The 55255-nt window shown below is 63.0% G+C and carries 54 protein-coding genes and 1 tRNA gene (1 of these 55 cut by a window edge); 38 read left to right on the forward strand and 17 right to left on the reverse strand.

Going from position 1 to position 55255, the window contains the following annotated elements; all coding sequences use genetic code 11:
* The 6 genes from NCHOL11_RS18485 to NCHOL11_RS04310 all read left to right on the forward strand — a co-directional run.
* Positions 1-3695, forward strand: a 3695-nt coding sequence (locus NCHOL11_RS18485; RefSeq protein ID WP_255254705.1) for a VCBS domain-containing protein, incomplete at its 5' end; no start/stop codon positions are given.
* 95 nt (positions 3696-3790) lie between these two features.
* Positions 3791-4450: an OmpA family protein gene (locus NCHOL11_RS04290; protein ID WP_255254706.1), complete on the forward strand. Its 660-nt coding sequence runs from the start codon at positions 3791-3793 to the stop codon at positions 4448-4450.
* A 13-nt stretch (positions 4451-4463) separates the two neighbouring features.
* Complete coding sequence (locus NCHOL11_RS04295; protein WP_097091214.1) at positions 4464-5858, forward strand: TolC family protein; 1395 nt, start codon at positions 4464-4466, stop codon at positions 5856-5858.
* A gap of 54 nt (positions 5859-5912) precedes the next feature.
* Positions 5913-8072: a type I secretion system permease/ATPase gene (locus NCHOL11_RS04300; protein ID WP_097091215.1), complete on the forward strand. Its 2160-nt coding sequence runs from the start codon at positions 5913-5915 to the stop codon at positions 8070-8072.
* Positions 8069-9076, forward strand: a complete 1008-nt coding sequence (locus NCHOL11_RS04305; RefSeq protein ID WP_097091216.1) for a cell wall hydrolase — start codon at positions 8069-8071, stop codon at positions 9074-9076. The genes NCHOL11_RS04300 and NCHOL11_RS04305 overlap by 4 nt, the downstream gene beginning before the upstream one ends.
* On the forward strand, positions 9073-10347 hold the full coding sequence (locus NCHOL11_RS04310) for an HlyD family type I secretion periplasmic adaptor subunit (RefSeq protein WP_097091217.1): 1275 nt from the start codon (positions 9073-9075) through the stop codon (positions 10345-10347). The genes NCHOL11_RS04305 and NCHOL11_RS04310 overlap by 4 nt, the downstream gene beginning before the upstream one ends.
* A 14-nt stretch (positions 10348-10361) precedes the next feature.
* On the opposite strand, the gene NCHOL11_RS04315 is transcribed toward NCHOL11_RS04310, so the two are convergent.
* From NCHOL11_RS04315 to NCHOL11_RS04325, 3 genes are all read right to left on the reverse strand, one after another.
* Positions 10362-11387 carry a transglutaminase-like cysteine peptidase gene (locus NCHOL11_RS04315; protein WP_097091218.1) on the reverse strand — a complete coding sequence of 342 codons (1026 nt, stop codon included), beginning with the start codon at positions 11385-11387 and terminating at the stop codon, positions 10362-10364.
* A gap of 113 nt (positions 11388-11500) precedes the next feature.
* On the reverse strand, positions 11501-13474 hold the full coding sequence (parE, locus tag NCHOL11_RS04320; protein WP_097091219.1) for a DNA topoisomerase IV subunit B: 1974 nt from the start codon (positions 13472-13474) through the stop codon (positions 11501-11503).
* A 103-nt stretch (positions 13475-13577) separates the two neighbouring features.
* Entirely contained in the window at positions 13578-14261 is a 684-nt protein-coding gene (locus NCHOL11_RS04325; protein WP_097091220.1) for a GcrA family cell cycle regulator, read from the reverse strand.
* 115 nt (positions 14262-14376) lie between these two features.
* Between NCHOL11_RS04325 and NCHOL11_RS04330 the strand changes: the two genes are divergently transcribed.
* A complete protein-coding gene (locus tag NCHOL11_RS04330) occupies positions 14377-15225 on the forward strand; it encodes an ABC transporter permease (protein ID WP_097091221.1) in 849 nt (282 codons plus the stop codon).
* 15 nt (positions 15226-15240) lie between these two features.
* Here NCHOL11_RS04330 and NCHOL11_RS18490 read toward each other — a convergent pair whose 3' ends face one another.
* Positions 15241-15366, reverse strand: a complete 126-nt coding sequence (locus NCHOL11_RS18490) for a hypothetical protein (protein WP_255254707.1) — start codon at positions 15364-15366, stop codon at positions 15241-15243.
* Entirely contained in the window at positions 15366-16682 is a 1317-nt protein-coding gene (locus NCHOL11_RS04335; RefSeq protein WP_097091222.1) for a UDP-glucose dehydrogenase family protein, read from the reverse strand. The genes NCHOL11_RS18490 and NCHOL11_RS04335 overlap by 1 nt, the downstream gene beginning before the upstream one ends.
* A gap of 160 nt (positions 16683-16842) precedes the next feature.
* On the opposite strand from NCHOL11_RS04335, the gene wecB reads away from it, so the two are divergent.
* Positions 16843-17988, forward strand: coding sequence for a non-hydrolyzing UDP-N-acetylglucosamine 2-epimerase (wecB, locus tag NCHOL11_RS04340; RefSeq protein WP_097091223.1), 1146 nt, complete (start codon positions 16843-16845; stop codon positions 17986-17988).
* 31 nt (positions 17989-18019) lie between these two features.
* Here wecB and NCHOL11_RS04345 read toward each other — a convergent pair whose 3' ends face one another.
* Positions 18020-18901: a metallophosphoesterase family protein gene (locus NCHOL11_RS04345; protein WP_097091224.1), complete on the reverse strand. Its 882-nt coding sequence runs from the start codon at positions 18899-18901 to the stop codon at positions 18020-18022.
* A gap of 72 nt (positions 18902-18973) precedes the next feature.
* On the opposite strand from NCHOL11_RS04345, the gene NCHOL11_RS04350 reads away from it, so the two are divergent.
* Positions 18974-19864 (forward strand): diacylglycerol/lipid kinase family protein, encoded by an 891-nt coding sequence (locus NCHOL11_RS04350; RefSeq protein ID WP_097091225.1) that lies wholly within the window; start codon positions 18974-18976, stop codon positions 19862-19864.
* On the opposite strand, the gene NCHOL11_RS04355 is transcribed toward NCHOL11_RS04350, so the two are convergent.
* Entirely contained in the window at positions 19861-21027 is a 1167-nt protein-coding gene (locus NCHOL11_RS04355) for an N-acetyltransferase (RefSeq protein WP_097091226.1), read from the reverse strand. The genes NCHOL11_RS04350 and NCHOL11_RS04355 overlap by 4 nt on opposite strands.
* Before the next feature lie 142 nt (positions 21028-21169).
* Between NCHOL11_RS04355 and NCHOL11_RS04360 the strand changes: the two genes are divergently transcribed.
* Positions 21170-22237 carry a fatty acid desaturase family protein gene (locus NCHOL11_RS04360; protein WP_097091227.1) on the forward strand — a complete coding sequence of 356 codons (1068 nt, stop codon included), beginning with the start codon at positions 21170-21172 and terminating at the stop codon, positions 22235-22237.
* A gap of 56 nt (positions 22238-22293) precedes the next feature.
* Here NCHOL11_RS04360 and lptG read toward each other — a convergent pair whose 3' ends face one another.
* Entirely contained in the window at positions 22294-23394 is a 1101-nt protein-coding gene (gene lptG, locus NCHOL11_RS04365) for an LPS export ABC transporter permease LptG (protein ID WP_097091228.1), read from the reverse strand.
* A gap of 3 nt (positions 23395-23397) precedes the next feature.
* Complete coding sequence (lptF, locus tag NCHOL11_RS04370) at positions 23398-24609, reverse strand: LPS export ABC transporter permease LptF (protein WP_097091229.1); 1212 nt, start codon at positions 24607-24609, stop codon at positions 23398-23400.
* Between the two features lie 136 nt (positions 24610-24745).
* On the opposite strand from lptF, the gene NCHOL11_RS04375 reads away from it, so the two are divergent.
* Entirely contained in the window at positions 24746-25240 is a 495-nt protein-coding gene (locus NCHOL11_RS04375) for a DUF2141 domain-containing protein (protein WP_097091230.1), read from the forward strand.
* A gap of 6 nt (positions 25241-25246) precedes the next feature.
* Entirely contained in the window at positions 25247-26215 is a 969-nt protein-coding gene (locus NCHOL11_RS04380) for a diacylglycerol/lipid kinase family protein (RefSeq protein ID WP_097091231.1), read from the forward strand.
* A 78-nt stretch (positions 26216-26293) separates the two neighbouring features.
* Here NCHOL11_RS04380 and NCHOL11_RS04385 read toward each other — a convergent pair whose 3' ends face one another.
* Positions 26294-27142 (reverse strand): class I SAM-dependent methyltransferase, encoded by an 849-nt coding sequence (locus tag NCHOL11_RS04385; protein ID WP_097091232.1) that lies wholly within the window; start codon positions 27140-27142, stop codon positions 26294-26296.
* A 45-nt stretch (positions 27143-27187) separates the two neighbouring features.
* Between NCHOL11_RS04385 and NCHOL11_RS04390 the strand changes: the two genes are divergently transcribed.
* The 4 genes from NCHOL11_RS04390 to NCHOL11_RS04405 are packed head-to-tail and all read left to right on the forward strand — an operon-like array spanning position 27188 to position 29548.
* Entirely contained in the window at positions 27188-27937 is a 750-nt protein-coding gene (locus tag NCHOL11_RS04390) for a ComF family protein (RefSeq protein ID WP_097091233.1), read from the forward strand.
* 44 nt (positions 27938-27981) lie between these two features.
* On the forward strand, positions 27982-28239 hold the full coding sequence (gene grxC, locus NCHOL11_RS04395; RefSeq protein WP_097091234.1) for a glutaredoxin 3: 258 nt from the start codon (positions 27982-27984) through the stop codon (positions 28237-28239).
* 5 nt (positions 28240-28244) lie between these two features.
* The gene (locus tag NCHOL11_RS04400) at positions 28245-29075 is read left to right on the forward strand and encodes a carbon-nitrogen hydrolase family protein (RefSeq protein WP_097091235.1); all 831 of its coding nucleotides are present in this window, start codon (positions 28245-28247) and stop codon (positions 29073-29075) included.
* A complete protein-coding gene (locus NCHOL11_RS04405) occupies positions 29072-29548 on the forward strand; it encodes a DUF1178 family protein (RefSeq protein WP_097091236.1) in 477 nt (158 codons plus the stop codon). Before NCHOL11_RS04400 ends, NCHOL11_RS04405 begins: the two co-directional genes overlap by 4 nt.
* 112 nt (positions 29549-29660) lie before the next feature.
* Here NCHOL11_RS04405 and NCHOL11_RS04410 read toward each other — a convergent pair whose 3' ends face one another.
* Complete coding sequence (locus NCHOL11_RS04410; protein WP_097091237.1) at positions 29661-30395, reverse strand: tyrosine-type recombinase/integrase; 735 nt, start codon at positions 30393-30395, stop codon at positions 29661-29663.
* Between the two features lie 35 nt (positions 30396-30430).
* On the opposite strand from NCHOL11_RS04410, the gene NCHOL11_RS04415 reads away from it, so the two are divergent.
* The 3 genes from NCHOL11_RS04415 (at position 30431) to NCHOL11_RS04430 (ending at position 32122) form a co-directional block, all read left to right on the forward strand.
* Entirely contained in the window at positions 30431-30685 is a 255-nt protein-coding gene (locus NCHOL11_RS04415; protein ID WP_369680243.1) for a phage terminase large subunit family protein, read from the forward strand.
* Positions 30685-31173: a hypothetical protein gene (locus NCHOL11_RS04420; protein WP_097091238.1), complete on the forward strand. Its 489-nt coding sequence runs from the start codon at positions 30685-30687 to the stop codon at positions 31171-31173. Before NCHOL11_RS04415 ends, NCHOL11_RS04420 begins: the two co-directional genes overlap by 1 nt.
* Positions 31174-31912: 739 nt before the next feature.
* Positions 31913-32122: a hypothetical protein gene (locus tag NCHOL11_RS04430; RefSeq protein WP_141397808.1), complete on the forward strand. Its 210-nt coding sequence runs from the start codon at positions 31913-31915 to the stop codon at positions 32120-32122.
* On the opposite strand, the gene NCHOL11_RS04435 is transcribed toward NCHOL11_RS04430, so the two are convergent.
* Entirely contained in the window at positions 32119-32775 is a 657-nt protein-coding gene (locus NCHOL11_RS04435) for an SOS response-associated peptidase (protein WP_097091241.1), read from the reverse strand. The two genes, NCHOL11_RS04430 and NCHOL11_RS04435, sit on opposite strands and share 4 nt — an antisense overlap.
* Before the next feature lie 95 nt (positions 32776-32870).
* Here NCHOL11_RS04435 and NCHOL11_RS04440 point away from each other — a divergent pair, with 95 nt between their 5' ends.
* The 3 genes from NCHOL11_RS04440 to NCHOL11_RS04455 all read left to right on the forward strand — a co-directional run bounded on the left by NCHOL11_RS04440 (position 32871) and on the right by NCHOL11_RS04455 (position 34644).
* Complete coding sequence (locus tag NCHOL11_RS04440) at positions 32871-33158, forward strand: hypothetical protein (RefSeq protein ID WP_097091242.1); 288 nt, start codon at positions 32871-32873, stop codon at positions 33156-33158.
* Between the two features lie 12 nt (positions 33159-33170).
* The gene (locus tag NCHOL11_RS04445) at positions 33171-33365 is read left to right on the forward strand and encodes a hypothetical protein (RefSeq protein WP_097091243.1); all 195 of its coding nucleotides are present in this window, start codon (positions 33171-33173) and stop codon (positions 33363-33365) included.
* Between the two features lie 1202 nt (positions 33366-34567).
* Positions 34568-34644: transfer RNA gene (locus NCHOL11_RS04455), tRNA-Arg, on the forward strand.
* An 86-nt stretch (positions 34645-34730) separates the two neighbouring features.
* Here the strand turns inward: NCHOL11_RS04455 and NCHOL11_RS04460 are convergent.
* The 3 genes from NCHOL11_RS04460 to NCHOL11_RS04470 form a co-directional block, all read right to left on the reverse strand.
* Complete coding sequence (locus tag NCHOL11_RS04460) at positions 34731-35066, reverse strand: TM2 domain-containing protein (protein ID WP_255254708.1); 336 nt, start codon at positions 35064-35066, stop codon at positions 34731-34733.
* A 99-nt stretch (positions 35067-35165) separates the two neighbouring features.
* Positions 35166-37385 (reverse strand): amylo-alpha-1,6-glucosidase, encoded by a 2220-nt coding sequence (locus NCHOL11_RS04465; protein WP_097091245.1) that lies wholly within the window; start codon positions 37383-37385, stop codon positions 35166-35168.
* A gap of 10 nt (positions 37386-37395) precedes the next feature.
* Positions 37396-38496: a glycosyltransferase family 4 protein gene (locus NCHOL11_RS04470; protein ID WP_097091246.1), complete on the reverse strand. Its 1101-nt coding sequence runs from the start codon at positions 38494-38496 to the stop codon at positions 37396-37398.
* A 264-nt stretch (positions 38497-38760) separates the two neighbouring features.
* On the opposite strand from NCHOL11_RS04470, the gene NCHOL11_RS04475 reads away from it, so the two are divergent.
* The 8 genes from NCHOL11_RS04475 to epsC all read left to right on the forward strand — a co-directional run bounded on the left by NCHOL11_RS04475 (position 38761) and on the right by epsC (position 46716).
* Positions 38761-39198, forward strand: coding sequence for a hypothetical protein (locus tag NCHOL11_RS04475; RefSeq protein WP_097091247.1), 438 nt, complete (start codon positions 38761-38763; stop codon positions 39196-39198).
* Positions 39195-39905 carry a response regulator gene (locus NCHOL11_RS04480; protein WP_097091248.1) on the forward strand — a complete coding sequence of 237 codons (711 nt, stop codon included), beginning with the start codon at positions 39195-39197 and terminating at the stop codon, positions 39903-39905. The genes NCHOL11_RS04475 and NCHOL11_RS04480 overlap by 4 nt, the downstream gene beginning before the upstream one ends.
* Before the next feature lie 127 nt (positions 39906-40032).
* Positions 40033-40731, forward strand: a complete 699-nt coding sequence (locus NCHOL11_RS04485) for a carbonic anhydrase (RefSeq protein ID WP_097091249.1) — start codon at positions 40033-40035, stop codon at positions 40729-40731.
* 3 nt (positions 40732-40734) lie between these two features.
* Complete coding sequence (locus tag NCHOL11_RS04490; RefSeq protein ID WP_097091250.1) at positions 40735-42231, forward strand: SulP family inorganic anion transporter; 1497 nt, start codon at positions 40735-40737, stop codon at positions 42229-42231.
* 289 nt (positions 42232-42520) lie between these two features.
* Positions 42521-43363 (forward strand): TorF family putative porin, encoded by an 843-nt coding sequence (locus tag NCHOL11_RS04495; protein WP_097091251.1) that lies wholly within the window; start codon positions 42521-42523, stop codon positions 43361-43363.
* A gap of 195 nt (positions 43364-43558) precedes the next feature.
* Positions 43559-44269, forward strand: a complete 711-nt coding sequence (locus tag NCHOL11_RS04500) for a response regulator (protein ID WP_097091252.1) — start codon at positions 43559-43561, stop codon at positions 44267-44269.
* Positions 44270-44277: 8 nt separating this feature from the next.
* Positions 44278-45579, forward strand: coding sequence for an ATP-binding protein (locus NCHOL11_RS04505; RefSeq protein WP_097092724.1), 1302 nt, complete (start codon positions 44278-44280; stop codon positions 45577-45579).
* 129 nt (positions 45580-45708) lie between these two features.
* Positions 45709-46716, forward strand: coding sequence for a serine O-acetyltransferase EpsC (epsC, locus tag NCHOL11_RS04510; protein ID WP_097091253.1), 1008 nt, complete (start codon positions 45709-45711; stop codon positions 46714-46716).
* Between the two features lie 2 nt (positions 46717-46718).
* Here epsC and NCHOL11_RS04515 read toward each other — a convergent pair whose 3' ends face one another.
* Positions 46719-48365, reverse strand: a complete 1647-nt coding sequence (locus tag NCHOL11_RS04515; RefSeq protein WP_097091254.1) for an alkaline phosphatase family protein — start codon at positions 48363-48365, stop codon at positions 46719-46721.
* 79 nt (positions 48366-48444) lie between these two features.
* On the opposite strand from NCHOL11_RS04515, the gene NCHOL11_RS04520 reads away from it, so the two are divergent.
* The 8 genes from NCHOL11_RS04520 (at position 48445) to NCHOL11_RS04555 (ending at position 54705) form a co-directional block, all read left to right on the forward strand.
* Positions 48445-50466: a protein-disulfide reductase DsbD family protein gene (locus tag NCHOL11_RS04520; RefSeq protein ID WP_097091255.1), complete on the forward strand. Its 2022-nt coding sequence runs from the start codon at positions 48445-48447 to the stop codon at positions 50464-50466.
* Positions 50466-51203: a TlyA family RNA methyltransferase gene (locus tag NCHOL11_RS04525; RefSeq protein ID WP_097091256.1), complete on the forward strand. Its 738-nt coding sequence runs from the start codon at positions 50466-50468 to the stop codon at positions 51201-51203. Before NCHOL11_RS04520 ends, NCHOL11_RS04525 begins: the two co-directional genes overlap by 1 nt.
* 164 nt (positions 51204-51367) lie before the next feature.
* Positions 51368-51916, forward strand: a complete 549-nt coding sequence (locus NCHOL11_RS04530) for a TspO/MBR family protein (protein WP_097092725.1) — start codon at positions 51368-51370, stop codon at positions 51914-51916.
* Between the two features lie 46 nt (positions 51917-51962).
* Positions 51963-52262 carry an accessory factor UbiK family protein gene (locus NCHOL11_RS04535; protein WP_097091257.1) on the forward strand — a complete coding sequence of 100 codons (300 nt, stop codon included), beginning with the start codon at positions 51963-51965 and terminating at the stop codon, positions 52260-52262.
* 108 nt (positions 52263-52370) lie between these two features.
* Positions 52371-52877: a YbjN domain-containing protein gene (locus NCHOL11_RS04540; RefSeq protein WP_097092726.1), complete on the forward strand. Its 507-nt coding sequence runs from the start codon at positions 52371-52373 to the stop codon at positions 52875-52877.
* 9 nt (positions 52878-52886) lie between these two features.
* Positions 52887-53699: a pyrroline-5-carboxylate reductase gene (gene proC, locus NCHOL11_RS04545; RefSeq protein ID WP_097091258.1), complete on the forward strand. Its 813-nt coding sequence runs from the start codon at positions 52887-52889 to the stop codon at positions 53697-53699.
* A 71-nt stretch (positions 53700-53770) separates the two neighbouring features.
* Positions 53771-54268 (forward strand): asparaginase domain-containing protein, encoded by a 498-nt coding sequence (locus tag NCHOL11_RS04550; protein WP_097091259.1) that lies wholly within the window; start codon positions 53771-53773, stop codon positions 54266-54268.
* Positions 54269-54474: 206 nt separating this feature from the next.
* Positions 54475-54705, forward strand: coding sequence for a hypothetical protein (locus NCHOL11_RS04555; protein ID WP_097091260.1), 231 nt, complete (start codon positions 54475-54477; stop codon positions 54703-54705).
* 118 nt (positions 54706-54823) lie between these two features.
* Here NCHOL11_RS04555 and NCHOL11_RS04560 read toward each other — a convergent pair whose 3' ends face one another.
* A protein-coding gene (locus NCHOL11_RS04560; protein WP_097091261.1) for a CarD family transcriptional regulator crosses the window boundary here: on the reverse strand, positions 54824-55255 show its 3' portion. The gene runs 96 nt beyond the window's last position; 432 of the gene's 528 nt are visible here — the last part of the coding sequence; the start codon falls outside the window, past its right edge; its stop codon occupies positions 54824-54826.

Raw genomic sequence — 55255 nt, forward strand, 5'->3', positions numbered from 1 at the left:
TTGCGCTGAGCGTCACCGGCACCAGCGGCACCAGCGGCAGCGACACGCTGGTCGTGCGGATCATCGATGATGCGCCGATTGCGGTGAACGATGCGGGCGGCACGCTGACCGAGGATGTGGCGGGAAGCCTGTCCGGCAATGTACTGAGCAACGATGTGTCAGGCGCTGATACGCCCAAGAGCTTCGTCGCCTGGGGTGCGGATGCCGCGGCGGTGGCGGAGCTCAACAGCTACGGCACGCTGACGCAGAACAGCGACGGCAGCTGGAGCTATGTGCTCGACAACAGCCGGGCGGCGACGCAGGCGCTGGGCAGCGGGTTTGCCAAGGACTTCACGCTCAACTACATGATGCAGGATGCCGATGGCGACCAGTCGCCTGCGACGCTGACCATCACGGTGAAGGGTGCGGACGACAGCGCAAGCGTCGTGACGGCAGCGGCGACCGGCCCCGACGCGACCGTCTATGAGGCAGGCCTGCCGAGCGGCACGGCGCATGACGGCAGCCATGTGACCTCCGGCAGCTTCACCGTCTCTGCAACCGACGGCATCGCCAGCATCACGGTGGGTGGCACAAGCTTCACCCTGGCGCAGATGCAGGCCTTCGCCACCACCAATGGCGTTGTGAACACAGGCGAGGGGACGCTGACGCTCACGGGCTACAATGCTGCGACGGGAGCAGTGAGCTACAGCTATACGCTGCTCGCCACCATCGACAATGACAACAAGACAGGTGCAACCCTCACCGAGTTCGACGACAGCATCGTGCTGAGCGTCAACGGCATTACCGGCACCAGCGGCAGCGATACGCTGGTCGTGCGGATCGTCGATGATGCTCCACAAGCTGCCAATGACGCAGACAGCGTGACGGAAGGCCTTGGCAACAAGGCTGACGGCAATGTGTTCAGCGGGGTTGGGGGCACGGACGTCAACCCGACTGACGGTACGGCTGACACGATCGGAGCGGATGGCGCAGCGCCGGGCGGGGCGGTGACAGGGGCTCGGGTTGGCACGGAGGCAGGTGGCGGCGCGCTGACGGTGGTGAGCGCTGCGGGCACCTTGATCAGCGGGACTTATGGGGACCTGCTGATCAAAGCAGACGGCAGCTATACCTACACGCTGAAGACTGCGTCCATCCCGGCGGGTGTGGGAAGTGAGACCTTCACCTACCAGATCAAGGACGGCGACGGTGACACCGACCTGGCGCAGCTCGTGATCAGCCTGAACCAAGATGGGCGCGTGCCCGACGTAACGGGCGACACGAGCACGGTCTATGAGGACGGTCTGGCCGATGGTGCGCAGCATGGCGCGACCAGTGAGACCGACACCAGCGGCCAGTTCACGGTCAATGCCAATGGCGAGAGCTACACGCTGACGCTCAATGGCGATCTCAACCCAGCGCAGACCATCACGGCCGTAGGCCAGCAGGTGGTGACCAGCAAGGGCGTGCTGACGATCACCTCGATCTCGGCGCCGGACGTGAACGGTATAGTGACCTATGGTTACAGCTATGCCCTGGCTCATGCGCTCACGCACAGCGGGCAGGGAGAGATCAACCCGCTGACCGACACGATCAGCATGACCGTGACCGACGCGACCGGTGACAACGACGCGACGCCGGGATCGATCGTCATCTCTATCGTGGATGACGTTCCGACATTGTCTTCCGTCACCGATTTGTCGGTGGCGAATTCCATTCACACATACAGCGGCAATGACATCAGTTTCACATATGGCGCCGATCAGGCGGGCAGCATCACGCTCACCCATCTGACTGACATCACGGGTATCGTTTATTCAGGTGATGGCACCGGAACGGTGACGGCCAGCGTGAACGGCAATCCCTACTTCACCATATCCGTTGATCAGACGACGGGCGACTATACGGTGGACGTGCTGACTACACGACCAGTGGTGAACACCCCGCTCAGCTTCAGCAATATCGCACCTGGCAATTATACGACGGTCACGCTGCCGGGCGGGCAAGTGTTCGACGGCGTTTCTTACGCCAACGGGACGACGACCGCCCAAGCCTTCACTAACGATGGATCGACTATCAATCCGTCGGGCAACGGCTTCGGTGTGGCGAACAACCTCGTCAATGACAATGAAGGCTTCCTGTTCAGCAATCCGGATTCTTCGTCCCTGAGCTTCGATGTGAATTTCCAGCCGAATACATCTTCGGTGACTGTCACATGGGCCACCTACGCTGGTGGCACGCCGGCAGGTGGCGCGGCGCCGCTCCAAACCGGGAGCTTTGTCGTCACGAAGGACGCGGACGGGATCACCCATGTCGATATCGACCCGACGCTGGATTTCGACCACATGGTCGTCCGCTTTGATTACAGTGGAAGCGGCAATCCGGCAGCGCGCGTTGAAAATTTCAGTGTGACGCAGCAGGTCATTCCTGACGACCAAGTGCTGCAATTTGCGGTCACGGTGAAAGATGCAGATGGCGACACCGTCACCAGCACGACGCCTGTTACAACGATAGATATCGCTTTCCAGGGCGGTGCGCCGGTTCCGCCGGTGGCGATCGACCTGGATGGCGATGGCCTGGAATTCATCGATCGTTCGGCGGGCGTTACCCATGATTATGGTAGTGGCCTGGTCAGCACCGCCTGGGTTTCGCCCGATGACGGCCTGCTCGCTCATGCGACCGCCGGCTCCTACGATATCGTCTTTGCGGATGACGCACCGGGAGCGAAGAGCGATCTGGAGGGCCTCCGCCTTGCCTATGACAGCAATGGCGATGCTGTGTTCGACGCCCGTGATGCCGCTTATTCCGAATTCGGCGTGTGGCAGGACCTGAACAGCAACGGGATAGTCGATGGCGGCGAGTTCAAGTCGCTGGCGGACATGGGCATCGCATCGCTCAAGCTGACATCCGATGGCCATAATTATCAGGCGGCGGGCGGCGATGTCACGGTGCTGGGTGAAGCAACCTTCACCCGGACCGACGGCACGACGGGCACTGTCGGGGACGTGGTGTTCGCTACCTCTAAGGATGGCGGCCCGGCCAAGACGGAAAGCACGGCCAGCGGCTTCAATCAGGCGTTGATAGCGGCGAGCCTGGTCGCGGTGGCTGGTGCTGCCGAGACGGTGGAGCAGGCGCCTGCGCCCGCTGTCGCTGAGGTCGAGACGACGACGACCGCTGCCCCGCCGCCTGATGCGAGCACGGTTGCGGAGCCTGCAAACGACCATGACGCAAGCACGTCGGTATTGAGCGAAAGCCAGGAAAGTCATGTCGCGGAACAGCCTGTCGAACAGACGAGCCATAGCGGCAGCGATGATGCGGCTCAGGATCATTCGACGCTTTCGGGCGGGGATGATGCACCGGTCCCTGCCGTCCATGATGATGGCCAGGCGCAGCCCACATTGGACGATCATCAGGGCCTGCTCGCCCAGACGGTCGATCTGCCGACCTTCGATGTGAATGCCGCGGCGCTCGTTGCGGCGCAAGAGGAGGCTCCGAACACCAACGCGGCGGCGCAAGTCGTTGCGGAAGCGCTGGGCGCGCACGGAGCGCCTGACATCGACGCTCTGCTGGCTGCACTGCCGGGGGTTGAGCATGCCCCAGTGCTGCTCAACCCGGTAGCGGTCGAAGCCGGCGATGCCGGGCACATGATGGCGATGGCGGTGACTGTCTTCGATGCGGCGATGGCCGCGCATGAGGCGATGGCGGTCGCTCACGGGTGATCGCCAGGGTTGGGATTTCTCGCGGGTATATTTGGGGGAGAATGATTATGCGGAACAGGTTGAGAAGCATCGCTTCCTTCGGCCTTGCAGCGGGGATGATGTCTACGGGGGCCTTGGCGGCGCCCGCTTCGCCCCTGCTGCAGATGGGTAGTTCAGAGCTCAAGGGTGCGTTGAAGAGCCGTTATGACACGGCTGTCGCAGCGGCGGGCGACGCAAGCCTGCGGGCAGCGCAGGACAGCCGTTGGACCTGGGCCGTGGAGGCCAAGAACCAGTGCGGCATAGCGCTGGGCTTCATGAAATCCGGCACTAGGGATGCGGACAGCATCAACAAGTGCGACGACTTTGTGGCACGCCTAGCGGCGCCGCCACCGCCGCCGGTGCCGGCCGCAGCTTCAGCCCCACCCGCGCTGGACTGTACGGCACCGGCGGTGTCCATTTTCTTCGACTGGAACATGGATACGCCGCTGCCCGAGGGTGCTGCGACGATCAGTCAGGTGACGCAGTCGGCCGCTCAATGTGGTTGGACCCGCTTTGGCATCACCGGCTATACCGACACGTCGGGCGGCACGGGCTATAATGATGCCCTGTCGCTGCGCCGGGCGCAGAATGTCGCCGGGCTGATGGCCCAGGGCGGCATCGCGATGGATGCGATGACCGTCAGCGGGTTGGGCGAGACCCAACTCAAGATCGAAACAGCCGACAATGTGCGCGAACCGATGAACCGTCGGGTCGAAGTCACTGCCAGCGCGAATTGAGGGGAGCGCGATCATGACAATCCTGCGCAAGACATGCGGCAGCCTGATGGCTCTGTGCGCCGCGACCATGGCAACGAGCGGCTGGGCACAGACCACCGATCTCAAGAGCGCCATTGCCGCCGCTATCGATAGCCATCCGGAAATCAATCAGGCGATCCAGAACAAGGAAGCGATCGAGTTCGAGCGGGAACAGGCCAAGGGCTTGTATCTGCCCCGGGTCAGCGTGGAAGGATCGGCTGGTATTCGCCGGCTGGAGAACAACACGCGGCGGACGCTGGGTATCGGCGACCAGACGCTTTATCCACTGGAAGCGAGCGTCCTGGCGGAGCAGACTCTGTTCGATTCTGGCTACCGCAGCGCCGAAAAGCGGCGTCAGGCCGCCCGGATCGACGGCGCGGCTCTGCGCGTGGGCGAACGGTCGCAGTTCGTTGCGTTGAACGTCACGCGGCAATATCTGGACTATATGCTGCAACAGCGCGTCGTAGCAGCGGCGGAGGATAACATCGCCTTCCACCGCAAGCTGCTCGGCGACCTGGGCGAGGGCGTGTCGAAGGGGTCGATCAGCATCGCCGATCAGCAGCAGGCCGAAGAGCGGCTGCAATCCGCGCTGGTGCGCAAGAGCGAAGCCGAGCAGGACCTGACCAACGCCGCGATCAGCTTCCGGACGCTCACCGGCCTTTCCATCGATCAGGTGTCGATGCCTGATTCAGTGATGAGCGCCGTCCCGCCGACGCTGGACGAAGCAATAGCTGGCGCGCGCACCAACAATCCCCTGATCCGGGAAGCGGAGGCCGACATTCAGGCGGCTCATGCGGTCGTCGATGAGGCGGAGTCCGAGCTTGGGCCGAAGGTTGTGCTGGAAGGGCGTGGCCGCATCGGCGAGGATGTCGATGGCTTCCGTGGCAGCACCAATGACGTGCAGGGGCGTGTCGTCCTGCGCTGGCAACTGTTCGACGGCGGGATCAACCGGGCGAAGGTCCAGGAAATGACCCGCCGGGCAAGCGAAGCGCGTTTCCGGCTCAGCCAGCGTCAGCGGGAGGCGGAAGACGATGTCCGCACCGCCTGGAACCGTTGGGACACGGAAAAGAAGCGGCTGACCGACCTGTCGCGCCAGGCAACCGTGTCGGACTCCCTGCTGGTGTCTTACCGCGAGCAGTTCAACGTTGGACGCCGTTCGCTGCTTGACGTGCTGGACAGCCAGAACACGCGTTTCAATACGCAGGTGCGGACGGAAACGGCCCGCTTTTCCGAAATCTTCGCGCAATATCAGATCCTGGCGGCGACCAATCAGCTGCTCGACACTCTGGGGATTGCCCAGCCTTCGGGCGCCAATCCTTACGCGCGCAAGAAATATGATGTTCCGGATCTGCCGCCCGCCGAATTGCAGCGGCGGCGCTATCCGGGCTGAGTTTCCATCTTTGGGGGTCACCCCGGCTTCGGCTGGGGTGGCGCGGGGTAAACAATGTTGGAACGAAGCACATTAAGTCTGGCCGAATGGCTGGACCATCAGGGTACGCCCGGCGACGAATTGAGTGAGTGTATCGCCCATGTCGCGCGGCATTTCGATCGATCCCCCGGGATCGTCGCGTTACGGGCGGGCCTTGCCGTTGATGAGTCGGGGCGCTTGCCCTTTCATCAGGCGGAGTCCGCACTGGATCAGATTGGCCTGCTGAGCGACCATGTCCGCGGCCGTCTGGAAAAATGGCGGCCTGCCAATCTGCCCGCGATCCTCCCGCTAAAGGGCCAGCGCTTTCTCCTCCTGCTGGATCTGAAGCAGGGCGACGCGCTGATCCAACTGCCTCGTGCGAGTGAGCCGGTGTGGGCCCGGCTTTCCGATCTGGAGCCTTATTTTCTTGGCGAGGCGCTGGCGGTCATGGCCGATCATGGCCGCGAGCGGGCCGAGGAACGGCCGTGGGATGAACGGGCACGGCAGCATTGGTTCTGGCGCGAAGTCTGGCGGGCGCGGGGCTCCTTCGGCTATGTCATGCTTGCGGCGGGGATCATCAATCTGCTCGCCTTTGCGCTGCCGCTGTTCACGATGAACGTCTATGACCGGATCATCCCGAACAAGGCGGCGTCCAGCCTTTGGGTGCTGGGCGCAGGCGTCATGCTGGCCTTTGGCCTCGACTTCGCGCTGAGGCTCGCCCGGGCCCGGCTGGTCGATGAGGCTGGCCGGGACATTGACGAGCGCCTGTCGCAGCGATTGTTCGAGAAGGTGATGAATGTGCCGCTCGCCAGCCGGGCGGGCAGCACCGGGGCTCTGGCTCGGCGCGTGTCGGAATTCGAAAGCGTTCGGGAGTTCTTCACATCCACCACCGTGGTGCTGGTGGTGGACCTCAGTTTCCTGTTCGTGTTCGTCGGCATCATCGCGCTGCTGGGTGGTTGGCTCGCGATCGTTCCTGTCGTCATGATCGGGATCATGGCGACGGCGGGCTATTTCCTGCAGCGTTCCATGGCGGCGCTGTCGCGTGACGCGCAAGCGGATGCCAGCCTGCAAAGTGCAGCGCTGGTGGAAGCAATTGGGGGCATGGAAACGCTGAAGGCATGTCGCGCCGAAGGACGGATGCTCGACCGGTGGCGCCGTTACGCTCGAATGAGTGCATCGACGCAGGAAAAGCTGCGGCGGCTGAGTTCGACCAGCGTGACGCTCGCATCGCTGTGCCAGCAGGTGACGAGCATCGCGCTGGTGATCGGCGGTTTCTATATGTTCGCGGCTGGCGACATCACCATGGGCGCAATTATCGCGATCGTCATGCTGGCGGGCCGGTCATTGGCGCCCGTCGGGCAGTTGGCCTTCGTGATTGTCCGCGCACGGCAGGCGATGACGACGTTGGGCAGCCTGCAGACGCTGATCGACCAGCCGGACGAGCGGCTGGATGGCGCGCGTGGCATCATTCCCAAGGTGCGCAAGGGTGCCATCGTCGCCAAGGGGCTGGAGTTCAGCTATCCGGGCGCCACCCAACCGAGTCTGAAGGGCATCGATCTGCGTATCGAGCCGGGCGAACGGATCGGCATCATCGGGCGCGTGGCATCTGGCAAATCGACGCTGGGGCGAGTGTTGTGCGGCCTCTACCCGCCAGCGGGTGGCATGCTGACCATCGATGATGTGGACAGCCGCCAATATCATCCGCACGAACTGCGTTCCGCCTTCCGCTATGTCGGGCAGGATGCCGAGCTGTTCAGCGGCTCGGTGCGCGAAAACCTGTTGCTGGGAGCACGGGACGCCGACGATGAGAAGCTGCTGGACGCGCTGGAGCGTTCGGGCGCGTCCCGCTTCTTCGGGCGCGATGCCGCCGGGTTCGACCTGCACATCGGTGAGCGCGGCAGCCGTTTGTCGGGCGGGCAGCGCAGCTTTCTGGTGCTGGCACGGGCATTGGTGGAACCGGCGCGGTTGCTCTTTCTCGATGAGCCGACCGGAGCGATGGACAATCAGACGGAAAACCTCTTCGTCGATCATCTGGCAAAGGCATTGGAGCCGGAGCAGACGCTGATCGTATCGACGCACCGGCATGCGCTGCTGCGCATCGTCGATCGGCTGATCGTGATCGATCAGGGCGTGGTGCTGGCGGATGGGCCACGCGACGAGGTTATCGGGCAGCTTCAGAAGGGAGCGGTGCAATGAGCGCGCTATCCGCACGTGAAGCATCCCTGCTCGGCGTGGCTTGTGCGCTTGTCGCGGTTCTGGGCGCAGGAATGGGCGGCTGGCATAGTGGTCCTGCTCCCCACATGTCGGTCCAGACAAAGATCGTGGACGATGTGCCCGCCATTCCCCGTCAATATCGCGCACTGGTAGACATTACCGAACGCGAAGCCGCGCCCTTGACGACTGGGCAGGAGGCGGAGGCGCAGAATGGCAGGCTCCGGTTTGCGCAGGGGGCTGTTGCGGCAGCGTCGCCTTTTCGGGCCCTTCAATCAGCAGGCGAGGACAGGAGCCGCGCGCTGCAATGCCTGACGCAGGCCATCTATTATGAAGCGGCTGCTGAACCGGAAAGCGGCCAGCGCGCGGTGGCGCAGGTCGTGCTCAACCGTGTGCGTCATCCCGCCTTCGCCAAGACGGTGTGCGGCGTGGTATATCAGCGCTTCAACGCGTCGATATGCCAATTCAGTTTCGTGTGTGATGGGTCGCTCGCGCGGCGGCCTGTGGCTGTGCTCTGGAACCGGGCACAGCGGATCGCTGCGGCGGCGCTGGCGGGCGAGGTTGAACCCAGTGTCGGCACGGCGACCCATTATCATGCGGATTATGTGTTTCCTGGATGGGCGCCGCACCTGGCAAAGCTGGCGAAGATCGGCGCGCACATCTTCTATCGCTGGCCGGGCACCTGGGGCCTGCCACGCGCCTTTGTCGGACGCTATGCCGGTGGTGAATATATCCCCGCCTTCAATCCGGCGCAGACGGCGGCGGTGAGCGAGCCGGAGATCGATTATCCACCAATCGCGGCGCTGCCGGAACGGCGGGCGGCCAATGATGTGGGCGGACGCATGGACCCGACCAAAGGGTGGAAGCTGTCCATCCCTGATCCTTCGCAAGGTGGCGGTGCGCTCAGCACCATGCTGGCGGCGCAGGAAAAGGCGAAGGCGGTAGCGCTCGCTGCCGATGAACATGCAATGCAAGAGGCAAAACCATGATGGGGCGCTGGATCGACTGGCTGCGGGGGCAGCCGGGCAACAAGCAGGTCATCCTTTATAGCGGCGGGGGCATGCTGGCGTTCCTCTTGTGGGCCAGCCTCGCGCCAGTGGACGAAGTGACGCATGGGCAGGGGCGGGTGATCCCGTCAAGCAAGGCGCAGGTGATCCAGTCCGCCGAACCGACCACGATCGAAGAGATATTGGTCCGGTCGGGGCAGAAGGTCAGCAAGGGACAGCTGCTGGTGCGGCTGGATGACGCGATGTTGGCATCCGAGCTGGGGCAGTTGCAGGCGGAGACGCGATCGCTTGCCGCGCGGGCAGGAAGGCTGGAGAAGGAAGGCACTGGAGCGGGCGAAAATTGCACGACCGGTGGCCCCGAATGTCAGCAGGAGCAGGCGCTCGCGGCCGTCCGTCAATCGGCGCTCCGCAGCAAGCAGGATGGGCTGTCCGCTCAGGTGGAGCAGCGCCGCCGGGAACTGGGCGAGGCGCAGGCCACGATCGATAGCCTGGGTGGCAGCGTCCAACTGGCGCGGCAACGGGTGGCGATGTTGGAGCCACTGGCCGCAAAGTCCATTATCCCCCAGACGGAATTGCTCGATGCCCGGCGTGACCTGGTGGATGCACAGGGGCGGCTCAACGCGGCGCAGCAGCAGGCGTCACGCGCATCCGCCGCGATCCGCGAGGCGCAGGCGCAGCTATCGGAAGCCAACTACCAGTTCCGTCAGGATGCTTTGAACGAACGCAGCCAGTTGGAGGCGAAGATCGCCGTCAACAGTGAGTCTCTGCGGGGGGCGAAGGGCCGGGCACAGCGCGCGGAAATTCGCTCGCCAGTCGATGGCGTCGTCAATGATGTGCAAGTGACGACCATCGGCGGCTTCGTGACCGCGGGTCAGAAGATCATGCAGATCGTGCCCATCGGCGACAAGCTGCTGGTAGAGACGCGGGTGAAGCCAAACGACATCGCCTTCATCAAGACCGGTGATCGCGCCGTGGTGAAGGTGACGGCATACGACTTTTCCATCTACGGCGGCCTGAGCGGGACCGTGCAGCAGGTTTCAGCCGACAGCGTCTATGACGAAGCGACGCGGGAGGCCTATTTCACGGTGGTCGTCGAAACGGATCGGGCGTGGCTTGGGTCGGGCGCGCACAAACTGCCGATCACACCCGGCATGGTGTGCGATGTCGAGATATTGACGGGCCGCAAATCGGTACTGGCCTACCTGCTGAAGCCGATCATGAAGGCACGCGCGGAGGCGTTGCGGGAGCGGTAAGGCAGCGCGTCTTGTCAGCGAGCGGCGAACTGGACCGGGTGCGGCGTCGTCACGCGATAGCCGTGGGTCCAGCGGCCATAGGCGTTGAAGCTCATGATCGGCCGATAGTCACTGACCGCAGACGAAGGCAGAATCCGGTCCGTCATATTGTCGAGGACCATCAATTCGCTGCCTACACGTACGGCCAGCACGGCATGATCGGCCTGCCGTACCAGGTCTCGCGCGATGACGAGGAACATGGCGCGCCGGTCGAAGCCTGCCGCTTCCAGCAATTGCATCTTGGCTATGGCATAGTCTTCGCAGTCGCCGACCCCGCGCTGTAGCGACTGGCTGGCCGAAGCCCAGCTGTCGCGCCCCTGCCGGTCATCAGCGAAGCGCAGGCGGCTGTTGACCCAGCGATTCACCATCTCCACCTGTTGAAGCCCGGCGGCGGCGCGGGCCGATCGCAAGAAGCTTGCGGATATGACGGGAGCGGAAGCCGATCGGGCGATTGCCGCCCATTTGTTGTCGAGCGGTGTCCGGCTTACCGCCATCGCCACCGATCCGAAGATATCCGGCTGTCCCGCGCGTGGCGCTGGAGCAGATGGCAGCGGCGTGGCCTTAGGCACGACGAAGGTAGCGGCTGGTGCCGTCATCAGCCCGCGCATGAAGGCCGGGACAAGGTCGGGTTGTTTGTAGCTGAGCGAAGACTGGTTCAGCATCAACCGGACGCCTTGCAATTCCCACCCAGGCATCTGCGACAGCATCCGCTCGACCCGGCTGCCGTTGACGACGGCCTGCGGTTCGGCAAGCGGCGACGCCCAGTTCAAGGAAGATCCGCTCCCTTGCTGCGCGCTGATGGCGGTGAGGCGGCTCATGCCGCCCGCGAGCAGGGTGGATGCGAGACGGTCGGCCTGACCGTAGGCTGCACCGCTTGTCGTCGAACTGAGCACGGCGGCCGGAGCAGGGGCTTGGGCGAATGCGGCGCCGCTCTGAAGCGTCAGCAGCAGGACCGGAGCGGCGCGTGGCGCGATGCGAAGGATCGGGGCGAAGCCTGACATACTTGCCCGTATCGCCCGGAAAATTGAACATCCCGTGGCCCGCCGTGGTTAATGCTGCGGTAGCCACGAAATCGCGACAGGCTCATTGTCGGGGCGCTGATGCGCGAATAGCGTCAGGCGTCGATCGCTTCTTCGTCCACCGTTGCGGCATTTTCCTGGATGAAGGCGAAGCGGTGCGCGGGATTGGTGCCCATCAGCCGCTCAACCAATTCGCGCACTTGCTGACGATCTTCGACATCATCGGGCAGGGTGATGCGGATGAGGCTGCGTGTCTTGGGGTCCATGGTCGTTTCGCGCAGCTGGCTCGGGTTCATTTCGCCAAGACCCTTGAACCGGCTGACCTCCACCTTCTTCCCCTTGAATTCGGTGCGCAGCAGTTCCTCGCGATGGGCGTCGTCGCGCGCGTAGAGGCTCTTGCCCCCCGCGACGAGGCGATAGAGCGGCGGCTGGGCGAGATACAGATGCCCACGCCGCACCAGTTCGGGCATCTCCTGGAAGAAGAAGGTCATGAGCAGCGTTGCGATATGCGCGCCATCGACATCGGCGTCGGTCATGATGACGATGCGCTCATAGCGCAGATTGTCCGGATTGCAGTCCTTCCGTGTCCCGCAACCAAAGGCCAGGATCATGTCCGCGATTTCCTGGTTCGCCAGGATCTTTGCGTTGTTCGCGGACGCGACGTTCAGGATCTTGCCGCGCAGGGGCAGGATCGCCTGTGTCTTGCGGTCGCGCGCCTGCTTGGCCGATCCGCCTGCCGAGTCGCCTTCGACCAGGAAGATTTCCGTGCCCTCCGGATCGTCGGTCGAACAGTCGGTGAGCTTGCCGGGCAAGCGCAGCTTGCGCGCTGAGGTTGCCGTCTTGCGCTTGACCTCTTTTTCGGCCTTGCGCTTCAGCCGTTCGTCCATGCGATCGACGACATAGGCGAGCAATGCCTTGCCCCTCTCCATATGGTCAGAGAGGAAGTGGTCGAAATGGTCGCGCACCGCGTTTTCTACAAGGCGAGCGGCTTCGGGGCTGGTGAGGCGGTCCTTGGTCTGGCTCTGGAATTGCGGATCTCGGATGAAGACGGACAGCATGATTTCCGACGATGTCACGATGTCGTCGGCGGTGATGTCCTTCGCCTTCTTGTTCCCCACCAGCTCGGCGAACGCGCGGATGCCCTTCACCAGGGCGGCGCGCAGACCGGTCTCGTGCGTGCCGCCATCGGGCGTCGGGATGGTGTTGCAATACCAGCTATAGCTGCCGTCCGACCAAAGCGGCCAAGCGATCGCCCATTCGACGCGGCCGGCAGCGTCTGGGAAATCCTGGCTTCCCGAAAAGAAAGCGCTGGTCGCGCATTCACGCGTGCCGATCTGCTCCTTTAGATGATCGGCAAGACCGCCGGGAAACTGGAACACCGCTTCGGCCGGGGTATCGTCACTGATCAGCTCAGGCGCGCATTTCCAGCGGATTTCGACACCCGCGAACAGATAGGCCTTGGACCGCGCGAGCCGGTAAAGGCGCGCGGGCTTGAACTTCTGCTCGCCGAAAATCTCATGATCGGGGATGAAGCTGACCGACGTGCCGCGCCGGTTGGGTGCGGCACCGACTTTTTCGAGCCCGCTCGTCGGTAAGCCTTGGGCGAAGCTTTGTCGAAACAGCTCCTTGTTGATTGCGACTTCCACGACGGTGACGACGGAAAGGGCGTTCACGACGCTGATCCCGACGCCGTGCAGACCGCCGGAGGTCGCATAAGCCTTGTCCGTGAACTTGCCGCCGGAATGAAGTGTGGTGAGGATGACTTCGAGTGCGGACTTGCCCGGAAATTTCGGGTGCATGCCGACGGGAATGCCACGGCCATTGTCAGTGATGGTCAGCTTGTTGCCGGGTTCCAGCGTCACCTCGATCCGGGTGGCGTGCCCCGCGACCGCTTCGTCCATGCTGTTGTCGAGCACTTCGCTGGCAAGGTGATGCAGCGCCCGTTCGTCCGTGCCGCCGATATACATCCCGGGGCGGCGGCGTACTGGCTCCAGCCCTTCCAGCACTTCGATGGAGGAGGCGTCGTAGCCGGAAGAGGAAAGGGGCTGGCTCGCGAACAGATCGGACATGCGCACAAGCTATAGGCGGGTGGGCGGCGGGCGCAAGCAGGAGGAATGAAGAAGGGCCGGTCTCATCGACCGGCCCCGTAATATTCTAGAGGTAAGCGAAGCGTCAGCGCACGCGCGGTCCGCCGAAGGGCAGCGGCGGCGGTGGCCGGCGCGTACCGCGTGGAAGTTGGGCCTGATAGGCGCGGCCGCAATGCTCGACGCAATAGGGGAAGCCCGGATTTACGGCTTCACCGCAGAAATGGAAGTCCGGTTCGCCCGGGTGGCCCATAGGCCATTTGCAGATACGCTCGGTCAGGTCGAGCAGCGTCGTCTTGCCTGCGATTTCCGGGCTCGGCTTGGCAGGGACCAGGCGGCGCGGTGGCGCGGGGGGGATCGGAGCCTGCTGGTCGCCGGGGCCCTGGCGCAGGAAGCCACCCGGTCCGACCGATATGATGCGCGGTTGCGGCGCGGGGGCGGGGGTTTCCGCGGAAGGTGCCGCAGCAGATTGCGCAGGAGCGGGCGCGACCGGCGGGGCAGGCCGCGCGGGCGCTGGTGCGCTATGCTGCTGCACGGGCGCGGCAGGCTTGGGCGCTTCGGCCTCCGCCGCAGCTTTCCGGACGGGCGCGGTCTTCTTGGGCGCTTCGTTCGGCTTAACGGGCGATGGGCGCGACTGCAGGCCAAGGCGATGCGCCTTGCCGATCACGGCATTACGGCTGACCCCGCCCAGTTCGTCCGCGATCTGGCTGGCGGTCAGGCCTTTTTCCCACATTGCCTTGAGCTGGTCGATACGCTCGTCGGTCCAGGACAATGAATGACTCCTCAAATTCTCTGGCTAGCGCCCTATATGGGACGCGCCTGCACAGGTTAAAGCCCGTGCACAACGCCCTTGCGGCACAACAGACCAGCCGATAGTCGATCGAAGCATGAACGAACAGCCCCAATTTTCCGTACCCGCCTCTTCGCGGCCCGCTTTTCATGAACCGGGTGAGCTCGTCATCCGCAACGTCAATTGGGCGGGCACGCGTGCGCTGTACCGGAAGGAGGTGCGCCGCTTCATGAAGGTGCAGCTCCAGACCATCTGGGCGCCCGCCGTGACGACGCTGATGTTCCTCATCATTTTCTCGATCGCCCTGGGAGGCGCGAACCGGCAGGTGCTGGGTGTACCCTTCGCGGACTTCATAGCGCCTGGCCTCATGATCATGGGCATGATGAACAATGCGTTTGCCAACAGCAGCTTCTCCCTGCTCGCGGGCAAGATGCAGGGTACGTTGATCGACTATCTGATGCCGCCCTTGTCCAACAGTGAATTGCTGCTGGCTCTTGTCGGTGCGGCAGTGACGCGGGCATTCTGCGTCGGACTCTCCCTGTGGGGAGCGATGGCGCTGTGGCCGGGCGTCCATGTTACGCCTGCACATCCCTGGGCGATCGTCTGGTTCGGCCTGATGGGGGCGGCGCTGACGGCGTTCATCGGCGTACTGACATCGATCTGGGCCGAAAAGTTCGATCATGCCGCTGCGATCACCAATTTCGTGATCGGCCCGATGACGCTGCTGTCCGGTACATTCTATTCCATCGATCGACTGGCGCCAGTATTCCAGGCGATCAGCCATGCCAACCCGTTTTTCTATGCGATCTCGGGGTTCCGCTATGGGTTCGTGGCGGCGGCCGATGGAGACGTGGTGGTGGGCAGCATCGTACTTTTGGTGCTCAACATCGCGCTGGCGCTGCTGTGCTATATTCTTCTGAAGCGTGGTTGGAAGCTTAAGGCTTGATATGTGGCGAATGGGTCAGATGAAGCCCGCTATCACCGGGACGATCTGGGTCAGGACGAACAGAGCCGCCGCGGCGGCCAACCAATGACGGAGGCGGGGAAGACGGGAACCGTCCCAGCCTTCCCCGGAGCGAAAATCCATCAGATCACGCCCTTGCCACCTACGCGGGTAAGGGCGAATCCTGCTGCCTCTGCTTCGCTGCGCGGATAAATATTGCGCAGGTCGATCAGCAGCGGCGTGTTCATCGAACCGGCGAGGCGCTTTAGATCAAGCGCGCGGAAGATATCCCATTCAGTGACAAGCACGAGCGCATCGGCGCCTGTTGCCGCTTCATAAGCGTCTTTCGCCATCGATACGCCCGGCATCATTGGCTTGGCGACATCCATGCCTTCGGGATCATAGGCGACGATCCGTGCGCCTGCATCCTCCAACGCCTGCACGATCGCGAGGCTGGGCGCATCACGCATGTCGTCAGTGTTGGGTTTGAAGGTGAGTCCGAGCAGCGCGACGGTCTTGCCGCGCGCTTCCCCACCCAGCGCCTTCACGATCTTGCGGCCCATCGCTCGCTTGCGCAGGTCATTTACCTGCACCACCGTCTCCACGATGCGGATCGGCGTGTCATAATCCTGCCCGGTCTTCACCAGGGCCAGCGTGTCCTTCGGGAAGCAGGAACCGCCATAGCCGGGACCCGCGTGCAGGAACTTGCTGCCGATCCGGTTGTCGAGACCGATGCCGCGCGACACGTCCTGCACCTCGGCGCCGACCGCTTCGCACAGGTCCGCCATCTCGTTGATGAAGGTGATCTTGGTCGCCAGGAAGGCGTTGGCTGCATATTTGATGAGTTCGGCCGTCCGGCGGCCCGTGAACATCACCGGCGCCTGATTGAGGTTCAGCGGCCGGTAGATCTGGGCCATCACAGCGGTCGCCCGTTCGTTGCCGGTGGTGCCCACGACCACGCGGTCGGGCCGCTTGAAATCGCTGATCGCGGCGCCCTCGCGCAGGAATTCGGGGTTGGAAACCACCTGAATATCCATGCCTGGGCGGACTTCATGGACGATGCGTTCGACTTCATCGCCTGTCCCAACGGGCACGGTCGACTTCGTGACGATAACGGTGGGGCCGTCTACTGCTTGTGCGATCTCGCGTGCTGCAGCGTAGACGTAGCTGAGGTCCGCATGGCCATCGCCGCGGCGCGAAGGCGTGCCGACGGCGATGAAGATAGCATCCGCGCCCTTCACGCCCGCGGCAAGGTCAGTCGTGAAAGTCAATCGCCCCGCCGCGGCATTATTTGCCACCAGTTGATCGAGGCCGGGTTCGTAGATCGGCATGCGGCCAGACAAGATCGCGTCGATCTTGGCAGCATCCTTGTCGACGCACACTACGTCATGGCCGAAATCGGCGAAGCAGGCACCTGATACCAGGCCGACATATCCCGTGCCGATCATCGTGATCTTCATAAATTACCCACTGCCTCGTTCGAAAAAATGAAGGATTGACCGGGCCCTAGCATAGGTCATTGCACCTGCGAAAGCGCGCGTCGGAATTACCCCTTGTTCAGGGGATGGTTACGATTTGCTGGCAGGGGGTAGCCTTAAAGGCTCGCATCAAGGGGCGAATATGAAAGTTGCGGTGGTATTCGGGACACGTCCCGAAGCGATCAAGCTGTTTCCCGTTATTCATGCGTTGCGCGCGCGCGATCATGTCGATGTGCGCGTGATCGTCACGGCGCAGCACAGGGGTTTGCTGGACCAGGTTCTCGACATTGCTGGCATAAAGCCGGACATCGACCTGGACGTGATGACGCCGAACCAGACGCTGGATGGATTGACGGCCAAGCTGATCGTCGACCTCGGCAAAGCGTTCGATGCAGAAAAGCCCGATCGCATCATCGTGCATGGTGACACGCTGACGACCATGGTTGCGAGCCTTGCTGCCTATTACCGGCAAATTCCGGTCGCTCATGTGGAGGCCGGGCTGCGCAGCGGAGATATTTATCACCCCTGGCCGGAGGAGGTGAACCGGCGAGTTGTCGCTTGCGTGGCCGACATGAACTTCGCTCCGACCCAGGCTGCGGCCGACGCCCTGTTGCGCGAAAGCCGCGATCCGTCCGGCATCCATGTCACTGGCAATACCGTGATCGATGCTCTGCTTACGACGCGCGAAAGGATCGTCGCAATGCCTGGGCTTGCGTCTGGCCTGGATCAGTTGGCGACGCGATTTGCAGGAAAGCGCATCCTCGCCGTCACCAGCCATCGGCGGGAGAATTTCGGCGGCGGCATGGAGGCGATCGCCCGCTCCATTGCTGACATCGCGGCACGTCCGGACATCGCCGTGATCTTTCCCGTTCACCCCAATCCAAATGTGCGCCCGATCATGGAGGCTGTTCTGGGCGGATTGCAGAACGTCGCGATAATCGAACCGCTTGATTATCCCCATTTCGTAAGGCTGCTGGACATGTGCCATCTGGTGCTGACCGACAGCGGTGGCGTGCAGGAGGAGGCTCCGTCGCTCGGCAAGCCGGTGCTCGTCATGCGCGAAACGACGGAACGTCCCGAAGGGATAGCGGCTGGGACCGCCAAGCTGGTGGGGACAGATCGCGCCCGGATAGTTTGCGAGGTCCTGTCGCTGCTTGATGACGAAGGAGCCTACCGGGCAATGGCGCGCGCGCATAATCCATTTGGCGATGGCCGCGCTTCGGAGCGGATTGCAGCCATCATCGCATCAGGAAGCGCAGAGACGGAAGGGCTGGACGAGGCAGCATAGCTTCGCGCGCCGACTTTTCATGCCTCGGCCATCAGGCGCGGGCGGCTTGCGCCACGCGGACGCCGGGGCGAGCGGAGGGGTCTGCCAGTTCATGCGCCTGCCAACCGGCCGCGTCCCGGCTATATTCGACATGGTGGCCGCGCTGAAAGCTTGCGCCGTCCCAGACGATGACTTGCAGCTCGATCCGGTCGTTGCGGTGGACGTGGAGCCAGTTGAAGCTTTGCGGTTCGGCATTGCGCAGGCGGATCGACGTGGCGGTGCCAGCCTGGATGACAAGCGCGCCGCCTGCGTCTGCGACCATCTTTTGCGCGGATTCGGCGTAGGTGCGGTGGAAATGCCCCGCGAGCGCGATGTGGATGCCCGCTTCCGCCGCTGCCTCCACCGCGTCATCATGACGGCCGACAGCTTCGCTGAGTTCGCCACCCTTGCCGATCGGCATGGCGAACAACGGGTGGTGGGTGACGAGGATGCGCGTTTTTTCCGGCGCGACCGGGGCGAAGCGCTTCTTGATCATGTTCATTTGGTCATGATTGATGCGCCCGTCCTTGATCGTCAGCGACCGGGCGGTGTTGATCCCCAGGATCGCGACCTTTTCATCCTCATACCAGGGGCAAAGCTCATTGCTGATATAGCGCTTGTAGCGGCGTAGCGGCGCGGCGAAGCGGCGGAAAACGTCATAGAGCGGCACGTCATGATTGCCGGGGATGACGAGCAGGCGCATGCCCGCGGCGCGCAGCCGGTTGAGCCAGGCGGAAGCGGCGCGGAACTGCTCGACACGGGCGCGCTGGGTGAAATCGCCGCTGATGATGACGAGGTCGGGCTGGCTGCGTTCGAGCCAGGCTTCGGTGGCGGATACGATCTTGGGATCATTGGCGCCGAAATGAACGTCGGACAGGTGAGCGATGCGAGCCATGGCCTTCCAACGACTGTTCCTGCGGATTTGTTGCGAGCAGGAGCCGATCGGCACTTGGCGAGTTGTTGGGGCATGGAAACGAACTCCCTGCCGCGCGAAGCGGCGCTGATCGTCAATGTCCACAGCCGCAAGGGGGAGGCGCTCTTCGAACAGGCGCGCGAAAAGCTCGAGGCGGCGGGCATCCGCCTGACCGCCGCCCATGCGGTGCGCGATCCGGCGCGCTTGCAGGAAACCGTGCGCCAGGCTGTGAGCTGCGGAGCGCCCATGGTTATCGTGGGCGGCGGAGACGGTTCCCTCTCAGGGACGGTGGATGAGCTGGTGGGCAAGAATTGTGTTTTCGGCGTGCTGCCGCTCGGCACCGCGAACAGCTTTGCGCGGACGCTCGGTATCGGGCTGGACCTGGATAGCGCGGTAGAGACGATCGCCAATGGCAGGCGGCGGCGGATCGACCTGGGCATGATCGACGGCGATTATTTCGTGAACGCGGCTTCGCTGGGGCTGTCGCCGATGATCGGGGAGACGGTGCCGCATAAGCTGAAACGTTATCTGGGGCGTGTCGGCTATCTGCTGTGGGCGGTGAAATGTTCGGCCGGGTTCCGGGCGTTCCGCCTTACCATCGACGATGGCAAGGCCAAGCGGCGCATGTGGTCGACCGAGGTGCGAATCTTGAACGGGCCTTATCATGGCGGGGTCGAGCTGTCCGACCGTGCTGATGTGGACAGCGGCGAGATCGTGATACAGGCGGTCGTGGGGCGCAGCCATGCGCGGCTGGCGTGGGACTGGTACGCCAAATTCTTCAAGCTGCGCGATCGGGATGCCCGGACCGAAGAGTATCGAGGCCAGTCCTTCCGCATCGAGACGCGGCCGCGGCAGCGCATCTCGATTGACGGGGAAGTCGTCGCCAGGACGCCCGCGACGGTGAAGATTGCGCCGGGCGCGATCGACGTGGCGGTGCCGCGTTAGGGCGTGACGAGGTCTTTCTCGTAGATCTGGTAGACTTTGTTCACCTTGCTGTCGATCGCGTCGGCGATGGCGTTCATGCCCTGATTATCGTCCAGCACCCAGCCAATCTCACCCCGCGTGGCGCCATAGCGGGTGATGGCGTTGCGGCGGATATATTCGATCATCATGAAGGCAAGCTGGCTCGCGAGGCGCGACGATTGCAGCCGCTGAACTACGCCCATGAGGGGCACGCGCATGGTGCGAACCTGGGGCTTGCGCAGCCACCAAAGGAGCTTTGCCCAACCGAAGGGAAGCAGCGAGCCATTGAGCGGCGCGGTGGCTTCGTTGAGGTCGGGCAGGGTCATCATGAAGGCGACCGGTTCGCCATCCAATTCGGCGATCATGATCAGATCCTCGAACACGATGGGCTTCAGCTTCTTGCCGGTGTGGGCGACTTCGGCGTCGGTGATGGGGACGAAACCCCAATTCTTGCCCCAGGCGTCGTTGAGGATACCAAGGAGGATCGCCGCTTCCGCATCGAATTTCGACTTGTCGACAGGGCGGATGCGGATGCGGTCGCTCTTTTCTCCCGACGATACGATGCGCTGGATGAGGGGCGGGAAGGGGTGAGTGATGTCGAGCTCATAGGTTTTGAGCTGCTTGATGGGCTGATAGCCCGCGCCCTCGATCATCGCCTGATATGCGGGGCTGTTGTGCCCCATCATCACCGTCGGCGGATGGTCGTGGCCTTGGATCAGCAGGCCGGGTTCTTCCCAGATCGACAGGGAAATCGGCCCCAAAACCCGGGTCATGCCCTTGGCGCGGAGCCAGCCTTCAGCCGCTTCGATCAGCGCCTTGCCGGTTTGCGCGTCCTCCGCCTCGAAAAAGCCGAAGTTTCCGGTGCCGGGGCCCATTCCCTGTTCGACTGGCTGGGCGAGCGCCAGATGATCGATATGGGCAGAGATGCGGCCGACGACGCGATTGTCGCGGCGGGCGAGGAAATATTGCGCCTCGGCATGGCCGAAAAAGGGGTTCTTGGCTGGCTCTATGACGCCGTACACTTCACTTTTGAGAGGCGGCACCCAATTGGGATCATTGGCATAAAGGCGCCATGGCAAGTCCACGAAGGCCTTTTTGTCGGCCTTGGAAGTGACGGGGGTGATTACCAGATCGGAATGAGCCACGGCAGAGCTTTCGCTAAAGGACCGCAGCAGTTCGGCGCTTGTTACGGGATTGTCAATCCGGAGCGCGCTGGATCATGCACCAAGGCGAAAAGGTCATGCCGCTGCCACGATTTCAGCGCATTTACGATTTAGGAGCGCATGCATGACTGTGCATGATCCCATCAGAGCGGACGCGGCCGTCAAGCGCGTCGCCATTGCCGATGACGCCGCGATGCTGCGCGCCGCCGCGGAATTGTCGCGCGAATTTGCGGTGGCGAACCCACGGATTTACTGGCCTGACCTGCTGGCATCGGCGCTGATCGGCTATGCGGCGCTTGCCGGAGCGATCCTTGCGAACAATGTCGCGCTGGCTCTGGTTTGCGGGCTGGTTGCGATGCTGGCGCTCTATCGCGCGGCGAGCTTCATCCATGAGCTGACGCATATCCGCAAGGACGCCCTTCCCGGATTCCGGCTGGGCTGGAACCTGCTCGTTGGCATTCCGCTGATGATCCCGTCCTTCATGTATGAGGAAGTGCATACGCAGCATCATGCGCGCACCCGCTATGGCACGGCGAATGATCCGGAATATCTCCCGCTGGCGCTGATGAAGCCGTGGTCGCTGCCTTTGTTCATCCTGATCGCGTCGCTTGCGCCCGTGGGCCTGATCCTGCGCTATGGCGTGCTGGCCCCGCTCAGCCTTTTCGTGCCCGCGCTACGGCGGAAGGTCGTCGCTGAATTTTCCGCGCTGTCGATCAACCCCGCCTATCGCCGCCGCCCGCCGGAGGGCGCGTTCCGCCGCCGCTGGCTGTGGCAGGAAGCGGGCGCATCGCTGTTCGCGCTTGCCCTGATCGGCAGCGTGTTTGCCTTCGGATGGAAGCCGCTGCTCGTCTATATGGCGGTGCACTCGGCGATGACCGTCATCAACCAATTGCGCACGCTGGTCGCGCATCTGTGGGAGAATGAGGGCGACGCGATGACCGTGACGGCGCAATATCTGGATTCAGTGAATGTGCCGCCGCCTTCGCCGCTGGCCGCCATCTGGGCCCCGGTAGGCCTGCGCTATCATGCGCTGCACCATCTGCTGCCGAGCGTGCCCTATCATGCGCTGGGGAAGGCGCACGCCCGGCTGATTGCGGCTCTGGGCGAGGAGTCGCCTTATCATCGCGGCAATTATGCGGGCATGTGGCCGCTCGTCGGGAAGATCGCGCGGAGCACGATGGTTCGGCGTTGAGCACTCTTAAACGCCTGAGACCCCAGCGTTCGCTGGGGTGACGGGCGTAAGTGGATTTATTCCTCCGTTCGGAACAGCACTGTTTCGCCTACCAGCAGGAACAGGAAGAAGGGCGCCCAGGCCGCGAGGATGGGCGGGTAAGCGCCGAGATTGCCCATGGCGAGCGAGAAATTGTCCGCTACGAAATAGGCAAAGCCGAGCGCCATGCCGATCACAGCACGGACGAACAACTGGCCGGAGCGCGCAAGGCCGAAGGCGGCGACCGATCCCAGGATGGGCATGAGCAGGGCTGACAGCGGTCCCGACAGCTTGTGCCAGAGGCTGCCTTCCAGTTCGGCCGTCGGGCGGCCCGCGTCGCGCAAGTCGCCGATGGCGGCCTGCAATTCGGAAAAGGTCATGGCGTCCGGATCGACCTTCGCCAGCGTGAACTGATCGGGCCGGATCGCACGGCCGAACCGGACGGTGCCGATCTGCCGCTCCGTGCCGCGCGCCACGTCGAACTGGTGCGCATCCTCCAGCACCCAACTCTTGCTGGCCGCATCATAATGGCCGCGCGGTGCCTGAATGATGGTGGTGAGGCCATTGTTCACGCGATTGAAAATCTCGACCTTGCGCAGCTGCACCGCAGTGCCGCGGCCCGCCACAATCGCGGCGGTAACGAGATTGTTGCCATCGCGCACCCAAGGGTTGGTCTTGATGCCGCTGTCGGTGGGAACGGGGCCATAATCAACCGCTTGCCATGCGCTGAGCGAAGCCGTCGCCCGGGCGACGACGCGTTCGTTGAAGGCATAGCTGATGACGGCGACACCAAGCGCGGCGGCGATCAGCGGCGCCAATATCTGATGTGCGGACAGGCCCGCCGCCTTCATCGAGATGATCTCGCTATTCTGGTTGAGGCTGGCGAGCATGATCAGCGTGCCGAGCAGCACCGAAAAGGGCAGGAATCGGGCGATGATCTGCGGTACGCGCAGGCCGACATAATGCCACAACTGCGCATCGCCATTGCCTGCATAGGACAGAATGTCGCCGGACTCGCCGAGCAGGTCGAGCGTTTGCAGCACGACCACCAGCAGCGCCAGCACCGCAAAAGTGCGCGTCAGGAACAGCCGCGCCATGTACCAGCTGAGCTGGCGGGAGGGGAAGAAGTCGAACTGCATGGGTCAGGCTGCTCCCTGCGCGGTGGCCGTCCGCTTTCGCCCGAAACGAAGCAGTTTGGCGACCTGCTTGCCAAGCTTGGCAAAGGCATATTCCAGCGCGCCGATCGGCTGGCCGCCGGGGCGGTGCGCGACGACATGATACATCCAGAGGATCAGCCCTGCGGTCAGCAGGAACGGCGTCCAGAGCGCGATGATGGGGTCGATCCTGCCCAATGCGCCGACGCCTTGGCCATATTCGTTGATCTTGTGATAGGTCACGATGAATACGATCGACAGGAACACGCCCAGCGCGGAGGTCGATCGCTTGGGCGGGATGGCGAAGGCGAGCGCGGCGAGCGGCAGCAACAGCATCATCGCGACCTCGACCAGGCGGAAGTGGAAATTGGCGCGGATTTCGTTGCGCAGCTTCTCCGGCGTCGCGGGGTCGTGACCCATGACGGCCAGTTCTGGAATGGTCTTTTCCCGGTCCACGCTGCGTCCACGGAACCGCTCGATCTGCGGCAGGTCGATCGGCAGGTCATGGCTGGAGAAGGACAGGATGCGGGGCGACTTGTATTTGGGGGCATCGTTGACCAGCACGCCGTCGCGCAGGCGGAAGATGATGGTGTCCGGGTCATCCGTCGCCAGGAAGCTTCCTTGCGCGGCGGTCACGGCGACGGTCTGCCCGTCCTTGCCAGCGGCGCGGACGAATATGCCCTGGAGGTTGCGCCCCTCATCCAGGCTGCGTTCGATGCGCAGGGTCATGCGCTTGCCAAGATTGGTGAACTCCCCGACCTTGATCGAAGCGCCGAGCGCGCCTGAGCGCAGTTCAAAGCGCAACGCTTCATAGGCGTGGCGGGAGAGGGGCTGGACGAAACCGACGATGCCGAAGTTGAGCAACGCAAGCGCGATCGCATACATATAGGGTACGCGCAGCAGGCGTCCGTAGGACAGGCCGACCGCGCGCATCACGTCCAGTTCCGACGACAGGGCAAGCTTGCGAAACGCCAGCAATATGCCGAGCATCAGGCCGATCGGGATGCCGAGCGACAGATATTCCGGCATCATGTTGGCGAGCATGCGCCACACGACGCTGACTGGGCCGCCCTCCGCCGCGACGAAATCGAACAGGCTGAGCATCTTGTCGAGCACCAGCAGCATCGCGGAAATGACCAGCGTGCCAAGCATCGGCAGCGCTATCAGGCGGGCGAGATATCGGTCGGTGGCGGTCAGCATTCTCTATGTGGTCGTCCCATCACCATGATTTGGCCGCAAACCCCGCTCATAGCAGAATCACGGAAATGAAGTTCGCGGGGGCGAACAGGGGCTCGCCGTCCGGTTTCCTCGGGCGGCTATAGCTTCACGGAGTTGGATGGTCATGTTCAAAGTTGCGATGGGTCTTCTGCCGGTGGCGGCCATATTTGCGGCTGCCCCAGCGCTGGCTCACAGCGAGGTCATTGCAAACGACCTTGCTCGTTGCGGCGAGTCCGCGAAGGGACCGGCGCTGCTGGTCGATGTCCGGGGTTTCGCGGCGGCGACCGGCAAGGTTCGCGTTCAATCCTATCCCGCCACCAAGAATGCCTGGCTGTCGAAGGGCGCATGGCTCAACCGGATCGATACCGTAGTGCGTCCCAGCAATGGCGGTATGCGCTTCTGCATGCCGGTGCCGGAGCCGGGCCGCTATGCCATCGCGGTGCGTCATGATCGCGACGGCGACGGGAAGACCAGCATTTCGCGCGATGGCGGCGGCTTTTCCAACAATCCGTCCATCAGCATCTTCAACCTGGGCAAGCCGTCGGTCGAAAAGGCCGCCGTCAAGGTCGGGCCTGGTGTGACGCGGATCACCATTAAACTTCAATATATGTGAGTTCCGATGGTCCGGGTCGCGCTTCTGTCCAATCCCAAGTCGACGGGCAACCGGCAGACGCTACCGCGCGTGCGGAGCTATTGCGCCAGCAACCCGGATATCTTTCACTATGAGGTTGAGCATGTCGACCAGATCGGCCGCGCGTTGCAGACCATCGCGCGGGTCGATCCGGTCGTCATCGTCATCAACGGCGGTGACGGCACGGTGCAGGCCGCGCTGACTGAGTTGTACCAGGGCGAGCATTTCACAGGGCGCGTGCCGCCCATTGCGGTGCTGCCCAATGGCAAGACCAATCTGATTGCGCTCGACCTTGGCATCCATGGCGATCCGATCAAGGCGCTGGAGCGGATAGTCCAGATCGCCAAGGCAGGCGTCGACAATCATGTAGTGGCGCGCGAGTTGATCGCCCTGTCGGACGGCCGGGCAGAATCGCGGCCGGTGCTGGGCATGTTCCTGGGCGGCGCGGGGCTTGCGGACTATATGCTTTACTGCCGCAATCAGATTTATCCTCTGGGGCTATCCAACGGCATCAGCCATTTCCTGACTGTCATCGCGGTGCTGGTGTCGTTGATCTTCGGCATTCGCGCCCGGTTCCTGCCGCAGTCCAGCCATCCGGTGCGTATTTCGCTGATCCGGGAAGGGCAGCTGGCGGGGCGCTTTGCCGTGTTGATCGTAACGACGCTCGACCGGCTGCTGCTGGGCGTGCAGGCGGGGGACAGCCGTCGCGGCAACATGAAGTTGATGGCGGTGGACCAGAGCCTGGCAGCGCTCATGCGGCTGGCCTGGGCAAGCATCACGCGCCGGGTCGGCAAGTCGCAGGTGCAGGGCGTGCATCTGGAGCAGGGCGACATCATTCGGATTGAGGGCGACCATAGCAGCGTCATCCTGGACGGCGAGCTGTTCGAAGCGTCGGAAGGCAAGCCGATCGTGCTGCGATCGACGGAGCCGGTGCCTTTCCTGCGGTTGGCGGCGTAGAGTGACACGACTTGCTTAAGAGTTCTTATCACCGTTCGACGCTCAGGCCGAACGGAGTTGAGAGGCACTGAAAGGGCCTTAATCCTTCCGCTTGAGCGCTTCCGCCAGCGAAACGGTCGCGCTCCCGCGCTTGGCTGGCTGGGCCTGGCTCGGATCCGGCTTCCACCCGCTTAGATAGACTATCGCCATGTCCTCTGTCGTGCGGCCATCCGGGTCCGCGGCGGAGGCGAAATGTTGGCTCGCCCCGATCAACGCGTCCCTGCGCAGAGCCGGAGGATGCGACGCCAGCACATTGCCCGCGCCCATGCCGCGCAAGTCATGCATCAGGCGCACTATGTCGCCATAGCGCACAGTCAGCGTCTCGCTGTCGGCGACCGGCATGGCGAAACCCGCGCGGCTCAAAAGGTCGCCTGCCGCGCGCACGTCCACTTGCGGGTGGATATGCTGGGCGGGCCGATCGCCCTCCCCGGTCATCAGCGCGGCGCGCAGGCGCGGAAGGCTGCCCGCGCCGGTAAAGGCCGCGAGCAGCAGGCCATCGGGCCGTAGGATGCGCCGCATCAGGATAAGCGCGCCGGGCAGGTCGTTGACGCTGTCGAGCGTGCCGCAGGCGATGATGAGGTCGAAACTGTCGTCGGCGAAGGGCAGCGAGTCCTCTTCCGCCTGCACCCCGCCTTGCGCGCGGGCTGCGGCAAATCCGGGGTCGGCGCACACCACTTTCTTGCCCCTCGCTTCCATGGCGGCGCGGGCGCTGCCATCCGGGCAGCCGATGACAAGGGTTTCGGGGAGTTCGCGCTGCACATCGGCGAGCCGGTCGAGCAATTCGTCCATCATCGCGCGGTAAAGGAAGTCATGCTCGGAAAAGCGCGGCATCATCCGGTCCCGCCGCCTGGCGCGCAATTGGCGATCGAAGATGTCGGGCTGGGTCATTGGCGGGCCTTGTGCATTGGAGCGGGAGCGGGAACAAGGGAGATCATGCATCTCGCTTCCCTTCTCAAGGGCGCTGTCCGCCCAGCGCTCGATTATGCGCTGCCGCCGCGTTGTCCCGGATGCGGCGTTATCGTCGAGGCCGACGACGCCTTTTGCCTGACCTGCTGGAGCGGGATGCGCTTTCTGGGCGAACCATGCTGCGCGCGATGTGGCGTGCCGTTCGAGCATGACCGGGGCAGCGACGCGGCATGCGGCGCTTGCCTGGCCGAGCCGCCGCCGTTCGACAGCGCGCGCGCGGTGCTGGCCTATGGCGACATTGCGCGGAATGTGGCGCTCAAGCTCAAATATGGGCGGCGTATCGGCCTCGCGCGGCTGATCGCGCGGCATATGGTGCGGCGCTTGCCCCCATTCGAAGCGCCGCCCGTAATCGTCCCGGTGCCGCTGCATCGCTGGCGCTTGTGGTGGCGGGGCTTCAACCAGTCGGCGCTGATTGCGGACCATCTTGGCAAAGCTTCGGGGCTCGTCGTGGACAAGCATGCGCTGCTCCGCATCCGCGCGACGCAGCCCCTGCGCGGCATGCATGCGCGGCAGCGGACCAAGGCGGTCGCGGGCGCCTTTGCGCTGGCGAAGGGGCATGGCGTCAAGGGCAGGGCGGTTCTGCTGATCGACGATGTCCATACCAGCGGCGCGACCGCCGCCGCCTGCGCCCGGGTGCTGAAACGCGGCGGCGCGTCCAGCGTTCACCTGTTGTGCTGGGCGCGGGCTTTGCCGGAAGGCGCCGAAGGCACTGATTGACAAAGGCTTGCCCAGCCACAATTTCAGCGCGCAAGGAGTATCGAATGGCGAAGGTTGAAATCTACACGAAGGCATGGTGCGGCTATTGCGCGCGGGCCAAGGCGCTGCTGGAAGGCAAGGGCGTCGCCTTTGACGAATATGACATCACGATGGGTGGGCCCAAGCGCAGCGAAATGCTGGATCGCGCCAATGGCGGGACCACGGTGCCGCAGATCTTCATCGACGGCAGGCATATCGGCGGCAGCGACGACATGGCGGCGCTGGATCGTCAGGGCAAGCTCGACCCGCTGCTGGGCGTGTAAGCCACATGCGCGCGGCCGTCCTTCAGATGACGAGCGGGATCGATCCCGCGGCGAATGCGGCGGCCATCGTCGAAGCTGTCCGCCAAGCGGCCGAGCAAGGCGCGGATATGCTGTTTACCCCGGAAATGGCGGGCTATCTTGACCGCAACCGCGCGCGGGCGGCGGAAACATTGCGGAGCGAAGCCGACGATCCGGTGTTGGCGACCGTGCGCGAAGCTGCGGCCCGGCACGGCCTTTGGGTGCATCTTGGTTCATTGCCGCTCAGGCAAGAGGATGGCGACGAGCGCTGGGTCAATCGCAGCTTCGTGATCGACAACAAGGGTGAGATCCGCGCCCGTTATGACAAGATCCACCTGTTTGACGTCGATCTGGCGACAGGGGAAAGCTGGCGCGAGTCAGCGGTCTACCGCCCAGGCGAAAAGGTTGTGGCAGTTGATACGCCATGGGGCCGGATGGGCTTGTCGGTCTGTTACGACCTGCGGTTCCCGGACTTGTACCGCGCCCTCACCAATTCGGGCGTGACGATGCTGCTCGTGCCCGCGGCCTTCACCGTGCCGACCGGCCAGGCGCATTGGCATGTCCTGCTCCGCGCCCGTGCGATCGAGGCGGGCTGCTTCGTGATCGCGCCTGCGCAAACGGGCCGCCATGAGGATGGACGCGAGACATATGGTCATAGCCTGGTCATCGACCCTTGGGGCGACATCCTGCTGGACATGGAGGAGAAGGCGGGACTGGCTCTTGCCGACATCGACCTGTCGCGCGTAGAGGAGGTTCGCGGGCGGGTGCCTGCGATCGCCAACCGGCGAAATATTCCAGTGGACGTGACCCTTTCGTGATTGTCTTCGACCTCAAATGCAATTCCCATGGCCATGTGTTCGAAGCTTGGTTCGGGTCCAGCGCGGACTATGAGGATCAGTTGGCCCGCGGTTTGCTGGCGTGCCCGATGTGCGGCGATCCGGAGGTGTCGAAAGCGCTGATGGCGCCCGCCGTCGCAGCAAAAGGGAACAGCAGGAAGCCGGAAATGATGCCTGCGGACGCGCCGACCGCTCCGGTCGCCATGGCAGGAGACGAGGCGCGGATGCGCGAAATGGTGCAGGCGCTGGCACAGGCGCAAGCAAAGGTCCTGGAAGATTCGACCTGGGTCGGCCGGGGCTTTGCCGAACATGCCCGCGCCATGCATTATGGCGAGAAGGAGCGGTCGAGTATCCACGGCGAAGTCGCCCCCGACGAAGCGCGCGCGCTGGTTTCGGAAGGCGTCGAGGTCGCGCCGCTGTTGTTTCCTGTCGTGCCGCCCGAAGCGAAGAATTGACCGCGCCGCATCGGCAGCATAGAGCCACCAGCGGGCGCCCATAGCTCAGCAGGATAGAGCGTCGGATTCCTAATCTGAATGTGAGCGCCAGAAAACGGAAGAAATCCGCCGTTTATGCTCGCTTTTTCTTAGATTGTGACGCGGAATGTGACGCGAAGGCTTCAGCGACCCGGTCGAAAGCCGTTGTCGTGGCGTGCGGTTTGATGTGGGCATAGCGCTGCGTCACAGAGACGCTGGAGTGCGCAAGAGCCTCGCAGATGTCGAGCAAGTCGGCACCGTTGATCCTCGCCCAGCTGGCGAAGGTGTGGCGAAGATCGTGGAAATGAAAGTCGACAAGACCGGCGGCCTTCACCGCCTGTTCCCAGCGGCGCTTATGGTTGGTCGCGTCGAAGACCGGCCCTTTGCGGTCCTTCGGCCTGGTGCGGCCGAGAGCCGCGCGCAGTACAGGCGCGATCTGGACAGCATGGGGCTTTCCGCCTTTCATGGTCGGCAGAGTGATGGTTGAGGCGCGCAGGTCCACCTGATGCCATTCTATCGCGAAAATCGAACCCCGGCGCAGGCCAGTAGTGACAGCGCACAGGATGATGTCGCGCATGGCTGGGTGAGCCGCGCGCAGCAGGTCGGCGAATTCATCGCCGCTTGCAAAGCGGACACGGAAAGGCGCTTCCTTAGCTTTCAGGCCCTTCCAGTTGATGCGCGGCATGATCTTGCCATGCATGTTCGCGGCCCAGTTCATCGCAGCGCGCAGATGGGCAAAGTCGCGGTTTACAGACTGAGGTTGGATCGGCGCGATGAAGCCCTTGTCTGTGATCGCGCGGGCTCGCCATGAGGCGCTGCGCTCCAGCATGTCATCGGTTGCCTTGATGCTGCCACCGCGCCGGGCTGCCCGGTAAGGCGAAGAACGTCATCACCAGCGGACGCCTGCAATTCGATGCCGGTTGGCTCGACGTGGTGCAGGCCTTCATGGCGATCAGGCCGGAAATCACCAAGGGCGGGACGCAGGTCACCTATGTGGCGAGCCGCGCGGGCGGCGCGGGTCATGCCGATCTGGCCTGGGCAATCATGCACGCCCTTTTCTTCGAACCGCTCGACATCACCGAGCCTGTCGGCGGCGGCTCAACCGTGGAGATCATGTAATGCAGGAAGTCGTGGAGCAGGGGACAAGGCCCGCCGAACCGATCGTTTTCAGCTTCGGCGACCCAGAGAGCGTGCTGGACCGGCGCGAGCTATTCGACCTGTTCGAGGTCGCCCATAACGGGCGCTGGTTCGAACCGGCAGTGCCGATGACGATGTTGGGCAAGACCTATCGCATGGTCAGCCATCACCAGAGCGCGATCATCCTGAAGCGCAACCTGCTGGTCGGCAGCTTCAAGCCTTCGCGCTGGTTGAGCCGGGGCGACTTCTCGCGCTGGGTCCTGGACTGGCTGATCTTCGGCAACGCCTATCTGGAGCGGCTCGACAATATCGCGGGGCGGCCGATGACGCTGAAGCCGTCGCCCGCCGCTTATACGCGGGTGGGGATCACTTCGTCATCGTCGGCACAGAGCAGGGCATTGGCCCCACCACCGCCTTATGTGCGCGCGAGACACCTCACGGCCTCGAATATGTCGGCGGCGCCATGCTGACCCTCACAGCGAAGGAGCGGGAGAAATTCTGGCAAACTGCTGAGCTGTTGCGGAGACCCTCCCCCCCGCTCAAGATCGACAAGCGAAAAGGCGCTCAGTGGATGCAGCCGAGCCTGAGAGCGCGAGTGCGTCACCTTCGGGGCGAAGAGAAGCTGCGGCATGCAACAGTGCTTGAGTTCCTATGATCGACGGTCGTTCACGCGAGGAGCTAAACGCGCTTCCATGCACAGCCCCCGATCTGGAGGACGAGGCGGAGCACTTCATTGTTTGTCCTGAATGCGGGCAGGCTTTCGACTGCCGGAAGCTTGGCGATGTGCTGCATCATGATGAGCCCGGGCATGAGCCGCTGACGGTGCAATAGTTCGCTCGGTGCCGGACCGAGAAAAGCTTCGATTGCGACCCAAACCTCAACCCGGCCCGACGAAGCTGCATTACCGTGACTCGCTGTCCGACGCTAATTATCGATGTGGTTATCTGTAATCGATTCTCTGATCGAACGGATTAAGCCACCGCCACTAAAAAGCCCCGCCGTCGAAGGGCGGGGCCAGTTAGGGTCGCAATGCAGGATACCTGCGCGGCTATAGCATCATGGCGGAGCGGGAATATCAATATGTCTTTCGCTATACTCGTATCGATCCTCACCGCCTTGTATGCTTAACAGCTACATTGGTTAGTTCTCGTTTACCTTGGAACATCGCTGCCGCTCTCACGGTTGGTTAGTTCCAAGATGGAGGAAGAGATGTCCAACGAGTCCGGGCCGCCAATGATCGCCGAGTTCACCCTCAACGACGGCAACCCTGTCTCAATCAATATGGAGCAGATCGACTATTTCCAGCCCTGTGACGATGGAACGCTGGTCGTGTTCGCCGACGGCCGCCAGCTCGAGCTTCAGGAGAGCTACGACGCCGTGGCGGAGGTGATGAACCCCGAGCGGCAGGCGGGCTGCTAGAGCAGCGTGGGCCCTTCGACCGGAGCCGCCTTTCTCTGGAACCACGGCGTGGCGGTATGCTCGACGCGCAGCCGATCGGCAGGATAGGGCCGGTCAAGCCGGTATAGCTCCTCAAGCGGCGCGGTGAGCCAAAAATCCCAATCCTCTGGATCGATGATCACGGGCGAGCGATCGTGGATGTCGATCAGGTCCGGGGCGTTGTCCGTCATTACGCCGGTGAAGACACTGCCCCACTCGTCGCTGTTTGCCCAAAGCCCGGCCCAGGCGAAGATGGGCTGGTCCTTCACCGATAGCCAGGTCTCGGTCATGCAGCCGGGCTCGCCACAGGCTTCGCAGTAGCGCGCCGTCGGGATCAGGCAGCGGTTCTCCGGCTTGGAGGCGGCCCACTTCCAGAAATAAGTATGCAGCTTGTCGAAGCGAGCGTTGTTCACCGGCTTAGGCTTCAGCGGCTTGCCGGTCTTCTTGCTCTTCTGGATGAGCGGAAAGCCCCAGGTCATCTGCTCCAGCACCCGCTCTCCATTCTCGACGCGGATCACAGTACCGGGCTGGGCAGGATGGATCTGGAGCGGTCCTTCATTGAAGCGCGCGCCTTTGCGCGCGCCGAACAGGTTTAGCACCTTCTGCGTGTCGCCGCGTTCCGCTCGATTGCACATGACTAGAAGTTGAGAAGCGACAGGCCGAGAGTCAACCGGACTCCCGTTTGTTCTCATTTCGTTCTACAATCGGGCATCGAATCGGAGGACGGAAAATGCAGCAGGAACGACACGCACAATTCATCGGCTCATCGCATCCGGACGTGAATTTGGAGTTTGGCGACGGCAAATGGTTCGTGGCCGTGCGGCGGGCTGAGCCTCAATCCCACTCGACCCACGAGCGGCAAGGTGAGGGCTATTTCTCCCACGTCGACGCTGCCCGCGCGGCGGTTGATCTGGCGATCTCGCGCGGGTTGACCGTTCCCACCGAGGCCGAGCTTATCGAGGCTGCTGAAGAGTTTCGCAGCTTCGTTGATGGCGAAGACCGCGCCTTTGTCATGTAAGGGCGCAGGCCGATGGACCAGATTGAGATCGCGCGGCGCGGCCGAGACCCTGTCCTGCGCGAATATAATGCCATGATGAAGCAGATCGAACGCGGAGATCCGATGCACCCTCGGGAAGTTCAGGACATGATCAATGACCTGGTCTCAGAGGGGTATAACACCCAAGCTGCCGCGCTCGCTCGGGCGGAGGTGAATTGGGATCAGTGAGCGCCGAAGTTGGGCGCCAGCATGCAGAGTGGAGGGATGAGTGTCCCGCTATTTGGATGGCCTGAAGGTTCCCACCTGTCTGTTTGAAGCAGCAGCCTGGCGGTATGCCGTCAAGGTTGGTTGTGGCTGCGGGCATTTCGCTGCGTTTCAACCGCACGGCATCTGGTGGCATTTCCACCGCAAGGGCTGGCCTGACGATTTCAGAAGTGCTCGATCAAGGATGTGGTGTCGCGTCTGCCGACAATCCACGGGGGAAAAGGTGAGGCCGCGAAGGTTGGATGCGATCAGGCCGTACACGGGCAGGCTGATTGCTCTGCCGATGCCTGATGAGCGCGAATGGAAGCGGGTTGTAAACAGGTTCAGAGGGTGAACCTGGCCGGAACCGCGCCGCAGGATGCGCGTCTCGGTGCAGTCTCGCCCTCTGCTTCACCGCCTCACCCAAGGGGGCGAGACACCCGGATACACTCAGGCGCGCGGAACGATTGGTTCGACACAGATCGGACCTCGATCCGGTGATGCGCGCCGCGCTTGCCCCCACGCCCCGCCCGCTCCTTCTTCCTATGGAAATTTTGCACCTAAAGCGCCTTGGATGCAGCGCTGGACCTTCGGTGGACCGGCACTTCGTGAAGGCTGCAGCGGTTCAGGTCCGCCGATGCATTTTTTTCAGATCGTGACCAGCCAGCGAACGGCGGATTTCTGCCGATTTTCGTTCGAGGAGACGGGGTGGGATCGGGAAAAGCGTTACCTCCGTCACCTTTCCCCATTTCCCCGGCTAAATTGTTGAAAAGACTTATTTTTATTGTGACGTATCAGCCGTTACCTTTCGTCACTATTGAGGGCAAGTTCTGTTACCTCATTGATATGTAATGATATTTTTTATGTCATTTGTAACCTTATAGAGGCGTTACCCGGTGACAGAAAGGTAACGGAAAAGTAACGGCAAAAACGGCTGATTTCCGCCAATGTAACGGAGGTAACGCTTTTCCCGCGCACCCCCCTCAACCTAATCCCGAATTTGCCTTCGCATGCGACCGAAGCAGCATGAGAGCCTGTAGCTGCGATCGTCGCTGATGAATGTGCCGGGCTTTGTGACCAGATTGTGCCGCGATGTGCCGCAGGTAGCCGCTTCGTTCCGGGATCAGTTGACGGCGGCGGCCAAGGTCACTAACGAAAACGCCCGGAAAGCTTGGACTTTCAGGTGTGCGCCCATAGCTCAGCAGGATAGAGCGTCGGATTCCTAATCCGAAGGCCACAGGTTCGAATCCTGTTGGGCGCACCACTTCTTCAAACAACGGAGAGAATTGCGGTTGGCGCTACCAACCGGATGTGGTGAGCCGCGCTGCCATAGCAGGCGGCCCCCTTCATTCACGCCATGGCTTCGATCGTCATGCGATGGCGCAGCGTGTCGACACGCTCCCGGATGATACCCGGAATGAGGAACAGGTCGATGAACGCCCAAAGGCCTGAGATGATGAGACCGATGATTGTGAGGCCAAGGATCAGCATCACGGCACCGGTGCCCTTTTGACCTAGATAAAATCGGTGGATGCCAAAGCCGCCAAGAAAGAAGCAGAGCAGATAAGCCGCTCCCGTCGATGGCTTTTCATTGGTGATCCGCTGCTCGATAAGCATGCGCTGCGTATCGGTAAGACGGCCAGCATGTGGCTGTTCGACAGCCGGAGCCGTTGCTTCGATGGTCATCATTCCCCCTGATCTTCGCTCCCCAAGCGAAGCCGCCATATACCGCGATTCCCGGACGTTACGTCAACGCAAATCTCACCGCTCAGCCCGGCGGACGTATCAGGAAATCGTCACGACCCGCGCAGGTCCGGTTCGGTCGAGCGGCTTGACGACCACCTTGTCGCCCATCCGGTCAAAGGCGATGTCAACCGACGCTTCCCCCACGCGCAGGCCATATAGCCTCAGTTCGTCAAGAAAACGGGGAAGGGCCGGTTCGCGCAGGGAGATTTCCGGCCCGGCCACATCGAAGCCGATCCCAAGGCTCGACTGGATGAGGGAGAGAGGTGCGGCGGCTGACCATGCCTGCGGGCTGCAGGCGACGGGGTAGAAGGTTGGGCCCTGTGCACGGCGGCGCGGGAATCCGCAGAAGAGTTCCGGCAGGCGCATGAGATCGACATAGGTGGCCGCCGCGAACAGCCCTTCGAATATCTGTGCCGCCTCCCGCTTGTAGCCGTAGCGTGAAAAGCCCGCCGCGATGAGGGCATTGTCGTGCGGCCAGATCGACCCGTTGTGATAGCTCATCGGATTGTACCGCGCTTCGGTGGAGGCGATGGTGCGCACGCCCCATCCGGAAAAGGAGGCTGGCGCCATCAGCGTCCGGACCACGGACTCCACCCTGTTTTCCTTTGCCAGGCCAGTGAAGAGCACATGGCCAGCGTTCGACGAACGCACACGGCATGGCCGCTTTTCCCCGTCGAGCGCGAGCACATAGGTGCCAAGTTGCGCGTCGAAAAAGGCATCGTCAAAATGGTCGCGCAGGCGATCCGCCCTCGACCCATAGTCCAGCCCGCGCGCAGCATCGCCGAGCGCGGCGTAGATGACTTCGGCGGCTTTCCAGGCCCCGTAGATATAGGCCTGAACCTCGGCAAGGGCGATGGGTCCACGGGCGATCGAACCGTCTTCGTGGAAAACGGAATCATGGCTGTCCTTCCAGCCCTGATTGGTAAGGCCCTGGTCCGTCAGGCGGCCATATTCGACGAAGCCGTCCTTGTCCCGATCGCCATGATCGTCGATCCACAGCAGTGCCGCTTCGATATTAGAGAGCAGGCTCGTGACGAAGGAGACGTCCCCGGTGCGCTCCAGATACGCGCCCGCGAGCATGATGAACAAGGGAGTGGAATCGATGCTGCCATAATAGTGGCGGAAGGGCACTTCGCCCAGTTCCGCCATTTCGCCATGGCGCACCTCATGCAGGATCTTACCGGGTTCCGCATCGGCAGCGGGATCAAACTGCGTCGCTTGATGCTTGGCCAGATAGCCCAGCACGCCACGGCTCATCGCCGGATCCAGCCAGAGCGTCTCCAGCGCGGTGATGATCGCGTCACGCCCGAACACGGTGCTGAACCATGGGATGCCGGCGTAAGGGTAGGGGCCATATTCAGTATCGGTGGACAGCATCGTGATGTCCGCGACTGAGCGGCGCGTAACCTCATCGAACAGCGGGTTGGACGATCGCACCGTCGCGCCCCGCGCCCGTGCCTGTTTCAGCGACTGCATGGATTCGCGAAGGGCTTTCAGGAACTGACGCGAGAAGGGTTCGGGCGCGAGTTCCACACGTTCGCAAGCGATCCGCATGTACAAGGTGCGCCGTTCACCGGCTGGCACGACGATTTCGAAGGCGGCGTGGCTTTCGGTAAGTTCCTGGGGCTGCGGATCGAAGCAGATATGGGTTTCGCGCGTCTTTGCGTCTCGCCCCTCATAGGCGAGCAGAACGTCTGCGGCGCCAAGCACCGGCGGCTTCATCGATCCTTTCCGCAGCCGCGTCATGCCACGTATCTCGAACAGGTCGGCAAAGTCGGCGGCAAAGCCCACGTCGACCCGCACGGTTCGCGCTTCGGCATCGAAATTGCGGATCGTGATCCGTTCATGGATCGCGGATTCCCAGAGAAACCGGGTGCGGCGGAAATGGATCAGGTCATGTTCCACCGCGACCCTGCCATCGTCGCCCGGAAAATCCGGGTTGGTGAGGTCGCATGTCAGGATGGCATTGTCATCACGCAGCGCTGAACTCAGCAGGATCGGCCGCTGCCCATTGATCGTCAGGTACAGGTGCGACAGGTGCCGGGTGTCCCGGTGGTACAGCCCCTCCGGACTGCCGGGCCCGGCAATCGCGTCGCCGCTATGATCGAACACCGCAAAGCTGTCGCCATGCTTCAACGTTCGCGGCCTCCGCTCGTGCAGGGAAGCTGTGGCCGGAATGAAGAATTGGGTCTGCTGCTGGGACAGGGACTTTGCCGGTTCGGCTGCCAAGGCTTCTGGCTGCAACTGGCTCACTGTCATGCAACGCTCCTTATCCGACTACCTGCAAATGAAGTTCCGCTTCGTCCCCGCGCTCGCGGCGGAGCCTTGCGGCATCGGTTCGTGCGCCGGGCAGAGCATGGTAGAGCGAGACATAGCCTGCCGCCATCCGGTCTGCCGTGAAGCGTGCGTCAAAGGCGGCGCGCACGGCGCTGCGATCAAGTTCGCCGAGCCGGGACACGGCTTCCACTGCCTGATCCTCGGTATCGACGATGAAGCCGGACACACCATGGTCGATGATCTCCGGCACCGAACCGCAGCGGAAGGCGATAACGGGCGTGGCGCAGGCCATCGCCTCGATCATCACGAGGCCGAACGGCTCTGGCCAGTCGATCGGGAACAGAAGTGCGCTGGCGCCTCCAAGGAATTCCGCTTTTTGCGTTTCGTTGATCTCTCCGATGAAATCGATGTTGGGATAGAGGCTGAGGAGCGGCGCAATCTCCGCTTCCCAATATCCCTTGTCCACATTGTCGATCTTTGCGGCGATCTTGAGCGGCTTGCCTGAGCGGGCGGCGATGCGGATCGCGCGATCGGGCCGCTTTTCAGGCGATATGCGCCCCAGGAAAGCGAGATAGCCATCGTCGCAGGCGATCTTGGGCGGCAGCAGATCGGCGGGAAGACCGTGATAGACCGTCCCCGCCCAGTTCACCGGCGGCATCGGCAGCCTTTGATGATCGGAAATGGACACCAGGCTGTGGTTGGGGAAGGTCTGGTAGAAGGGGACCAGATCGGGAAGGTCCAGCCGCCCATGCAGAGTGGTGATGCACCGGCCGATGATGTCCTGGAACATCGGTATGTGGACCAGATCGATGTGAAAATGCAGCGCATCGAATTCGTCGGCCCGTTGGCGCACGGCATCGAGCAGCATCATGTGATAGGGGATGGGATCGCGGACATGGGGATTGAGCCGCAACGCCATGTCCGTCACCGGAACCAGTTCCGCGCGCGTGATGGAATCTCCGCTGGCGAACAAGGTCACGTCATGGCCCTGGTCGATCAGCGCCTCGGTCAGATAGGAAACGATACGCTCGGTTCCGCCATAGAGCTTTGGCGGCACGCTTTCGGCCAGTGGAGCGATTTGCGCGATTTTCATTCGGTAACCCCATCATTGGACTTGAAAGCCGCCACGGCACGGAGCCGTTGACGTGGGTTAAAAACTTAAATGTTGGTTCGGTTGCATAGGATTGTACGGCCAGTCGCGGTTCAAGGACGTACCGCGGAACGGTGCGCCGTCAGCAATGCGGGACATGCCTTTCAAAGCCCTCCAGCAACAATTTGTAACATTCGGCAAATTTCAGAGACATTCGCGCCTTTTATGCGTGAGCCGGTTGTCTTTCGTCGGCAGGAGTTGGTTCGGATGTTTCCCATCATTGCGTCAGCCGCAGCCTTGACCTTGACCGCTCCTGTTCACAGCGCGGACATCAGCCACGGCGCCACGCGATATCGCGCCAGCTACGAGACGATATCGACGGTTCATTTCCAGCAAGTGGAGCCGCGCTTTGCCACGCGTTCCGCGACGCCCGTTTGCCGTTGGCAAGCGAATGTCGGCGTCGCTCGCACGGTCAATTCGGAAGGGCGTGCTGTTTCCGCCTTGGGCAAAGCCATCCACCGCTTCACGCCGCTGTCGGGCAGCTATGCCGGCGCCTGCGCAAGTGCGCGCAGCCAAATAGATGCAGAGATGGATCGCTATGCACGGTCGACCGCGGCCGAGGCGCTGATGGTAGCACAGCAGGACAGCGCAACCGTTTCAGGAGAACTCCAACCCCTCCACAGCCTGTCAGTGAAGGGTGGATGAGCGCACCCCTGATCCTGATTGCCGAGGAAAAGCCGGATCTGCGCGAGCAGGTACGCGAATATCTGGAGCAGAGCGGCTTTCGCGCGCTGCCCGCCGGATCGGCATCCGACATATTCAACGCGATCAAGGCCGTGCCGGTAGGCGCGTTGGTGCTGGATGCCGCCTTGCGCGGTGCCGATGGCCTTGACCTGTGCCGGGACGTCCGGGAACGGAGCGACATTCCGATCATATTGGTAGGCGCGGGTGGCAGCGAGGTCGACCGGGTCGTCGGGCTGGAACTGGGCGCTGATGACTATATGGCCAAGCCCTATTCGAACCGGGAACTTGCCGCCCGGCTGCGCGCGGTGCTGCGCCGCAGCAAGAAAGACCGGCTTATCGGCCTGCGAGCCAGCACCCTCGCGCAGTTCGATGGATGGCAGGTCGATTTCGCCCGGCGCGAGGTGCGGGACGGGGAGGGCGCGCTGATCGCACTCACGGCGGCTGAATTCGCATTGCTGCAAGTGTTGCTGGATCATCCGCAGACGGTGATCCCGCGCCTTAGGTTGATGGAATTGGCTGGAGTTCGCGACGCGCCGTCATCTGACCGCAGCATAGATGTGCTGGTCAGCCGCGTTCGCCGGAAGCTCAGCGTTGGCGGCAGGCCAGCCCCGATCGTCACTGTCCGGGGCGCCGGATATATGCTGAGCGCCGCCGTTGAACGGCAGTGACGGCAGAAAATCCAGTCAGACATAATATTTAACAAAAGCGCTGCGACGCAGCAAAGGGCCGTTCCTATCCTTCAAACTACGCCGGTCTGTCGCCCTGACCGGCAACCAGTAAAGAAGGATAGACACGATGAACGAGCTTATCGGTCGCGTCTTCAGTTTCGAAAGCCAGGTCTTTTCGAAGAAGAGCGCGCTCTACAACCAGCTTGCCAGCCATGGGCAGAGCCCCAAGGCGCTGATGATATCCTGCGCCGATTCCCGCATCGTGCCGGAACATATCATGCAGGCTGATCCGGGCGATCTGTTCGTGTGCCGCAACGCGGGCAACATCGTTCCCCCGCATGCGAGTCAGCTGGGCGGCGTCACCGCGACGGTCGAATATGCCGTCATGGTTCTGGGCGTGCGCGACATCATCGTATGCGGTCACAGCGATTGCGGCGCGATGAAGGCGCTGGCGACTGACGCCGACCTGACGTCGATGCCCAATGTCGCCGCTTGGCTGCGCCATTCGCACGCCGCGCAGAAGGTGTGCCGGGAAAGCTACCCGTCCGACCTCAGCGACGCTGAAAAGCTGCGCAACATGGCGCTTGAAAATGTCGTGGTGCAGCTGAACCATCTGCGCACCCATCCGTCGGTGGCGTCGGGCATGGCGCGCGGGGAAATCGCGCTGCACGGCTGGTATGTCGATATCCATGCGGGTCAGGTGCTTGGGCTCGATGGCGAAACCGGACGGTTCGTCGCCATGCGTGAAGGCCAGCCGCTTCCCGTCGCTCAGGCGCAGTCGCGCCGCCTTGCTGGCGAAACCAGCATCGCCGTGGCTGCGGAGTAAACCATGTTGAAAGCTCTTTCCGGCGGCACTTTCAGCCGCGACTTGACTGCTTCCATCGTCGTGTTCCTGGTGGCGATGCCGCTCTGCATGGGCATTGCGGTCGCATCCGGCGTGCCACCGGAAAAGGGCCTGATCACCGGCATCATCGGCGGCATCATCGTTGGTCTGCTGGCGGGTTCTCCCCTGCAGGTCAGCGGCCCTGCGGCAGGCCTTGCCGTCATCGTCTTCGAAATCGTGCGCGAACAGGGGCTGTCCGCCCTCGGCCCGATCCTGATCCTTGCGGGCGCGATCCAGGTCGTCGCCGGCCTCCTGCGCGTCGGCGGATGGTTTCGCGCCATTTCGCCTGCGGTCGTGCACGGCATGCTGGCGGGGATCGGCGTCCTCATCGTCGTCGGTCAGTTCCACGTCCTGTTCGATGACAAGCCGTTGTCGAGCGGCCTTGCCAACCTCGTTGCGATGCCGGGCCAGATCTTCGGCCTCAGCAATCAGGACGCAGCGACTGCCTTTGCCATCGGTCTTGTCACCATCGGCGGGATGTTGGGTTGGGAAAAGATCCGCCCCGCTTCCATGAAGCTGCTGCCCGGCGCACTGGTCGGCGTCGTGCTGGCGACGCTGGTGGCATTCCTGTTCAGCCTGCCGGTGGCACGCGTCGTGGTGCCCGAATCCATCGTGGCGGCGGTGACCTTGCCGGGCGAGGGTCTGCTTCAGCAGTTGATGAACCCCACGATCATCACCACTGCCGTCGCGATCGCCTTCATCGCCAGCGCGGAAACGCTGTTGTCCGCGGCCGCGGTGGACCGGATGCATAATGGCGTGCGGACCAACTATAACAGGGAACTGAGCGCCCAGGGTGTCGGCAACCTGCTGTGCGGCGTGGCTGGTGCCTTGCCGATGACCGGCGTCATCGTCCGCAGCTCCGCCAACGTCCAGGCTGGCGCGAAGACCCGGCTGTCCGCGATCATGCACGGCTTCTGGATACTCGGCTTCGTCGCGTTGCTGCCTTGGCTGCTGCGCGAAATCCCGATGGCTGCGCTCGCAGGCATATTGGTCGTGACGGGTGTCCGGCTGGTCAGCCTGGATCATGCCAAGCACCTGCTGCACCGCTATGGTCCGCTGCCGGTGGTTGTCTGGGCCGCGACGTTGATCATGGTCGTGGCTACCGATCTGCTGACCGGCGTGCTGGTGGGCATCGGCCTGTCCCTTCTGGAACTGCTGCCCCATGCCCGCCGCCTGAAGCTCGGCATGGACGACGAGCAGCGCGGCGATACGCATGAGCTGGCCCTGCATGGCACCGCGACCTTCCTGACCTTGCCGAAATTGTCGGCGAAGCTGGAAGCGGTTCCTGCCGAGCGCCCTGTCATCCTGAATGTCGAGCGATTGCTGCACATCGACCATACCTGTGCCGAAATGGTGCGGGAATGGATGGATCGGCGTCGGGGTGCCGGGACCAGTGTCGAACTGTCAGGTGCCGCAGGGCGCCTGCGCAATTTAGCCGCCTGAACTGTCACCCCCGTCAGGCGACGTGGCCGCCGCGCCCCTTCCGAGGCGCGGCGGCATTTTTACATCCATGTGCGATATAGAAACGAAACAGACATATTCAGAATGAATATGGACAATAACCGTGCCTTTTGCGGCACGCTTTTGCTGTTGCCTTCGCAGGTGCAGTAAAATGCCATTCCGCTTTCGGACGGCGCGACATAGCCTGCTGTCAATCCGCCGGTAATCGCAGGCAAGACGACCTAAGAACCAGCGCGGACGCAGGACGGAACATTCTTACCGAAAAAGGGGAATGTTCATGAAATACCAGATCGCCTGTGCGGCTCTCGCCCTCTTGTCGAGTGCCCCGGCCTTTGCCCAGGAAGAAGCCGAAGGACCCGTCACCGTATCGGGCAGCGTCGCGCTCGTTTCCGATTATCGTTTCCGCGGCGTGTCTCAGACTGACCAGGGCATGGCCATTCAGGGGGGCATCACCGCCACGCACGAAAGCGGCGCCTATGCCGGCGCATGGGCTTCGAACCTTGCTGGCTGGGGCCAGTTCGGCGGCGCCAACATGGAACTCGATCTGTTCGCGGGCTACGCCATTCCGCTTGGCGGCGCAACGCTGGACGTTGGTCTCACCTGGTACATGTACCCGTCGGGCGCGGACAAGACCGACTTCGCCGAGCCCTACGTGAAGCTTTCCAGCCAGCTTGGTCCGGTCAAGGGTCTGCTCGGCGTCGCCTATGCGCCCAAGCAGCAGGCTCTGGGCAACTGGTGCAGCGATGCGGCCTGCACCGTCGCAAATCCGGGTGACAAGGAAGACAATCTCTACATCTGGGGTGATATCAGCGGTTCCATCCCCGAAACCCCGCTCACGCTGAAGGCGCATCTGGGCTATTCGGACGGCAACCCCGGCCTTGGCCCGAACGGCACGTCGATCGCGCCTACGGGCAAGTATCTCGACTGGCTGATCGGCGCTGACCTCGCGATCCCCGGCACCCCGCTGACGCTGGGCGTTGCTTATGTCGATACCGACATCAAGCGTTCGGAAGAAAACTACATCCGCCCGAACTTCATGGTTCAGGACGGCGACAATTTCGGCAAGTCGATCGCCCGCAGCCAGGTGGTCTTCTCCCTTACGGCCGCCTTCTGACGGAAGCATGCCGGGCCCTCATATGCGGGCCCGGCATGATAATCTGCATGATTTCGGGGGAAGAATGTCCCCGGCATGACAAAATATTGCTGAACCTGTTTCCAAGGGTTTCTGGGGCAAGCATCGGTTGACCCCCTTGGCAGCGCTCTCTATCCCGAACGGCATGAGCCGTTCCCGTTGCGCACCCTTTCCGGCATGACCGCTCCCACGATCATACTTGTCGAAGACGATCCGCCGCTGCGTACGCTGACCGCGCGCGCGCTTCAGGAACATGGTTATCAGGTCCGCCCTGCCTCTTCGGGCCCGGAAATGTGGGTCGCTTTTGACGCAGGACCGGTCGATCTGGTCGTGCTGGATGTCATGCTGCCCGGCACCAACGGCATCGATCTTTGCCGCCAGATCCGGCGCAAAAGCGACGTTCCCATCATCTTCATCAGCGCGAAGGGCAGTGAGACCGATCGCATCGTCGGGCTGGAACTCGGCGCGGACGACTATCTGCCCAAGCCGTTTGGCACCCGCGAGTTGATCGCGCGGATCAGGGCGATCCTGCGCCGTGTCGGCGTTGAGCGCGGCCCTGACGAACATCGGGAAAATGAAGCGCGCTTCGACGGCTGGATCGTGAACTTCCCCCGCCGGGAACTGCGTTCGCCCACCGGCGCGATCGTGGACCTCACCGGCGCCGAATTCGACCTGCTCGGATCGTTCCTCAGCCATCCGCAGCGCGTCATCGCGCGCGAGCGCTTGATCGAATTGTCGCGCACCCGCATGGGCGACAGTTCCGACCGGAGCATCGACGTGCTTGTCAGCCGCCTGCGGCGCAAGCTTTCGACCGAAGGCGCGGCAGCGCCCATCACCACGGTGCGTGGCGTGGGCTATATGTTCAACGCGGAAGTCAGTAGGGCTTGAGGCTGCATGTGAGCCGGTCGGTAGGCCTGGTTGGACGGCTTCTGGCAATCCTGCTGCTGGCGCTGACGCTCGAATTCGCCGTCGGGACTCTGATTTACGAGCGGGCGGGGCACCTGTCCCTGCAGGATGACGAAGCCCGGCGGCTGGCCGAGCATCTGGTGATCGCGCGCAAGCTGGTGACGGAGCAGCCGCCGGGCGAGCGGCACGCCATGGCCATCCAGCTCACCACCGACCGCTACGACGTGCACTGGACACCCGCATCCCCGCCGCCGCCTGCACTCGCGCCGGAGCTGGAACGCATGCGGCGCCAGATCATCGCGTGGGAACCAAGCCTTGAGCAGTCCAGCCTGTGGCTGCGCCTGGCGTCACCGGGCCGCAGTTCGCAGATCAATGGCGGCTTGCAGCTGCCTGATGGCAGCTGGCTCTATTTCGGCATGCGCCACACCGGGGGCCAATGGACCTTCACTATCGGCCGGATGGGGCTGGCGCTCATCCCGCTCGTGGCGTTGATGGTGGCGGGCGCGATGATGATCCGGCGGACGCTCGCGCCGCTCAAGGACCTCACCAAGGCGACGGAGCATATCGGCCTCAGCGACGAGGTCGTGGTTGCGGAGGGTGGCACCAGTGACGTGCGGGACTTGATCCGCGCGTTCAACGCGATGCAGAAGCGCATCCACCGCCTGATTACGGAACGGACCGAGACATTGGCGGCGGTCGGACATGATCTGCGCACGCCGCTCGCCCGCCTGCAACTGCGTCTTGAGGCCATCCAGGATGACGAAGCGCGCGACGCCATGGCCGAAGATCTGGCGGAAATGGGCGCGATGATCGAATCCCTGCTCGCGTTCTTGGGCGGAGAAAAGAACGGCGAGGCTCCGGTCCGGGCGGATGTTGCCGTCACTGTGGCGACCGTGGTCGACGCCTTTCAGGATCAGGGCGCGGATGTCAGCTATGAAGGGCCCGATCATCTGGAGATGAATGCCCGGCCGCTCCACCTGCGCCGCGCGGTCATGAACCTGGTGGAAAATGCGCTTCATTATGGGCAGCGGGCTTATGTGACCGTTGAGCGCCGCACCGGCAAAGTGCTGATCCGGGTGGAAGATGACGGCCCCGGCATCCCGGAAGACAAGATGGAAGAGGTGCTGAAGCCCTTTGCCCGGCTCGACGAGGCGCGCGGGCGCAACACAAGGGGCTTGGGTCTGGGCCTGGCGATCGTCGCGAAGGCGGTGGAACAGGAGGATGGCGAGCTCATCCTGGCCAACCGGCCGACCGGCGGACTGAGCGCCGAAATCCGCCTGCCTCTGGAGTAAGCGGCTCCCTTCCACTGCAGCAAGTAGCCCCCTCCGGCGAAAAGAGAAGCTTCGGGGCTGCAAGCAAAACTCGTTTACCGAACAGCCCGATCGCGGTCTATGCCACCCCTTGTGGAACAAGAGGCGTATATGACGGCAGAAGGCGAAGAAGATCCGGTGGTGGAAGGCTATTGGGACCTCGACCGGCTCGTGAGCGATCTTGGGGCGGTGCGCACCCGCTGGCGGGAAGCGCAGCAGCATCATGCCGAATATGGCGCTGAAGGTTTTCCCTCGCGCGCCAATCTCGCCAAGATCATGAGTTCGCTCTGCGGCGCACTCTTCCCGCTCCGCCTGGGGCCGAGCTTCGTGCGCATCCACAATGAAAATGCCTTTGTGGCGCAGACGTTGCAGACGGCGCTCAGCCGCCTCTACGGTCAGATCCGCCTTGAACTGCTCTACGCCATGCATGGCAGCCCAGCGGCCGAGATCGATCGTGAAGCGTCGCAAATCATCGGCAACTTCGCCCAAAGCCTGCCGGGTCTGCGCGAATTGCTGGACACGGACGTGGAAGCCGCGTTTCTGGGTGATCCCGCCGCGCGCAGCGTTGATGAGGTGCTGATCTGCTACCCGTCGATGCTGGCGATCATCCATCACCGGCTTGCGCATCGCCTCTATGATCTGGGCGCGCCCTTGGTAGCGCGCATCATCTCGGAAATCGCCCATTCGCGCACCGGCATCGACATTCATCCGGGCGCGACGATCGGCCGCAGCTTCTTCATCGACCATGGGACCGGCGTGGTGATCGGCGAAACGGCGATCGTGGGAGACCGGGTGCGGCTATATCAAGGCGTGACGCTGGGTGCGCGCAGCTTCCCCGCTGACGAAAGGGGCGCGCTTGCCAAGGCATTGCCCCGGCACCCGATCTTAGAGGATGACGTGGTGATCTATGCCGGTGCAACGATCCTCGGCCGCATTATCATCGGCAGCCGCTCAGTCATCGGCGGCAATGTCTGGCTGACCGACAGCGTGCCCGCGAACAGCAATGTCCGCCAGGCTAAGGCCCAATATGAAGTGACCAGCCGGGTCGAAGTCTCCGCCCCGCACCGCGTCCATGCTCTGGTCGACGCGGAGCGGGATGGGTTCGCGGAGAATATCTGACCTTATCTCCCGGCGCAGCTATCCTCTGGCCCGGCGATCAGGTCCAGGCACCGGCCGTCAATCTCGCTCCGGGGTATGGGTAAGCCGATCAGCGCGGCAAGCGTCGGCATGATGTCCACCGTCTCGACCCCCAACGGCTGTTCGAAGGAGCGCATCCCCTTGCGCCAGAACAGCATAGGGACGCGGCGATCCGTGTCCCAGGGAGAGCCGTGGGTGGCGACGGAGCCGTGCGAGGGGTCGGTGATCGGCGTTATCCGGGGTTTCAGCAGCAACAGAAGGTCGCCCGACCGCTCGGTATTGAAACTGGCGCGCGCCTCCTGAATCAGGCTCCAGCTTTCCGGCGGCCCCGAAGGCGAGGGAGTGGCCGCAAGCTGCGCCTTGGTGAACACGGCTTCCACCTGGGGATGCGCGCGGAGCAGCGCGAGGGTCGCTGCTTCCACCTTGGCGCGCTGGGCAGGCGTCAGCCCAAGGTTGAAATAAAGGTCGCCCGAGGGCCCATCGCCCAGGATAAGCCCCTTTGCCTCCGTTCCGGTGCGAGCGGCCACGGCCTTTGCAAGCGCGCCGGGCAGCAGCGCCGGGTCGACGCGCTGCTCCATCGGCATGGCATTTTGCTGGTGGCGTTCGGGAAGGTCATGGCCGCCATGGTCCGCCGTCAGGACCACCACATAGTCCAGACCCTGCTGATCGAGCCGGTCGAAGAAGGCGCCCAGTTCGCGGTCCAGCCGATCGACCTGGATGCAGCTTTCCGTTCCTTCCGTGCCATAGGCGTGACCGATGACGTCCGTTGCCGAAAGTCCGATGGAGATGATGTCGGTCTGGGGCTGCTTGCCAAGGCCCATCGTCTCGATCGTGGCCGCCGCGAATGCGAGCGTCATCGCGTCCTGTTCAGGCGACGCGCGGAACGCATCATAGCGGCCTGCGGGCCTTTCGAAGCGTCCCGTACCCACCGTGCGATCCGGCGCCACCCGCACCGGAAAGTCCTTCGCGGCGCATTGCGCAGGCAGTTCGAACCCGGCATTGGGCTCAGCCAAACGCTGCTGGAATATCTCATTGACCCGCGCGACCAGCGGCGGCGTGGCGATGCCGGGATAGCTGACATAGCCCTTGGAACTCAGCCACCAGATCTGGTCCGCCTTTGCGCCGCCCATCATGATGGCAGCGCGATCCTTGCCAGCGATGGCGATGTTGCGGGTTGCCGGATTTGCCGCTTTCATGCGCTCGCCCAGCGTGGGCACGCGCAGATGGATGGGGGAGGCGACATAGTTGGAGCTGCTGCTGCCCGCCTGGCTCTCATCCTCCGCGCAATAGATCGTCTTGTCGGCCCGGCCAGCCTTCTGATCGATCCAGCTATTGGCGATGATGCCCGTGCGGGAAGGGCGGCTGCCCGTCAGGATGGTGCTGTGGCCAGGGCAGGTTTCGGTCGCGGCATGGCTTTGATAGCCGCGCGGAAACACTGCGCCCCCACTCAATCGCTTCAGACCGCCCGTGTAATAAGGGCGATATTCGCTGAAGAGATCAGCGGAAAACTGGTCGACGGAGATGGCGATGATCAGGCGGGGCGGCGTGCCGGAACCCGTCGGTGCTGCCGGTTGCGCCAGCACGGGCAGGGGCGCCAGCAGCAGGAGGGTATGAAGCACTTTCCCTAACATCTTTTCCAATCCCTTCTGGCGCCTTGACGGCGCAACCCTGCGGACCTAGCCCGCTGTGATCTACGCGAACAGAGGCCCGATGCGGATTTTCCATGTCCTCTTGATGACGCTGGCGCTCTTTGTCGCGCCGGCCGCTAGCGCCCAGGGCGCATTCGGATCGGGCAGGCCGCACATCGCCCTGCAACTCGTTCCCGAAAGTCCAGCGCCTGCCCCGGGATCGGCGAGCCTGATCGCCTTCGCCATGACGCCCGAAGCGGGCTGGCACGGCTATTGGCAAAATCCGGGCGATGCGGGCTTGGGCATGACGGTCAAATGGTCGTTGCCAAAGGGCGTCAGCGTCGGCCCGCTCCGTTACCCCGTGCCAGAAACCCTGCTGATCTCCGGCCTCATGAACCATGTCTATGAAGGTCCCTACGCGCTTCTTGCGCCGTTACGCATTGCGCCAGAGGTGGCCAAGGGCACGCGACTGCCGATCCGTGGCAAGGCGGAGTGGCTGGCCTGCACTGACAAGATATGCGTGCCCGAAAGCGCGGACATCGCCCTTGATCTGATCGTAGGTGACGGCACCGTGTCGCCTGCCGTTCAGTCCCGGTTCGATACATGGCGCGCGCGCCTGCCCCGGCCGCTGGGGAGCGAGGCGGCCTATGCTGTTGCCGATGGCAAGTTGCTTGTGTCCATTCCCTTTCCCCGGGAAGCTGCGGCGGCTGATGTCCATCTTTTCCCGCTGGCGGATGGCGTCGTCCGCTATGCCGCGCCGCAAAAGGTGCAGCGCGAGGGCGACCGGCTGCTGATCGAAACCGAAGCAGGGCAGGGCTTGAAGGAAGGCGCGGTCGAGGCGGTTGTTCGCACCGGCGATCATGTGGGCTTCCTGCTGACCGCGCGGCCGGGCGAGGTCGCCAGGCCAGCTTCCGGCCTGTTGTCCACAGCCATGCTGGCACTGGGCGGAGCGATATTGGGCGGGCTTCTGCTCAACATCATGCCCTGCGTATTCCCGATCCTGGGGTTGAAGGCGCTCAAGCTGGCCCGAGCGGGGGGCGACGAAGCGGCGGTTCGGCGGGAAGCGCTTGGCTATGCCGCTGGCGTCATCCTCACCTGCCTGGCGCTGGGCGGCTTGTTGCTCGCGGTCCGGGCGGCGGGTGTCGCGGCGGGCTGGGCATTCCAGTTGCAGGACCCGCGCATCATATTGCTGCTGTTGCTGCTGGTCACGGCGGTGGCGTTCAATCTTGCCGGGCTATTCGAACTCAGCGCCTTTGGCGGCGGCGGGAAGCTGGCGGGCAAGGCTGGCGTTGCCGGTTCTTTCTGGACCGGCGCGCTGGTCGCCTTTGTGGCCACGCCATGCACCGGCCCCTTCATGGGCGTCGCGATGGGCGCGGCGCTGGTGTTGCCGCTGGCGGCGGCGCTCGCGGTTTTCGCTGGGCTCGGGCTTGGGCTCGCTCTCCCCTTCCTGCTGCTTGCTTATGTGCCTGCCTTGCGAGCAGGTTTGCCCCGGCCTGGCCCATGGATGCGTACCTTCCAGAGGATCCTGTCGATCCCGATGTTCGTGACCGCCTTGGGGCTGGCTTGGCTGCTGGGGCAGCAGCGGGGCGTGCTCGCCATGACGATCGGCCTCGGCACGGCGTTGCTGCTGGCGTTGCTGCTCTGGTGGCTTGGAGAGCGCCAACATCATGGCAAGCGTGGAGGCCTTGCCGTCGCAGCCGCATCGCTGTTGCTGCTAGGCGCGGGTGCTACGGCCTTGCCTGCGCGCGCGGATGGCATTGCACAGGCGGAGAATGGCAGCGTCGCCTTCGATGAGGCGCGCCTCGCGAGCCTGCGCGCATCGGGCAAGCCTGTGTTCCTCTATTTCACTGCCGATTGGTGTCTGACCTGCAAGGCCAATGAGGCGGCAGCCATCGACCGTTCCGATACGCGGGTGGCCTTCAGAAAGGCGGGCGTAACCGTGATGGTGGGAGACTGGACCAACGCCGACCCCGCAATCACGCGCTTCCTGGAGAAGCAGGGGCGGTCGGGCGTGCCGCTCTACCTCTTTTATGCGCCGGGCTACCCGGGGCGGACCTTGCCGCAACTGCTGACCGTATCCACTTTGACGGGGCTTGTGCGCTGATGGCGAAGGTGCGGGCCGACCAGTTGCTCGTCGATCGTGGCTTGGCGGAGAGCAGGGCCCGTGCGCAGGCGCTCATTCTTGCCGGCCTTGTCTTCCTGGGCGACCGGAAGATCGAAAAGGCCGGACAGCAAGTCGCGGAAGACGCAGCGCTGGAGGTAAAGGGCCGCGATCACCCCTGGGTGTCCCGCGGCGGCATCAAACTCGCTCATGCCATCGAGCATTTCGCGCTCGACGTCAGTGGCATGGTTGCCATTGACGTTGGAAGCTCGACCGGGGGCTTCACCGACGTGCTGCTGACCAACGGAGCGGCGCGCGTCTATGCCGTGGACAGCGGCACGAACCAGCTTGCCTGGAAGCTGAGGTCGGACCCCCGCGTCATCGTGCATGAACAGACGAGCGCCCGCATCCTGACCGCCGACCATATCCCTGAGCCTATCGACATCATCGTATGTGATGCGAGCTTCATCTCGCTCGCCAAGGTGCTGGAAAGGCCACTCGGCTTCGCGCGGCCGGGCGCGCATCTCGTCGCCCTCATCAAGCCGCAATTCGAAGCAGGGCGGGAAGAAGTCGGCAAGGGCGGCGTCGTCCGCGATCCTGCCATTCATGCGCGCGTCTGCCAGGAAGTGCATGACTGGCTGACATCGAACGGATGGAGCGTGCTGGGCGTGACGGCCAGCCCGATCACCGGACCACAGGGCAATGTCGAGTTCCTGATCTGCGCGCAGCGGGAGGGATGACCGGGGGCCGGACGTTTGATTTTGTGACAAATGCTGAAACCCGGCCTTCATTCGCGGGTTGCGGGATGAAGTGTTTCACCGCAAACCATCGCCATACGGCTTGACAGCATTTTCAAGGGATTCGCTGGCGGCCGCGAAAGAGGATGAGTGGAGCTGCGCCGCCGATGAACGAAATCGCGTCCCCGGGTCAACTGCGCCTGGCCTATCTGCGCTGGGCACTTGTCACCGTCCCGGCCATCGTCTTCCTTGGCTTCCTGTCGGGCAAGCTCGCCAACAGCGGCTATGGCAACCGCTGGTTCGACGCGCTGGTGAAGCCAGATTTCATGCCGCCGGGTTGGGCGTTCGGCGTTGCCTGGACCATCCTCTACATTCTTATGGGGCTCGCGCTCGCCATCGTCATCCATGCGCGGGGGGCAAGGGGCAGGGGAGCAGCGATCATCCTTTTCCTGGTCCAGCTCGCACTGAACCTCGTCTGGTCGCCGCTTTTCTTCCGGGCGCATCAGGTCGACAATGCGCTGGCGCTCATCATTGTGCTGTTCGTCGTGGTGGCGGTGACGGCATGGCTTTTCTGGCGCATCCGGCGCCTCGCGGGATTGCTGTTGTTGCCTTATCTGGCGTGGCTGGCCTTTGCCTCGACGCTGAATTATGAGATCGGCCGCTTGAACCCGGGGGCCGAGACCCTTGTCGCACCGGCGCTCAAGACCCAGATATGATTTCGTGACGCGAAGGACGCGTCGGCAAACAAGGACATTTAAGATCATGCAGAGCGAAAACCGCTTTTTCGACGACCTTGCCAAGCTGGTGAACGGCGCTGCGGGAACAGTCGCTGGCATGACCCGCGAGTTCGAAACCAACGCCCGCGAAAAGGCGAAGGAATGGATCGGCGGCATGGATTTCATAAGCCGCGACGAATTCGATGCGGTGAAGGCGCTGGCTGCCGCTGCCCGTGAAGAGATCGAACTGCTGAAAGCGCGGATCGATGCTCTTGAAGGGCGTTCGGCTGAGCCGGTCACGAAAACCGTCCGATCCCCCAAAACCAAGCCGGGCGACGCGGAATAAGCAAGCTTCGCCGCCTGTCCGTTGGATTTGGGCAACGATCGGCTATTTTGATGCGTTTCCCTCAGTCGGTGGTTTCCTTGCCGCCGGGAAATGCTCTATGGCCCACATATGATGGACAGCGACGAATTTGAAAATGGCGGCCAGGAAGCCGCTCCGATCGACATGCTGGCCGCCTATTTCGAAGCGAATGGGTGGAGTTTCGATCAGGTCGGCGAGGATGAGATCGTCGCGAGCACCCAGGGTAGCTGGGCGCAATATGAACTGCGCGGCATCTGGCGCGATGAGGATCAGGTCCTGCAATTGCTGGCGCTGCCCGACATCCGGGTGACGGATGAAAAGCGCGCGTCGATCTACGAAACCCTTGGCCTCATCAACGAACAGCTCTGGCTCGGCCATTTCGAGCTATGGTCGTCAAGCGGCATCATATTGTTCCGCCACGGCGCCTTGCTGGGCGCGGGGGGCGTGCTGACGCTCGACCAGGCGCAGCTGCTGGTCGAAACGGCTATCGACGAATGCGAGCGTTTCTATCCCGTGTTCCAGTTCGTCCTGTGGGGCGGCAAGAGCCCGACCGAGGCGATCTCCGCCAGCCTGATCGAGACGCGCGGCGAAGCCTGAGGATTGTCCATGACGCAAGCTTGGCCCGCGCACCTGTTCATGGCCGGCTGCGGCAATATGGCGGGGCAAATGCTCGCCCGGTGGCTGGCATGCGGCCTTGATCCCGCGCGCGTCACCGTGTTGCGCCCCAGCGGCCGTGCGGTCGCGGATGGGGTGCAAGTGGTGACCGATTACCCCGCCTCGCTCCCGGCACAGGCGATGGTCATGCTGGGTATGAAGCCCTATCAGCTGGATGATGTGGCGGTGTCGCTGGCACCGCTGTGCATGGCGGACACGCGCATCGTTTCTATTCTGGCCGGGACGCCGGTTGCCGACCTGCGGCAACGTTTTCCGGCCGTCCGGGACGTTATCCGGGCGATGCCGAACCTGCCGGTCGCCTTGGGGCAGGGCGTCACCGGACTATATGCCGACCGCGATGTTTCGCCAGCAGCGCGATCCGCAGTGGATGCGATCATAAAGCCATTGGGCGCGGCCGAGTGGATCGAAGAGGAAGGGCAGTTCAACGCGCTGACCGCCCTGTCGGGCTGTGGCCCTGCCTTCTTGTTCCGTTTCATCGACGCCTTCTCGCGCGCGGGAGCAGCCATAGGGCTTTCGGCCGATCAGGCCGCAAGGATGGCGCTCGCTACCGTCCAGGGCTCTGCCAATCTCGCTGCCCAGGCGGAGGAAAGCCCAGCGACATTGGCTGACCGCGTGGCGAGCCCCGGCGGCATGACACGCGAGGGGTTGAACGTCCTCGACGCGGACGACCGGTTGCTCAACCTTCTCATCGATACGCTGGCGGCGGCACGGGACCGGGGCGAGGAAATCGCCCGCGCGCGCTGATCCGCGCTCCCGATGCGAGTTTAAGGCGCCCGGCGTGGCTGTCCGGGCATCTGTGAATATTGGAGTTTGTCATGCTGCCTGCCGATACGCCGATCCTGCTCCTGACCACCGGCGGGACGATCGACAAAATCTATTTCGATGCCTTGTCGGACTATAAGGTCGGCGAAAGCGTGGTCGCCAAACTGCTGCAGATCGGCGGCGTCAAGCGCCCCTTCCGCATAGAAGAGGTGACGCGCAAGGACAGCCTGGAACTGGACGACGCCGACCGGGCGCAGATCCGCGAGCGGATTCTCTCCGCGCCGGAAAGCCATATCGTCATCACCCATGGCACGGATACCATGACGGACACGGCCAGGACGCTTGAGGACATAGCAGGCAAGACGATCGTGCTTGTCGGCGCGCTCGCCCCGGCGCGTTTCGGTGAAAGCGACGCGAGCTTCAACCTGGGCATGGCCTTCGCGACAGCCCAGATTGCCGGGCCCGGCGTCTACATCAGCATGAGCGGATCGGTGTTCCGCGCAGATCAGGTCGTAAAGGACCGGGCAAAAGGCGCCTTCGTCCCGCGATAAGGTGCCCATCCGCGTCAGCGCCATCTCCACATCGACAGGCTCAGCCGAACGGGTTGAATGGTTCCGATCAACACTCTGCCCGAAGATCATTTCTCGCATCTCCGCGTGAAACATCTATCCCGCGACCGTCCCCATATCTGACGCAGGAACCGCCTCCGCCATCGCGCATTATTCGTGCGGGTGGCGTAACGATGAGGAGGAAATTCATGGCCGATTATCAGGAGCGTCCAACGACGACGACTACGGTGATTGAGAAGCGCAGCGGCGGCACGGCGATTGCTGTCCTGCTCCTCGTGGTAGTAGTGGCGATCGCCGCCTTTTTCCTGATCAGCAGCCAGACCCGCAAGGACAGCGCGGTCGAGAGCGCTGCCACGCAAGTCGGTCAAGCCGCGAGTGATGTTGGAAGCGCAGCAAAGGACGCAGCGAACGGCGAATAGGCGGGAACAGCTTGGCCGCGCCGTGCCTAAACTCAGCACCACAAAAAAAAGGGCGCCCCTGTTTGGAGCGCCCTTTCTACATTGCTTCACCTGCCGTCATCGGCTCGGTTAAGGAAATTCAGCCTTCCACCTTGGCATATTTGGGGGCGGCTTCGTTCAGGATGCGCAGGATCTTCTTGAGGGCGCTCGGCTCGTCCGTCTCTTCCATCGCGGCTAATTCGCGAGCAAGACGGCTGGACGCAGCTTCGAAGATCTGGCGTTCGGAATAGCTCTGCTCGGGCTGATCGTCAGCTCGGAACAGGTCGCGCGTCACTTCGGCGATGGAAACCAGATCGCCGGAGTTGATCTTCGCTTCATATTCCTGCGCGCGGCGCGACCACATGGTGCGCTTCACCTTCGGCTTGCCCTTCAGCGTTTCGATCGCTTCTTCCAGGGTCTTGTTCGACGAAAGCTTGCGCATGCCGACGCCTTCGGCCTTGTTCGTCGGCACGCGGAGCGTCATGCGCTCCTTTTCGAACCGGAGCACATACAGCTCCAGCTCCATGCCCGC

The organism is Novosphingobium sp. Chol11, assembly GCF_900218065.1.
GTDB lineage: Bacteria > Pseudomonadota > Alphaproteobacteria > Sphingomonadales > Sphingomonadaceae > Sphingobium > Sphingobium agri.

What these genes read in the sequence shown, in the direction of transcription:
- NCHOL11_RS04525 (WP_097091256.1), top strand. Translation starts at nt 50,466, where the DNA reads ATGGCGAAGGTGCGGGCCGACCAGTTGCTCGTCGATCGTGGCTTGGCG.
- NCHOL11_RS04495 (WP_097091251.1), top strand. Translation starts at nt 42,521, where the DNA reads ATGTTCATGAAATACCAGATCGCCTGTGCGGCTCTCGCCCTCTTGTCG.
- NCHOL11_RS04335 (WP_097091222.1), bottom strand. Translation starts at nt 16,682, where the DNA reads ATGAAGATCACGATGATCGGCACGGGATATGTCGGCCTGGTATCAGGT.
- NCHOL11_RS04420 (WP_097091238.1), top strand. Translation starts at nt 30,685, where the DNA reads ATGCAGGAAGTCGTGGAGCAGGGGACAAGGCCCGCCGAACCGATCGTT.
- grxC (WP_097091234.1), top strand. Translation starts at nt 27,982, where the DNA reads ATGGCGAAGGTTGAAATCTACACGAAGGCATGGTGCGGCTATTGCGCG.
- NCHOL11_RS18490 (WP_255254707.1), bottom strand. Translation starts at nt 15,366, where the DNA reads ATGGATTTTCGCTCCGGGGAAGGCTGGGACGGTTCCCGTCTTCCCCGC.
- NCHOL11_RS04475 (WP_097091247.1), top strand. Translation starts at nt 38,761, where the DNA reads ATGTTTCCCATCATTGCGTCAGCCGCAGCCTTGACCTTGACCGCTCCT.
- proC (WP_097091258.1), top strand. Translation starts at nt 52,887, where the DNA reads ATGACGCAAGCTTGGCCCGCGCACCTGTTCATGGCCGGCTGCGGCAAT.
- NCHOL11_RS04390 (WP_097091233.1), top strand. Translation starts at nt 27,188, where the DNA reads ATGCATCTCGCTTCCCTTCTCAAGGGCGCTGTCCGCCCAGCGCTCGAT.
- NCHOL11_RS04360 (WP_097091227.1), top strand. Translation starts at nt 21,170, where the DNA reads ATGACTGTGCATGATCCCATCAGAGCGGACGCGGCCGTCAAGCGCGTC.
- NCHOL11_RS04345 (WP_097091224.1), bottom strand. Translation starts at nt 18,901, where the DNA reads ATGGCTCGCATCGCTCACCTGTCCGACGTTCATTTCGGCGCCAATGAT.
- NCHOL11_RS04315 (WP_097091218.1), bottom strand. Translation starts at nt 11,387, where the DNA reads ATGTCAGGCTTCGCCCCGATCCTTCGCATCGCGCCACGCGCCGCTCCG.
- lptF (WP_097091229.1), bottom strand. Translation starts at nt 24,609, where the DNA reads ATGCTGACCGCCACCGACCGATATCTCGCCCGCCTGATAGCGCTGCCG.
- NCHOL11_RS04555 (WP_097091260.1), top strand. Translation starts at nt 54,475, where the DNA reads ATGGCCGATTATCAGGAGCGTCCAACGACGACGACTACGGTGATTGAG.
- NCHOL11_RS04500 (WP_097091252.1), top strand. Translation starts at nt 43,559, where the DNA reads ATGACCGCTCCCACGATCATACTTGTCGAAGACGATCCGCCGCTGCGT.
- NCHOL11_RS04410 (WP_097091237.1), bottom strand. Translation starts at nt 30,395, where the DNA reads ATGCTGGAGCGCAGCGCCTCATGGCGAGCCCGCGCGATCACAGACAAG.
- NCHOL11_RS04530 (WP_097092725.1), top strand. Translation starts at nt 51,368, where the DNA reads ATGAACGAAATCGCGTCCCCGGGTCAACTGCGCCTGGCCTATCTGCGC.
- NCHOL11_RS04540 (WP_097092726.1), top strand. Translation starts at nt 52,371, where the DNA reads ATGATGGACAGCGACGAATTTGAAAATGGCGGCCAGGAAGCCGCTCCG.
- NCHOL11_RS04480 (WP_097091248.1), top strand. Translation starts at nt 39,195, where the DNA reads ATGAGCGCACCCCTGATCCTGATTGCCGAGGAAAAGCCGGATCTGCGC.
- NCHOL11_RS04460 (WP_255254708.1), bottom strand. Translation starts at nt 35,066, where the DNA reads ATGACCATCGAAGCAACGGCTCCGGCTGTCGAACAGCCACATGCTGGC.
- NCHOL11_RS04375 (WP_097091230.1), top strand. Translation starts at nt 24,746, where the DNA reads ATGGTCATGTTCAAAGTTGCGATGGGTCTTCTGCCGGTGGCGGCCATA.
- NCHOL11_RS04535 (WP_097091257.1), top strand. Translation starts at nt 51,963, where the DNA reads ATGCAGAGCGAAAACCGCTTTTTCGACGACCTTGCCAAGCTGGTGAAC.
- NCHOL11_RS04330 (WP_097091221.1), top strand. Translation starts at nt 14,377, where the DNA reads ATGAACGAACAGCCCCAATTTTCCGTACCCGCCTCTTCGCGGCCCGCT.
- NCHOL11_RS04295 (WP_097091214.1), top strand. Translation starts at nt 4,464, where the DNA reads ATGACAATCCTGCGCAAGACATGCGGCAGCCTGATGGCTCTGTGCGCC.
- NCHOL11_RS04350 (WP_097091225.1), top strand. Translation starts at nt 18,974, where the DNA reads ATGGAAACGAACTCCCTGCCGCGCGAAGCGGCGCTGATCGTCAATGTC.
- NCHOL11_RS04310 (WP_097091217.1), top strand. Translation starts at nt 9,073, where the DNA reads ATGATGGGGCGCTGGATCGACTGGCTGCGGGGGCAGCCGGGCAACAAG.
- NCHOL11_RS04435 (WP_097091241.1), bottom strand. Translation starts at nt 32,775, where the DNA reads ATGTGCAATCGAGCGGAACGCGGCGACACGCAGAAGGTGCTAAACCTG.
- NCHOL11_RS04290 (WP_255254706.1), top strand. Translation starts at nt 3,791, where the DNA reads ATGATGTCTACGGGGGCCTTGGCGGCGCCCGCTTCGCCCCTGCTGCAG.
- epsC (WP_097091253.1), top strand. Translation starts at nt 45,709, where the DNA reads ATGACGGCAGAAGGCGAAGAAGATCCGGTGGTGGAAGGCTATTGGGAC.
- NCHOL11_RS04430 (WP_141397808.1), top strand. Translation starts at nt 31,913, where the DNA reads ATGTCCAACGAGTCCGGGCCGCCAATGATCGCCGAGTTCACCCTCAAC.
- NCHOL11_RS04485 (WP_097091249.1), top strand. Translation starts at nt 40,033, where the DNA reads ATGAACGAGCTTATCGGTCGCGTCTTCAGTTTCGAAAGCCAGGTCTTT.
- NCHOL11_RS04520 (WP_097091255.1), top strand. Translation starts at nt 48,445, where the DNA reads ATGCGGATTTTCCATGTCCTCTTGATGACGCTGGCGCTCTTTGTCGCG.
- NCHOL11_RS04515 (WP_097091254.1), bottom strand. Translation starts at nt 48,365, where the DNA reads ATGTTAGGGAAAGTGCTTCATACCCTCCTGCTGCTGGCGCCCCTGCCC.
- NCHOL11_RS04380 (WP_097091231.1), top strand. Translation starts at nt 25,247, where the DNA reads ATGGTCCGGGTCGCGCTTCTGTCCAATCCCAAGTCGACGGGCAACCGG.
- NCHOL11_RS04470 (WP_097091246.1), bottom strand. Translation starts at nt 38,496, where the DNA reads ATGAAAATCGCGCAAATCGCTCCACTGGCCGAAAGCGTGCCGCCAAAG.
- NCHOL11_RS04440 (WP_097091242.1), top strand. Translation starts at nt 32,871, where the DNA reads ATGCAGCAGGAACGACACGCACAATTCATCGGCTCATCGCATCCGGAC.
- NCHOL11_RS04445 (WP_097091243.1), top strand. Translation starts at nt 33,171, where the DNA reads ATGGACCAGATTGAGATCGCGCGGCGCGGCCGAGACCCTGTCCTGCGC.
- NCHOL11_RS04490 (WP_097091250.1), top strand. Translation starts at nt 40,735, where the DNA reads ATGTTGAAAGCTCTTTCCGGCGGCACTTTCAGCCGCGACTTGACTGCT.
- NCHOL11_RS04305 (WP_097091216.1), top strand. Translation starts at nt 8,069, where the DNA reads ATGAGCGCGCTATCCGCACGTGAAGCATCCCTGCTCGGCGTGGCTTGT.
- NCHOL11_RS04400 (WP_097091235.1), top strand. Translation starts at nt 28,245, where the DNA reads ATGCGCGCGGCCGTCCTTCAGATGACGAGCGGGATCGATCCCGCGGCG.
- parE (WP_097091219.1), bottom strand. Translation starts at nt 13,474, where the DNA reads ATGTCCGATCTGTTCGCGAGCCAGCCCCTTTCCTCTTCCGGCTACGAC.
- NCHOL11_RS04465 (WP_097091245.1), bottom strand. Translation starts at nt 37,385, where the DNA reads ATGACAGTGAGCCAGTTGCAGCCAGAAGCCTTGGCAGCCGAACCGGCA.
- lptG (WP_097091228.1), bottom strand. Translation starts at nt 23,394, where the DNA reads ATGCAGTTCGACTTCTTCCCCTCCCGCCAGCTCAGCTGGTACATGGCG.
- NCHOL11_RS04385 (WP_097091232.1), bottom strand. Translation starts at nt 27,142, where the DNA reads ATGACCCAGCCCGACATCTTCGATCGCCAATTGCGCGCCAGGCGGCGG.
- NCHOL11_RS04550 (WP_097091259.1), top strand. Translation starts at nt 53,771, where the DNA reads ATGCTGCCTGCCGATACGCCGATCCTGCTCCTGACCACCGGCGGGACG.
- NCHOL11_RS04300 (WP_097091215.1), top strand. Translation starts at nt 5,913, where the DNA reads ATGTTGGAACGAAGCACATTAAGTCTGGCCGAATGGCTGGACCATCAG.
- wecB (WP_097091223.1), top strand. Translation starts at nt 16,843, where the DNA reads ATGAAAGTTGCGGTGGTATTCGGGACACGTCCCGAAGCGATCAAGCTG.